The sequence below is a fragment of the Pseudomonadota bacterium genome, from assembly GCA_026388275.1.
GTDB lineage: Bacteria > Desulfobacterota > Syntrophorhabdia > Syntrophorhabdales > Syntrophorhabdaceae > JAPLKB01.
This window is the reverse complement of record JAPLKB010000038.1, coordinates 1-57,671: the sequence shown is the minus strand read 5'-3', so window position 1 is coordinate 57,671 and position 57,671 is coordinate 1. Positions and strand designations below refer to the sequence as shown.

Here is a 57,671-nt window from a genome sequence, read left to right as displayed (position 1 = left end):
CCAATCCTCAAATCACCGCCAGCCAATGAAGAACCGGCATTAAAACCAAACCACCCGAAAGCAAGAATAAAACATCCTGTAAGCGCCATAGGGATGTGGTGACCCGGTATAGCATTGGGTTTGCCGTCTTTTCTGAACTTCCCAAGCCTCGGCCCCAGTATCCATGCACCGACAAGAGCTGCCACACCACCTGTCATATGAACCACCGATGAACCGGCAAAGTCTACTGTCCCATGTCCCAAAGCGAAGTTTTTTCCCAGTTGAGATAACCAGCCGCCTCCCCATACCCAGTTTGCATAGAGCGGGTAAGTAAACATGGAGATGAAAAAGCCATATACCAGGAATGATTTGAAAGTCCACCGTTCAGCCATCGAACCCGTAGGAATCGTAGCTGTGGTGTCCATGAATACCATCTGGAAAAGAAAGAGGGAAAAGATCACCGCATCATATGCAACTCCTGAGAGAAAAAAACCTTTTGTCCCGAAGAGGCCAAAGTCTTTTCCAAAAAGATGAATTACAAATTCCCCATCAAGCCCGGTGGCACCGCCGAGGGTTGCAACACCGCCGACCCCCCCCATCTGGAGGGCAAAACCGCATATCCAGTAACCGAGCATACCTACTGCATAGATCATAAAGTTCATCGCCATCGTATGGCCCGCATTCTTTGCCCTTGTAAAACCTGTTTCAGCGAGGGCAAACCCTGCCTGCATAAACATGACAAGGAAGCCGCAGAAGAGTGTCCATACCATGTTAATGGCAATTCTGTTGTGACCGACCACATCTGCAAGTTTTGCAGCTAATGGCTCATTTGTTGCCATGTTTTTCAGATCATCCGCCGTGGGAGCATTTGCTGAAGCGCCAACTACATCTGCGGCTCCGCCTGTTTTCGCTCCTGACGGGTCAGGCTCTGATGCCGCAAAGACAGTAACGGCCAGGCCAAGAATCATAAAACTCAATAGTAATAACATCAAAAACTTTTTCATTTTAGCCTCCTTATTTCCTTGATTTAGTAAGGATCTCGTGTCTTCATGGACCCCAATATCTTTTGCCATCAATTTGTTGCCCCGCCGGGTCAATGCCCCGAAGCTTGCTTCGAAATGGTTCCATATTCTTGCCTTTGATACCCTGTCCGCTTGCGGCGGGGCGATTCATTTCTGACCGATCAAGCTTTTATTGCTGCATCGCGGGGCCGCGGAGGTGGCCGACCCAACTAGTCAGGGGTCTGAGCCGCCTCTTCAGTGCGCCGGCCACACTGAGATCAGAAACTGTAAGTGAAACCTATGCCATAGATAAAATTGCTTTTCACAGGTCCATTGGGGTTGTATGAATCTTTTATATCCGTAGCATTCGCATACTCTTTCTTTGCATCGCTCGAGAGAGGGAACCAGTATTGAACCATAGGCTGAATCGAGAATGCCTTTGTAACCGGTATAGTGAGGGCTGCCTTTACCATGCCGTCATGCAGCCCTTTATACTTGCTTCCCGTATAGCTTGCTGTTGACTGGTCGTAGGTTTTCCAGTAGTCACTCTCACCGATGAAATAACCGAATGATGCACCCAGATCAAGAGTGGTATCCTTGTAGACAGGGAGTGAGTGTGAAAAGGAAAGGTTAAAATATGTTCCCTTATAGTTAGTAATATCCCGATAGATTGCAAATGTAGGTTTTGTCAGGATATCATAAGTAGCTGATGCAAAGAGCTCCTCTGTTTCATCGGCATATTTTGTGCCATAGTAAATAAAACCACCGGTTAAAGAGAGCTTATTGATGGCATATGTATAACTGAGGGTAAGGTCTGTTTCGTTCCATCCCTTCTTAAACTGCTGGGTTTCAGCATTAAAGGCGGCAGTTTTTGTGCTGCGTTGATTCGTATCCACATTACCCCAGAGGGTTGCCGAAAATCCCTTGTATGATGCAGTAAGGGATGGCTGCATAACGAGACCGCTTTGGCCGATCTCATACCCACGGAATATGTACTGATTGAAGACACCGACTGAACCACTTCCGGTTACCTTTGCCTCTTCCACTTTCTCCTGGGGCTTTGCATCCGGAGGTTTTATTTCCTTTATTTCTTCTGCATAAAGAATACCTGTTACAGCAAACAAAGAAATAACCAAAAATAACAACATACATTTCAAAACTTTCATTTTACACCTCCTGAATTTACGCCCGCATCTAATATGCAGGCCCTCTATGCTTGATTTACTGCTCTGTTCCGTTACCACCCTAAGAATGAAATGAATCACCCCGCAGCAAATTGCAGGACAACCATCTCGAAGCAAGCTCCGAGGTATTAAGCCGCGGGGCAATAAAAAAAAGCGTCTTTATATCCGTCATCGGACTAAAGACGCCTGTGTCTGTGTTTTATTAAAGCAATCTGCGTGCCAAAGGAGTAGATGTCTGTGCAAGATACGGTTATTAACTTAAATAAAATAATAATTACAGCATGTTATAATATACATTATATTTTACGCAATTTTATTACGACATAGTATGAATGATACAAATCAAATATCAGCTTACATAAATGTAGGAATATGGTCTTATAAGGCTACATAAATGTAGGAAATGCAGGGCCGGTAAACGTTATTGGACAGCTTTTACTCTTTCATGCATTTTTATTATCTCAGGCTTGAATCAAATCCTTAAGGTCTCCCAATTTTCAATCTGATCAGTAATTGAGTCTGTAAGAATCTGTACCAGGGCGGTAACTGCCCGCCTTGCATCACCCTCCGGTCTTGTTGTAAATACACCGCTTGGGAGACGATGCCAATTAGGACTGCCTTCCCCATCATGGTTAATTATGACGTATGAATACTTGCATGCGCTTGCAAGTTCAGAGAAGGAGTCTCCGGCTCTACCAAGAGCATCCTTGACGAAACAGGCATCAACTGTTTTTCCGTGGTATCTGGCTCGGACCAGTTGTTTGTGAAGCATGATTTGATATAGATAGCTTTTCAGATCGATATTTGCTGCCTTCAAATCCTCAATTTCCTCACGACTGATTGGAGATAGGAAAACGGTCGCGATCTCCATATGAGAAAGAAACTTACTTTTTAGCAATTGCGCACCGATGGTATGATAAATATCCGCAAAGAAAAGTCCCGAATCATTTTCCTTAATTTTTTGAAGATCGACAGCCTGAGGCAACCCAAGACAGTCGCCGACAAAATAGCGGAGATTATCGCTGAGCTGAAGAATATCTCTTTTTGTTAGAAAGAAATCCGGGTTATTCCAGATTCCCGTTTCTTCGGGTCTCGGTCCTTGCGGTCTGGACTCCTTGCTTTTGATAACAGGAATTTTTGTGTATTTTATATCCGGATGAAATTGATTCATTGCCGCAACAAGGGGGCTTTTTCCTGTACATGAAGGCCCTGACAAAATCACGAATCTCTTATCTGACATAGTACAACCTTTTAATCATTACTGTATTTTTGTTTTATTATCAACCGAAAGAAGTGGAAGTGTCACGTTAATAATAGAGCAGGCATGGCAATATAGAATAAACTGGGGGACAAGGATTCGAACCTCAATTGACAGGTCCAGAGCCTGCAGTCCTGCCGTTAGACGATCCCCCAAAAGTTTTTTTAAGTATTACCATATATTACCAATCTCCATTTTTTTGTTAACCCTTTGCAGCTCCATTGTTACTTTTAAATCAGGCTATACGGGCTGCTGCCCCCTGAATCTCTTTTCTGAGCCGGGTGATTTCAGACGCGTATTCTACTTAAACTGTGTTGGATCTATCCCGTATTTTGCCACCCGTATCCCGATCATTCTCTCAGTGATTCCAAGAACCCGTGCTGCTTTGGCCATATTTCCCCGTGATCGTTTCAGCTCATCAAGAATAATCTCCCGTTCCATATTGACAATAATCTCCCTGAAGGTACCGTTTGTTCCTTCAAGTTCACCAATATCGCTTTTCTGAAGATTCGGCGGAAGATGATAGCTCTGGATAACCCCGTCAGTGCAGAGAATAATTGCCCGTTCTATGCAGTTTTCGAGTTCCCGCACATTCCCCGGCCAGTGATAATTCATAAGCATGTCCGTTGCAGAGGTTGATATGCTTACTATTTTTTTATCATGCTCCTTGCTATACTTTTCAATAAAATAATCGGCAAGAAGCATGATATCTGTCTTGTGTTCCCGAAGGGGCGGGACAACAATTGGAAAAACATTAAGCCGATAGAATAAATCTTCTCTGAATTTTCCTTGCTGCATAAGAGCTTCGAGGTCTCTGTTTGTTGCAGTAATAATCCTTACATCTATTTTAATGGTGGTATCTCCGCCTATTCGCTCATACTCCTTTTCCTGAAGCACCCGCAGCAATTTTGTCTGAAGAGTCAGGGGAATATCCCCTATCTCATCAAGGAAAATAGTTCCTTTGTCAGCCACCTCAAAACGTCCCCTGCGGGATGTTGCAGCACCGGTAAATGCCCCTTTTTCATGTCCGAAAAGTTCGCTTTCAATAAGCGATTCCGGGAGAGCTGCGCAATTTATTTTTATAAATGGTCTATTGGCACGTGCTGAACCGTAATGGATTGCGTGTGCTACCCGTTCCTTGCCAACCCCGCTCTCGCCAAGAATAAGAACTGTCGTGTTTGTCCTGCTTACCTTTTCAATAAGTTGGTAGACATCTTGCATAACTTTAGAGTTGCCGACGATCGCTTTTGGCCTATATCTGTTTTTTAAGGCATCCTGAAGACGCTGGTTCTCCTCCTTTACCTTCTCCAGTTCTTCCTGTGCCAGTTGCCGAAGGCGCACTGCCTGTGAGATGCTCGATGCAATAATGGTTAAGAGTTTAACATCTTCTTCGAAAGAAACTGTCTCTTGAGACTGGCGATCAGCAGAAATTGCGCCTATTACCTCGCTGCCTATTTTTATGGGTACACAGATAAAAGCAATATCGCTTTTGTTAAGGTTTCTTCTCGACCCGGTTTTATCAAGAAACAAAGGTTCATCAGAAACCCTGGGGATAATGACAGGCTGTCCTGAGTTAATCACTTTACCGGTGATTCCCTCGCCCATGCGGTATTTACCCTTTGCTTGTTCTTCGGGCCGGAGGCCATATGCCTCTTCAACGACGATCTCACCCCTATTTCTGTTCAAGATAGTCAGTGTGCCCCTTGGAATTTCCATATGCATTGCCGTCATCTGAAGAATTGGCTTCAGTACAGCTTTAAGATCAAGAGTCTCACTCAGCTTTGTACTTATTTCAAACAGCAAAGAGAGTTCTTTTATCTCGCGCGATGGTTTATTATCAGGCATATAGGATCACACCATATAAGTTCTTTCTGTTATTGCAATTCTGCACATGTTATTTTAACGCTTACCAACTGTCCTTCAATTTCTGAGCCAGTTCCCATGTCCTGTGCATTTTTCCCGTATCCTGTTCCTGATCTTTAGTACCATTACATGGGATATGGAGAATTTAATACCTATTTCGCGCATAGACATGCCTTCCAGCAGATACATAAGAATCTGCCTTTCTCTTTCATTGAGGAATCTGTCTGCTGCGTCTTCGATATCCATATTGCTTTCAAGGTCATCAAATGAAGATTGATCTTTCGAACACAGGATATCTTCGAGTTTTAATCCATCTTCATTTATCGGGCTTTCAAGACTTAAGAAGTCAGCATCCTCACGAACCTTGCGCAGATGGTTTCGCAGATAATAGTAGCAACCCTGCAATATATAACTATCGGTCTTATCATGAAGCACACCCTCGTTGTAGCGTACCCAAAGGTTGGTCAATGCCTCCTGATATAGATCTTCATCATTGAAAAAGGTGAAATGACCGTTCAGCTTCTTTGTGATTCTTTTCAAAGTAGGGTTTATCCTTTGCACCAATTCTTCGAAAGGCATGGTTCACCCCCTGTACTTATTTGTTATGGGCATCCTTCTGTCTTTTCCGAATGCCTTTGGTGTAATCTTAATCCCTATGGGTGACTGACGACGCTTATATTCACTGTTGTCGACCATACGGAATGTCTTATCGATAAATCCGCTTGCTGCTATTGCAGGTGAAATTTCTCCTGCATGTTTATCTTCTTCAATATAAGCCTTCAGGATCTGATCCAGCATCTCATAAGGCGGCAAAGTGTCGCTGTCCTTCTGGTCAGACTTCAGCTCTGCCGTGGGCTCTTTTACTATGACCCGTTCAGGGATAACCATGCCCAGTTTGTTTCTATAGCGTGCTATTTCGTATACCAGTGTCTTGGGCACGTCTTTTATGACTGCAAAACCTCCTGCCATGTCGCCATAGAGAGTTGCATATCCGACGCTCATTTCTGATTTATTGCCTGTTGTCAGGACAAGCCAGCCGAATTTATTTGAGAGGGCCATAAGGATATTGCCGCGTATACGTGCCTGTATATTCTCTTCGGTTACGTTCTCTGTTAACCCCTCAAAAAAGGGTGCAAGGGTAGATAGATATGCATTATAAACGCCTTCTATGGGAATATTATGAAGGGTGATCCCCAGATTAAAAGCCAGATCATTAGCGTCAGATACAGACTCCTCTGACGTATATCTGGATGGCATAAAAACTGCGACTACATTCTGGCTGCCCAGGGCATCTGCAGCAATTACGGCAACTACAGCGGAATCAATTCCTCCGCTCAATCCAAGTGTCACCTTCTGAAAACCGTTTTTCTTAACATAATCACCAATACCCAGCAAGAGAGCCTGATATATCTCTGCAACGGGGTTGAACCGATGGGATCTTCTTGCGGAGATTGCAGGTTTATCGCTTTCATCTATTCCTTTGTCCGGTAATATTATGGTACGTGTATTTATATTTTCCCATTGTTGTCTTTGAACTCCGGATATGCTGCTTTCTATAGACAAGTCTGTCAGGAGAAGGTCTTCTTGAAAGGAAAGCGCACGGGCAATGACTCTGCCGTCTGCATTAACAATCATGCTCTGTCCGTCAAAGACGAGTTCATCCTGTCCGCCCACAAGGTTTGCATAAACAATGGGTATCATGTTTGCCTTTGCCTCTTCCTTTACTATCTTTGTACGTAATGCAGCTTTCCCTGCATGGTAGGGCGAGGCGTTGATATTCAGAATCACTTGTGCCCCCATTGCCTCCTGTATTTGAGTTGGTCCCTTCTTATGCCAGATATCCTCGCATATATTGACACCGAAATGGAGACCATCATGTATGAATGTCAGCACTTCTTCCCCGGAGATAAAGTGCCGTTTTTCGTCGAATACACCATAATTGGGGAGCAGCATCTTGTGATAAACACCTCTGATCTTGCCGTTATAAATAATGGCAGCTGCATTAAAATACTTTTTGCCTTGCCTGTCCACAAAACCGCAAACAACAATAATCTTTACGACTGATTTGGAAAAACGCTGTAATGCCATGAGGTTGTCTTCTATAAATTTCGGTTTGAGCAAAAGGTCTTCCGGCGGATAGCCGGTAATAGCCAGCTCAGGGAAAACAGCTATATTTGCCTTCATGTCTATGGCCATTCCCATATACTCTTTCATCTTTGTGCAATTGCCCTCAAGGTCGCCAACTGTTGTATTAATCTGGGCAACGGCTATACGGTATATTTTATTCATGACCTCTAACTCCTCTTCATTTCTGATACTAATTCCTTTTAAAAAGGATTCTGCGCCAAAAAATATAAAAAAAAGCGTCCAAATCACCGATGGTGTTTTGGACGCCTCTGTCCGGGCTGACTAAATACTCTTTAGCTTTCTTTAGCAAAAAGACATCAATATCTATAATGAATTATCATAAACCCTTAAGCGTTGTTTGTCAAGTCCTCTTCCTTATCTCAGAAGAAAGTATGATTGCCTCAGATATTTCTTTCATCGTTTTTCTTATGTCCATGCTTTTTTTGTGAATCTTCTTATAAGCCTCATCTTCAGAGATATTCAATTCTTTCATAAGAATGCCTTTTGCTTTTTCCACAAGCTTTCTGGTTTCCAGGGCATCTCTGGCAGCAAAAATCTCCTGACTTAGATGGGTGTTTTCTATGGCCACAGCAGCCTGGTTCGCAACTGCCTGGAGGATATCTATCTCCTCTTTATTAAAGGCATGTTCTTTATTGGTATAGCTGTTTATAACACCTACTACTCTCTCTTTAATCATCATTGGTACGGACAGAAGCGAGGCAATCCCTTCTCTCTGGGCTATTTCGGGGTACATAAACCCCGGGTTTTTTGTAACGTTAAGAACGGTAATAGGTTTTTTCTCCAGCACTACCTTTCCACTAATGGATTGGCCCACCTTCAGATTGGGCTTGCTTATATAATCATCACTAAGGCTTTGAGTTGCAGAAATTACAAGCTCCTCCTTCTTTTCGTCCAGAAGCATAATGGAACATATCTTTGAATCCATTACCTTTGCTGTCATAGTAACAATTAATTGTAATATTTCTTTGAGGTAGTAATCGGAAACAATTGTCCGTGATATCTCAGATAAAAGATCCAATTGCTGTGCCTTTTTCACAACTTCATCATAGATAATTGCATTTTCGATAGCGCTTCCCAGATACCTGGAGACTGTAAAAAGGAGGTTTATCTGCGGTTTAGGGTATACATATTTTTCCTTATTGCGCAGGTTCATTACGCCTACAACCTCGTCTTTTGAAAGAATTGGCACAGAAAGAAAGGATTCGTACTTATCTTCCTCAAGAATGGTGAATGCCTTGAATCTCTTGTCCTCATAAGCCTTGCCGGGTAAGGAAACAGGTTTTTTCTGCTGCGCAGCCCACCCGGTTACACCTTCACCCATCCTTAATTTTATCTGACCGAGATTTTTATCTTCCGGATGGCTGGAAGCACTGAGAATAAGTTCGTTGTTTTTTCTGTTATAGAGATAGATAAGGCAAGAATCTGCAGTTGTAAGGTTTATAACCATCTCAACAACCCGCTTTAACAATTCTTTCAGTTCGAGGTTGCTGCTTATGTCCTTTGCCACTTCATGTAAAATCATCAATTCCTGTTCCTTCTGCTTCAAGACTTCATTAACATCTATATTAGCCATCTCTTTCTCCTGAATTATTACAGTTCTATGCCCGCTATATCTGAATTATACATTATATCAGCTAAAAATAAATAATTACCTGTCATTTGCTTATATCGGCAATATGTTTTGTTTAATGGCACTATAGCCGAACAAATGGTTTATTATAATAATTAAAGGGATTAATATATTTAAAATATGCCTGCCATGTACATACCAAGGATTATATTAATAAACATTGCCATGAGCATGATCCAGCCGAAAAATCGATGAATCGGCCTTATCTTTCCTGCTACCATTCTTATCTTCAACTGTATAAACCCGAGGGTGGGCATTATGACAGCAAGCAATGCTATCATGATACCCACATATCCATGCGATTGAGTGAAATAAGGTCGTCCTGAAAGTGAGATATGGAATACAATGATAAAAAAACCAAGCATTGTCAGAAATGCCCCAAAAACACCGAGCGATTCATGCATCTTCAGCCACCAGCGCTTTTTTTTCATAAACCTTGCTGTAAAAAAACCGAAAAAGAGGACAAAGAACCCGGTAATCATTAATGCAACGTGGATGTCGCTTGGCATCATAAACAAACCTCCTCTTGTTATCACTTTTAATTTTCTTATATATTAGGGGATCAATTCAACAAAATACATCAAATAAACTTGTTCCTTGTGGAGAATAAATTGTTGTGGTAATCTTTTTAAAAATATAATAAAGCGTTGTAAGGGTATCTAATGAACACAAAAAAAAGATGGGTTAAAACTGTTTTTATCTTAATAGGTATTTCATTCCTGATTATATGTTCTGCGACTTTTTTACTTGTTAAAAATTCAAACAGGGCTATTAAGCATATTCTTGAATCCAGATTTGGGAATGTTGTTTCTGTTGGCAATATTGATCTGCGGTGGAACCATGTTGATGTATTTAATCTTTGCCTTAAAAACCCCAAAGGCAAAGATATAATAAAAATTGAAAGCATTTCTCTCAATGCCGATTTTATGAATTTTCTTAAGAAGGAATACATCATCTCAAAACTATCTGTTAAAAATCCTTATATACTTATTGAAAGGGAGAAAACCGGGAAAATTATTGGCCCTGCCTTACCATCCCAACCTGCTGCAGAGAAACCGGAAGAACCGTCCCCATCACTTATATTAAAAAAGATTGTTTTAACAGGAGGTTCTCTCGATTATCTTGACAGAAAGGTACCTGAAGGTCAGCCTGTGTTAATAAAAATAAGGGATATTGAGATCGAGACTTTCGATGTTGTGCTGCCGCCGGATGGACGTCTTACGACCTATCGGTTAAGTGCTGTCATACCGGTAACAGGAAGCAAGGGCACTGTAAAAAGCAATGGGACAATAAACCTGAAGACCAAAAAAGACCTGGAATGTAAAGTAGATGGACAACATATTGATATTGTAGAGTTTAAACCATATTTTCAAAAGAAAAATTCAATAGACATTACAAAAGGGTTCCTCGATATTGATATGAATGTAAAAGTAGTATCAAATAAAATTAATGCACCTGGTAAGGCAGTATTGCGAAACCTCGAATTTAAAAGCGGATCATCGATGGGCAATACTGTCTTTGATGTACCTCTTTCTGCTGCAGTTTCATTTTTAAAAAATAACAGAAATGAAATTTCTGCAAATTTTGTTTTAGAAGGGAACCTTGATAATCCTAAGTTCAGCCTTAAAGAGGATTTTATTAATAAGATCATCACTGGAATTACCGGACAAATCGGTGGTTCTGTAAAAGGGGCAGGGGAATTGCTTATTGATGGCTTCAAGAATATTGGGAAAAGTATAAAAAAGGGATTTACAAAATAAATCATGTCAATAAACGGTTTTGGTTCGCAAAAAGCACTCAGCTTCACAGAATCTGTAATAAGGGAAATGACAAGGATTTGTATAGAACACAAGGGCATTAATCTTGCCCAGGGTTTTCCTGATTTTCCGGCACCTTCGGAAATTAAAGAGGAAGCTGTTCGCGCAATCCGGGAAGATTTCAACCAGTATTCAATTACCTGGGGTACACCAACGTTGCGCCGTGCCATAGCAGATAAATTTGCTAAGTACAATGGTGTTAAAACAGACCCTGAGAGGGAAATTACGGTTTGCTGTGGATCAACGGAGGGCATGATTTCATCACTTATGGCTATTATAGATCCGGGAGAGGAAGTAATCATCTTTGAACCTTTTTACGAAAACTACGGTCCTGATTCTGTCCTCTGCGGAGCCATTCCCCGTTTTGTTACCTTACGTGAGCCTGACTGGAGGTTTGATGAGAATGAATTGACTCAGGCATTCAACGACAAGACCAAAGCCATTGTCATAAATACTCCCAACAATCCCACCGGCAAGGTTTTTTCTCGGAAAGAACTGGAGTTTATTGCCGAGCTCTGTCAAAAATGGGGTGTTTTTGCTGTAACCGACGAAATATATGAGCATATTCTCTACGATGGTGCCGAACATATCAGCATTGCATCTCTCCCAGGTATGGAGGACCGGACAATTACTATTAATTCAATTTCAAAAACATACAGCCTAACGGGGTGGCGGGTAGGCTGGGTAATTGCCGCACCGTCTATTACTGCCTCTATACGCAAAGTCCATGATTTCCTGACTGTCGGGGCGCCGCATCCCCTACAGGTTGCCGCTGCACAAGCATTAAAGGCAGATCAGTCATATTATGAACGACTTGCATCAGAGTACAGACAGAAGAGGGATTTTTTCTTTTCAGCTCTGACGAATGCCGGGTTCAATGCATTCAAACCTTGTGGTGCTTATTACATTATGACTGATGTGAGTCACTGGGGGTATGTTGATGATGTTGCATTTGCACTTAAGTTGGTGAAAGAAGCCGGTGTCGCGACAGTACCTGGCAGTGCCTTCTATAGTTATCCCGGTTCGGGTAACACTAAGGTGCGTTTCTGTTTTCCAAAGAAAATGGAGACGCTGGAGGCAGCAGCAGACCGCCTCATTAAGTTCAGAATATGCAATCTTAATTAATGTATTCCTCTTAATTTGCTGAGGATTTCGGTTGTTTCTGCAAGCCTTTTTGCCAGTATATGAATAAGCTTTTTTGCAATTTCAGGATATTTTATAATAATATCATCCATTTCCTTCGGCACATGCATGACATACGATGAGGTTTTGGCTCTCACAGTGCATGTTCTCGGTTCTCTCAAGATGTTGCCAAGTTCACCAAAAATAATATTTTCTTCTGTAATGTTAGCTATTATTTCTTCTTTTTTCAGTATATCCAGTTCTCCTGATTGGAGAATATAAAACCCATCAGGTTCATCTCCTTCTTTTATAATGATCTCACCGGGATGAAAGTGTCTTGTCATTTCCATTTTAACCTCCCTGGGTCATCAGGAAAATTTACCTGATTTTTGTTTTTCTTGTTCGATTTTTTGTTTTTATGCTCAAGCTCTGCTATTACCTGAGCGCCCAATAACAGAATTATTGCCGCAGCTTCTGTTGTAAGAAGGGTTACAACTGCTGTGGCAAAGGAGCCGTAAATTAAATTTACCATGGATAATGCTGAGTAGTACCAGACCAACACATGGCGTACAATCTCCCATAAAATAGTTGCTGTTATTCCTCCCATCAGTGCATAACGGAAAGTAATGCGTGCAACGGGCATAACCAGATATATGGAGGTAAGCATAAGCGCTTCTCCTGCAGTCCCCAGGAGATACAGTACAATTCCGGAAGCGCCTTCAAGCCTCAAACTCCATCCAAAAAAAATTAATTGTTTTTTTTCAATAGAGTCCAGGGCTCCTGCAATAAATGAAATAAGCAATATACCCACACACAATGAAAAAATATATATATAAGGAATAATCACAGAAACAAGAAAACGGCGGCGAGCCCTTGTGCGAAGAGAGAAGATCATCGACATGGCACTTTCAAGCACTGAAAAGGCCATGGAACTGAAAAACAACATGACTAAAAAACCAATAATGCCGATCACTTTCCGGTGTTCGATAAATAACCGAATCTGCTCTTTTAAGATCGCCGCATAGCCCGGTATTACCATCCCTGTAAATTTTGATAAAATTTGAGACAATTGCTCCTCTCCCACAAAATGCGACAGAACAATAAGGGTAAGGATTGACATAGGTATAATTGACAGAAGGGTATAATATGCAAGAGCACCGGATAACAGTAAACCCTGATTACGATTAAAACCACGCAACACTCTTAACATGAATGCAAGAGGCCTTCCTGATACCCAAAGCTCTTTTTGCTTTTCTCTCATCATAGATAAAATTTACACAAATACGAAATTTTTATTTTCAAAGCATTTCCTAAAAAGATATTATATTGCTGAATGTATCCAGAAATCAACATTTCATCCAATAATCCTCAGCCTGCGTTATTGACCTGTCCGGAACAATACCAATTCTTTCTAATGCTTCTCATAGTGAATGAACACCGGAGTAAAAACTCCTTATATACAGAGGACTCTTTTCTTATCCGATTAAGCGTTTCATTCTTTCAACAATTGCAGCCATTGTCGGGCCTGCCGGACCATTTATAATTATGTCGGCCAGGTTGTCACAGGCCGTTTCATCCCGATTTATAATTACAAGTCCGGCTCCTGTATGTTTTGCTGTGACCGGCATATAGGCAGCAGGCTGTACAACAAGAGACGATCCGATGACAATGAAAAGATCACATGTTTCCGACCGTCTGTAAGCCTCCGCTGTTTCCTGCTCAGGCATGGACTGGCCAAAAGAGATGGTTGCAGGTTTGAGAAGGCTCCCACAGACATCACAACCGGGAGTTTTTCCTTCTTTTGCGCGTCTGGCCTGAATATCGTCGCGATCATATCTTTTGTGACAACTCAAGCAGGCAACGTGCATAGCCGTCCCATGCAGCTCCAATACTTTTTCTGTGGAATTGCCTGCTTTAAAGTGAAGTCCATCAATATTCTGCGTGATCAAACAGTCAAGCTTGCCCAGCCTTTCCATTTCTGAGATAGCAAGATGACCTGCATTGGGTAATGCATCTTTCATGGAATTATACATCTCGGTTGCCATATCCCAGTATTTTTCACGCGATGTTTCTTTAGAAATAAAGTTCTGGAAATAAAAGTCCTCAGGGTCGTATCTATCCCATACGCCTCCTGGGCTCCTGAAATCCGGGATGCCCGATTCTGTACTAAGACCTGCACCCACAAAAACAACAATACGCTTCGAACTTATGATCCATTCAGCTATCTGTTGAATTTTATCTTCCATCCCACCGCTCCTTCACCTGCTTTAAGCAGGCCTAAAGTATGAAACTCCCTGTTTTCGAGGCCAGGGACTTTCAGGAAAACAAGTTTTTGACTTCTCTTCTATAAAGCATAAAACCATGGTTATCCATAAGCAAGGTTCCTGAATATGCCCTGGTTAAGATCAAGGATATTACGACATGAGATAAGGAGTCAAGCTGGTTTTTATACAATGTACCCAAAAAAGATCAATATACTAATTTTATATGACAATTCAGACTTGACTTTTCCTGAAAAAGTGCTAAAATGCTTTTCATGACAGAAAGAGACTATCAGTTCGGTTTATTTTATTTTTATTACTTTAGGAACAGGTCTGCCTTCCTCTGTCAGGGCATATAATGAACTGAAAAGAGGCCATGGGCGGGCTTTAAAGGGTGCCCATGGACAAGGGTTATAAGATTAGAGCCATGGGTTAATCCATGGCTCTTTTTTTTAGGGTATGAATAATGACTCTCTCTGATCAGATTTTGGAAATACGGGAAAGAATGAAAAAAAGCGGTGTAGGCCTGAAAAGCACCCTGTCTGTCATTGATATGACTTTCGAAGACCAGATAAAAAGGCTTGACGCATCTTCTCCCTATGAAACCTTCAAAGATCTCAGCACATTGATTGACCGGACCGTTCGGGGAGCCAAGATCGAGCGTTTTCTGCCAAGAGATAACAGCAGGCATTTTCACACCCTCGAGATACATACTGAAAATGGAGAAATACTTGGTTATCTCAACATGTTATACATAAAAAGATATGTACCTTGCTACTACCTTATTTATGTTGAAATCATGCCGTCATTTCGGGGATTAGGCCTGGGAAACAAGATTCTCAATGCTTTCATCGAGTTTTTAAAAGAAAGGAAGGCAATCGGGCTTCTGGACAATATTGTTCCCCGTGAGGACGCTGCATATGAGATTTACACCAGACTCGGATGGAAAGCTCTTTCGGATTTTGTCGGAAACGACATAATTAAAGAATGGCAAAATTATATGGTTTTCGTGCCGGAGACTGTTGTATCACACAGCCTCAAGGATCATTTGATCCGGATTCTCTTTAACCTCAAAAAAAAGAAGGCCTTTATTAACATGCATGATAACGAGGATATGGTAAAGAGGACGATTGAGGAGTTTCATGCCGTCTATGAGACTTTGACAAAGCTTTTCAATGAGGAGCTTGAATCAGGGGTTTCAACCCCTCTCATGCGTTTCATGTTTACACGGTTTACAACAAAGTTCCTGGGCTTTCAAAGACGAATAACATCGCTTATCGGTTACACCGGCGGAGAATCTCTCGGGCAGATCTCCTTCCCCGACAATATCAGGAACCTTTCCATCCAGCCTTATTCTCAATGGCAACTTGATGAAGAGGACGCTGGCATATGGGGCGATGAAGGTGCTCTACGAAGTCTGCCGGGCAAATTGAAAGAAGAGCCCACGTATTTTATTGAAAGTCTTCCCTTTTACCGGAGACCTTATTTGTATAATTACCGGGAAAACATGAAGATTTGGCCGCAGCAAGCGTTGAAGATATCCGACCTCCTCAGCCTTGGTTTCGATCCTTCAAGATTGAAAGAATTTCGCCACAAAGGACAAAATTATATATTTGAGAGGATATCCCCCATTTTCTTTTCTTCCATTGTCAGACAAAGAACATTCTTGAGGAAAATCGAGAAATCCCTGTCAGGACTGAGTATCCGCGGGACAACAATCAGGATCAATCCTATTCTCCTCATCTTTCGAGACAGCGGGAATATCTATGTTTTGCGAAAGCAAGTGGAAGGAATACATTCACAGGAGGCCCTTGATCAGATAAAGACAATACCGTATTTAAAGGAAATAAATCGCGGCATCAACATTGATAGTGTTATAGTCAATACAATAAAAGATACAAGAGACTGGCTCAGGAAGAAATTCCATTCAGGTTTCACACAGGAAATAGAAGATTTGACCTACTTTGTTCCGTGGGACATTGAAAATAACCTTTCAAAGGTGCATGTTCATGTTTCCGGCGTTTCTTTGGGTACATTATGGATCGCATAAATATATTAGGGATTGATCATATTTTCATTAAGAAAACGTGGCATAAATCTGATATTCAGATGCCATTTGTTGCATCAGGCAGGACAACTTTTGCTCTTTTTATATTTTTTGGTTTTTTTAGCTGCATAGATCCGCCATAGGCCTTTAGTTTTGTATTACAAGGCCCTGTGCGGATCGACCGTGCAGGGCCTTTTTTTATTTCACTTTTATAATAAAAAGGAGGTTATTCCATGTTAGACGCATTATTCAAACCAAAGGCAGTAGCTGTTATCGGCGCTTCTGCAAAAGAGCTTCACATCGGCAATCAAATCATCAGGAACCTGCTGGAATTCGGGTTTAAGGGGAGCGTTTACCCGATTAACCCCAAGGCCGATGAAATCCGGGGAGTTAAAGCGTACAAATCCATTCTGGATGTGCCTACCGATGTTGACGTGGTACACATGGCCATCCCGGCTTCATTCGTGCCCCAGGCAATTGAGGATTGCGGAAGAAAAGGGGTTAAGATGGTTGTCCTCAATGGAGGAGGCTTTTCAGAGACTGGTTCTATAGGAGCAGCCATAGAAGAGGATTGTATGGCAAGAGCCAAACGAAATGACATAAGGATATTTGGTCCTAACTGCCAGGGCATTATCAATACCGACCCTGAAGTCAGGGCTTACTGTAATTTTACATTCACAAAGCCTGAACCTGGTTCACTTTCCATAGTGGCCTTAAGCGGTGGAGTTGCTTCATTTATACACCAGGCATTTGCCGATATGGGCATTGGAACGAGGATGTATGCATCTAACGGAAATGCCTGCGATGTTTCAATTCCGGAAATTATCAGGTATTTCGGGAAAGATGAGGGGACACGGGTAATTGTGTTATACGTGGAGGGGCTCAAAGAGCCTCGTGCCTTTCTCGAAGTGGCACAGATGACTGCAGAAAAGAAACCTATTCTTGCCATGAAATCAGGTCGCACAGAAGAAGGGGCAAGGGCAGCCTCCTCTCATACAGGGGGCATTGCAAAGCAGGAGATGACCACTGATCTTATTTTTGAAAAGGCAGGTATAATCAGTTTCCGGGATGAAGCAGAGCTATGTCAGGCAGGAGCTGTTTTTGCAACTCAGCCGATTCCCCGTGGGAACAGGGTAGGGGTTATAACAAATACAGGCGGTCCGGCAGTCATTGCCACAGATGTGCTTGCAGCATGCGGCCTTAAGATACCCCATCTTTCAGAAAAAACAATACTCATACTAAAAGACAAACTATTTTCTGAGGCATCGATCAATAATCCTTTAGATGTGCTGGCCACTGCCGAGGCACATCATTTCAGAGCCGCAATAGATTCGATGATGAATGAAGACGGGATTGACAGCATCTATATCAATTTTGTAACAGCGCCCTTTGTTGATCCGGATAGCATTGCCGTAGAGATTGTCGAGGCAAACAGGCAATATAAAAAACCTATCGTGTGCAACCTTATGACAGACAAGAACCAGTGGACCAGAACCGTGAGCATACTCAAAGACGGCGGTGTTCCTATTTATGACTTCCCTGGTGCAGCTGCAAAAGCACTTGCAGCGCTGACGAAATATGCTGAGATTCGCAAGCGTAAGACCGGCAAGGTTGTTCAGTTCAAAGATACGGATAAGATAAAAGTAAAAAATATTATCGGAAAAGCACAGGCTGAGGGACGTAAAATACTATCTGCTGCTGATGTTTATGGAGTTCTGGCTGCCTACAATATACCCGTTGCAGACTGGCAGATAGTGGATAACACTGCTGATGCTGAAAAAATAGCTGCGAAAATAGGATTTCCTGTAGTGGTAAAAATAGATTCTGAGTCTGTTATTCATAAGAGTGATCAGGGCGGCGTAGCAACAAATCTTTGTGATGGACGCTCTGTAAGATCGGCTGTGAAAAAAATGGAAAGAAGGTTTAAGAATATACGGGACATCAGATTTCTTGTCCAGAAATATCTCCCGAAAGGCACAGAGGTCATTGTAGGAGCAAAGGCTGAAGAAGAACTCGGACATCTTATTATGTTCGGCATCGGTGGTATAAATGTCGAAATTACAAGGGATACGGTTTTCAAGCTGTCCCCTGTGACTACCGTGGATGTGCAGGAAATGTTCGCTTCTTTAAAGGCAGCGCCGATAATCAATGGTGCAAGAGGTAAAAAGGCCCTGGATAAAAAGGGGGTTACAGAGATCATTCAACACATATCGCAACTGGTTACCGAAGTGCCGGAAATTCAGGAACTGGATCTTAATCCGGTAATTGTTTATGAGGATCATGTCTGTGTTGTGGATGCCAGAATGATTTTATAGGAGAAACCTTTGATGATGCCGGTAGTGAACCCTGGAATGTCAATCAGGCATTCCGGTACATTCCGGGTCTTCTATCGAGAAAAATATCATTAAAGGGATTCAGAGATTTGTCTCTTGCTTTTTCCAGGACAATGTCCACTATTTCCAGGGACTCTTCATTTTCCGGGGCTTTAGCGTATATAGTGCTGTCCGGTGAAATTATCTGACTTGTGCCGATAAACTTAAATGTTTGCCCTTCCTTCCTGCTCTCTGCACCTATTCTGTTTGCTGTTACAGCGTAAACCCTGTTCTCCAGACATCGGGTAGGCATAGCGTTGGGACAGTATGGCAAAACAAGATTGGACGGATGTGCCACCATTTCTGCACCTTTGAGTGCAAGAGTCCTCATTGATTCAGGGAATATCCAGTCAAAGCAGATCATAATGCCGATCTGGCCTATGGCTGTATTAAAGACATCGAAACCGGTATCACCGGGGGTGAACCAGAGCTTCTCCTCGAAAAAGAGATGTGTTTTACGATAGACCCCGATATATCCTTCAGGTCCGGTCAGAATGGCCGAATTGAAAAATTTCTCTCCATGTTTTTCCGGAAGCCCTGCTACAATATACATGCCCTTGCTGCGGGATAGCCCGGCCAGCATTTCTGTAGTATAACCATGAGGTATTTGTTCTGAAAGTCGGTCAACTTCATCATGCGAGACGAATTGATAGCCGGTGGCAAAAAGTTCCGGCAGCACAATAAGGTCAGCATTAACATCCTTGAGGATATTTAAGACCTTTTCAATGTTTCTCTCTTTTTCCCCGAAAACAGGCTCGAACTGGTAAAACCCGGCTCTCATAGTATAAGATCATAACATCATAACGGTTCTGCAACAAGTCCCAAATTAAAGGTACTAATATCTTGACATACGGCAAGGAGTTATGTTTTAAATAAAAACAATGCCGAGGTAGCTCAGTCGGTAGAGCAGGGGACTGAAAATCCCCGTGTCAGCGGTTCAATTCCGTTCCTCGGCATTTTCTTTATATAAAAGCTACCATAAGTTACAGATCGTGCCAACAATAAAAATATAGAGTTCATTGTACTTGCCATAGGACAGCCCGACATTTATACTTATCTTAATGGAAAATATGGGGTTATATGATTGAAGGTTGATCGGTATCAGATAAGCAGGATTTTTCCTTTTGGTTCGCCTGTAAACCGGCCTATAATCCAGTAATCCAATTTTATATTTACAGCTGTTTCTTCAAATTTACGGATATCCTCGGGATGTATTGCCATTAACAACCCTCCCGATGTTTGAGGATCAAACAAAATGTCATACAGAAAGCCTTCGTTATTGCCTGTTACATGTTCTTTGTAATAATCCCTGTTCCTGTATAAGCCGCCTGGGACAAAACCTGATTGCGAAAGCTCTGCAGCCTCCTGAAAATAGGGGATTTTATCAGCAAACAGTTCCACTCCTGTATTCTCTTTGATCATCTCCTTCAGGTGTCCGGCAAGACCAAAGCCTGTTACGTCAGTTGCTGCATGGGTCCGGACAGACAACATTGCTTCGGATGCCTTTTTATTTAAAGCAGCCATTACATTGATGAGATTTTGTATTGAATCCTCACTTAAGGCATTGCCTTTAATGCCTGTGTTAAGGATGCCAGTACCGAGTGGTTTTGTGATTACAAGGCAATCTCCGGGTATTGCGCCTTCATTCTTTATAATTTTATCCGGGTGTATTATACCTGTAACTGAAAGACCGTATTTTGTTTCAACATCATCAACGCTGTGGCCACCCAGAAGGCTTGCGCCTGACTCCCGTACTTTATCAATACCACCCCGCAGTATTTCTTTCAGGACGCTTATATCGAACTGTTTCAGAGAAAAGCAGACCATATTCAACGCTGTCTTCGGTATTGCGCCCATTGCGTAAATATCACTCATAGCGTTTGCAGCCGCAATCTGTCCAAACCAGTACGGGTCGTTGACTATGGGAGTAAAGAAGTCTATTGTCTGGACAATAGCAATATCGTCAGTGATTTTATAGACCCCTGCGTCTTCGAAACCTTCAATACCTACAAGGACATTGTTGTCCTCCGGTATCTCAATTCCGCATAATATGTTTGCAAGGTCCGCCGGACCTATCTTTGAAGCTCAGCCAGCTCCGCGGACATATTTGGTCAGTTCAACATTCATGTTAAATTATTCCTTTGATCCCTGTTAACTGATTGCCTTAAAGCCCAAGCCGGTTGTATGCTCCGGCCGTTCCGCATCCAGTTTTTCTATGCCTGCGTAATAACAACAATTCCCGCTTCTGAGATTATTATCAAAGACCCTTATCTTTCCGTCCTGAAAATTGATTCTGACGTAACAAAAGCCTCCCGGCAAATCGGACATCCTCTCTTCTGAAACGATACCCATACCCCACCTTAAAAATTTTTTATGGTATACCCGATCACCTACTTTGAGATACAGGAAACGGTCTCTTCCCATAATCTTTCTTATAACATATCTTAAAAGCAGTGGAAAGTGAATAAACCGCTATTGGCTGAAGCCAATAGTTTTCTACAGGTTTTTTGACCTTGTCGAGTAAAAAGGCTTTTGCAGTACGCTAAATAGTATATACGGTGTGCGAGAGGGGGAGGCCGGAGCACCCGCTTCGCGGGTCGTGCTTTGCCGGTTAAGGGGCGATGCAAGGCACGGTAATTTGAATCAAAGGTTTTCCATTTTTATGATTATAGCCCCTGCCTTCAGTTCTATATTATATTTTTTTGATTTCTGCAGCTCAATAAGCAGGTCTTTTTCAATGTTTTCCGCACATACAATAAACTTTCCTTCAGGTTTCAAATATCTCATTCCACTTTTTATATATGCTTTTGTTATTTCATTAATAGGGGGCTCATCTTCCCATATATAGTTGAAGGACGGCTGAACATATATAAAATCGAAAGAGTTTTGAAGAAGTAAGGGAAATTCTATTTCAAAATGAAAAAAACCGTTCTTTTTTGCTATGTCCTTTGATTCAATGAACCAGTTCTTTTTTCTAAAGGTTTCCCACGCAGATTCCGAACTGTCAAGACCGAAGAGCATATCCTGTACATTTCTGTTTTCAATAGATTTGCTGAAATATGTGGATGTTATGACATCAAGCGTATCCCTAATTCTTTCCCGGTATATGTTCAATTTAATCTCAATTTCCTTTTTTACTTCTGCGTCTTCTTTTATTTTGTCAGAAAGGATAAAATATAGCTTATATTTATCTCTGAAATCTTGTATGATTTCCCCCGGGCTTCTGCTGAATAAGTTCATTTGATTTTTTAAATCTGAAAAATCTGGCAGGTCTTTGATCGATATCCCTATAAGTGGGTTGCCAGATTTAAAGTGCCCGGCTGTTGTATCGAAACGGTTTTTTAATATATTTTGAAAAATATCGAGCGATATATGAGATCTTTCAACGCCGTACATTACGTTATTTAAAATGTAACTTTTTAGTGCGTACTCATCTTCCCATTCTGCAACAAATGTATTTTTTTCTTTGTATGGGAGTACAAATGATAAATAAGCCATTTCCTCAAGAACTCTGGTTGCAACTGCACCGAATCCTGGCGTCATATCGAGTATTTTTAGGGAAAGAACGTCTTCCTTGGTATACTTTTGGTTGTTGTCCAGCAATATCTCCTCAACATTAAATCCGGCGTGATATTCATTTTTTACAAACAGATAAGAGAAGACTTCCGGTGTATCGTATTCATTGATTATGTCGGGTTTTTCATGTATTTTGTTTCCCGTTATCTTTCCTTCACTATGTTTTTCATTTAAATATGTTTCTGTTGACGGTAGTGCCTGGTCAGGGAAGAATTCTTTGTAAATATCAGTGATTTTGGTATATATCTCTGTCTTTTTTTTGATTCCCAGAAGCGAACTTCTCGCAAAATCTTTTTTCTCATTCAGAAATTTTATTTGTTTATCTCTTTCATTCTTCAGCAAATCAGGAATGGTTTTGTTGAGTCCATTTAAAGAAAATATATGGTAAAAAAGGTGCAGTATTTCATCGTTTCCTTCGAAAGATGTTTGCTCAATATCTATTTCGATGAGTTTTATTTCAAAATTTATTGATCTTCTAATGAGAATCCAGTTTCTACCGTTTGTAAGAATGCCCCAGGGGGTTTTTATCTTCTTTAAAATGTAGATAAGCTGATATATTGGTATTTTGTTTTCAAATTCAAGGTAGAATCCGCTTATCCCTTTATTTAGGGTTCTCCCGTATCTTTTTAACAACAGTATACCGAGAGCATTGTCGTAATATTCTTTTGTGCCCCAAAGCGGCGATGTTGCAACCCTGTTTTCTTCGGCAGTAAAGAGCGCCATATCAGGACCTTTTATGCTGTTCTCATAGAATTTAGGCTTTGATTCGTAGGCATAACCGAATAGTTTGAGGATAGGCTTTATGAGGTGTATTTCTGTATGGATTTCACTGGCGAACTTTTTTATGTTCTCAAATTTTGCGAGTATTTCCGACAGGGACAAATATATACCTGTTTCTCCAGGCAGAGATAGGATGTTTTTGATTCCTGCTTCAGATATAAGAGTATTTCTTAAAATAGAAGGATGCATATTTTCAAAGATGATAATAGATTACTATCTTTTAGTCAAGGGTGGGGATATCTTTTTCTTCCTTGTCAATACCCATCTTTTGAATTCTTTCGATCTCTCTGAGCTTCATTTTTATGATTATGATTAGCCCGATAATAGCAACCCAGAAAATGGCCAGTGTTTGATATATGATAAATCTGTCGTATGGTGCAGCAGGGAACATTTCTACCTTGTCCTGAGAACAGAGAGGAGTCGTATGCAAAAAAATGAGAACGAGCAAAGCAATTATTTTAATAATTGTGCGTGCCATATTGCTAATTACGGATATTATTTTTAGCACCTGTCCTCCTAAAAAAACTATGTTCTGAACCCTGTACGAGCAAGATTAGAGAACTTCTTTTGAGTAAATTGACCCTGTTTCATTAAAGTTACTCAGTAACAAATCGCCCCTGAGGGGCGTGTTTAGCTAACTCAGAAAGCCCATGACTGTCATGACAATAAAATAAAGTGTATATGCAATTCCAATCCAGGTAAATACTGTATTTCTTATGCCCTGCACTGCTCTTTTGTCAAAGAATGGTATGAGAAATAAGAAAAAAATTCCACAGGAAATAATGGTAACTGCGATCATCTCGCCGTTCAATCCCAGAATTTCTCCTGGGAAGAGTTTTAAAGTCTGAAACAGGAACAGAAAGTACCATTCGGGTTTAATGTTTTCTGGTGCAGGCGCAAGGGGATCTGCATTTTTGCCTATTTCCGGAGGGAAAAGTGTTGCCAGAGTTACGACTATTCCCAATACTATAAGACAGATTATAAGATATTTATAGAACCTATAAGGAAAGAAGGGCGTTTGCTTTGTTCTTTTTTTGAGAGAAAACGGCATACTTGTTACGCGATATTGAACGAGAAGTATATGTATGCATATTAATAAAATTGCGATAATTGGAAGGATAGATACATGGAATGCATGAAAACGAGTCAAAGTCTCACCGGTTACGTCAATTCCTCCTCTTAAAAAGGATTTGATAAAAACCCCTGCAATAGGGATACTACCGGCTCCGCCTGTTGCAACCTTCACTGCTGCAAAGGCCCTTTCATCCCATACCAAAAGGTAGCCGCTTAAACCGAAAAAGATAGATATACCAAGAAGAATAAAGCCCGAAAGCCACAATAAATGTTTTGGTCTTCTGTAAGATTTTAAGAGCAGTATGCTGAATGTATGTATAAACAGGGCTGCCATAATCAATTGAGCTCCCCAATGATGTATCGAACGGAAGAAACACCCCATATTTAATTTTGTAACAATGTCCAGGATGCTTTTATGTGCCTGCTCAAAATAGGGTATGTAATAGAATGACAGAACCATTCCGGTTATAAACTGAATAATAAAAAGGAACAAGGCGATGCCGCCTGTTTTCTTTTTAGCAAAAACCTCGATCTCTTTACACAAATCTTTAAACCTGTTTTTAACCCTTTGATAACTCAACCTTTGTCCCCTTTCTAAAAACGATGATACTTTTACCTTCAGTTCTGATATTAAAAAATTCAAGTGGTTTTGGCGGAGGCCCTTTGATATTTTTGCCATTTTCGTCATACCAGCCTTCATGACATGCGCAATAGAATTTCCTGTCTTCCTGCTTATATGTGATATTGCATTCCATATGTGTGCACAAACCCTTCAGGGCTGTTGTAGCCCCGTCTGCCTTTTTAAAAAAAAGCCCGACCTTCCCTCCCCATGCAAATGGTTTTACTGAGTTTGGCGGTATATCTAAGAAGTCATTGGCGTTGAGCACCACGAAATCAGGTTCTTTTCCGAGGGTGGGAAAGGCAAACTTTATAAGCGCATAGATAACCCCTGAAAAGAAGGCGATGAACCATCCGCCAAGGAGAGTATTGAGAAATGTCCTTCGTGTCAATAATGAATAATCAATCCTCATTTTATTGTCATCCCGAAAATCTTTTTTGCCTTGTACTTCAAAAGTGTTTTTCTTAAACCCACAATAGAGTCTATGGGTCTTACATCTTTCGGACATGCATCGATACAGCGAAGCATTGTATCACATCCCCATACTCCTTTTTCATTGTTTATTCCTTCGAGGGATTGCAGTGGCCTTTCGTCTCTGGAGTCGAGAATAAACCGTTCGATCTTTGCAAGGGCAGCAGGACCCATATAATCAGGGTCTCTTGAAAGTACCGGACATGCCCCATAACAAGATGCACATAGGATGCAATTAACATTCTGGTCTATACGTTTCCTTTCGTCTTCGCTTTGATGTATCTCTTTTTCCGGTTCAGAACTTTTTCTTATTATATATGGGTTAACCTTTTCGTACATATTCCAGAAAGGGGTCATGTCAACAACAAGGTCTTTGATAATATCTAGATTTGGGAGGGGTTCAAGAATAATTGTGCTGTCGCCGAAGGAAGCAACCTGGGACCTGCAGGAAAGATCAATCTTGCCGTTGATTACCATCGCGCAGGAGCCGCAGACCGCTGATCTGCATGACGATCTGAATGAAAGCGTGCCGTCAATTTCGTCCCTGATGCGCAAAAGTGTCATGAGCACAGTAAGACCGGATATAACCTTAATGCGGTACGAACTAAAATGAGGCCGGACTTCAGGCTGTTTCATATCATATCGGAGAATTTTGAATGTATATTCGTTGGCAGTAATCAATACTTCCTCTCCATGGGCGGATAGTTTGTAATTACGACGTCCTTATAAGAAATTACCGGTTCTCCGTTTGAGCCGATTCTTGCAACAGTGTGCTTAAGCCAGTCAGTATCATTCCTTGTGCTGAAGTCCTTCCTGAAATGGGCGCCCCTGCTTTCTTCCCTTAGATAGGCGGCCACGGCAATTGTGTGGGCTACTTCGATCATGTATTCAAGCTCTATGGCATTAAGAAGTTCATAATTCATATGCATTGTTGTGGAGGAAACGTGGATGTTCCTGAATCTTTCCTTAATTTTTTCAATATCACTTAGCGCCTGTTCGAGCCCTGTTTTTTCTCTGAATATGCCAACACAGTCACTCATTGTTTTGCTTAAATCAAAAAGGATCTTGTATGGTTTTTCATTTCCTCCATGTATCAATTTGTATATTTTCTCTTCCATCTCTTCATTTTTACTTATGAGGAGCTTTCTATCAGGTTTTATATTGTTGTCCCGGATATATTCATCAATGGCAGAACATGCCAGCTTTCCGAAAACTATTGTATCGAGAAGCGAATTGCCACCAAGCCTGTTTGCACCGTGTACACTTACACAGGCGCACTCTCCGGCAGCGTAAAATCCTGATATATTGGTTTCGCATTTCTCGTTTGTGTCTATGCCACCCATGGAGTAGTGTTGACAGGGCATGATAGGGATCGGCTCAAGTATCGGATCAAGTCCTATAAAATCAATGCATATGTTGCGGATGCCGGGCAGCTTTTCAAGTATTTTCCTGGAACCGAGGTGTCTCAAATCAAGATTGATGTATTTGCCCAAAGGGTGCTCGAACCCCCGGCCTTCGTCTATCTCTGTCTGTATACTTCTTGAAACAATATCGCGTGGCGCAAGCTCCATGGCATTTGGTACATAACGTGTCATAAACCTCTCACCATCTTTATTGATGAGGTAGCCGCCTTCGCCCCTGGCTGCTTCTGTTATAAGGATATTGGTGCCGATAAGGGCAGTAGGATGAAACTGGACAAATTCCATATCCTTTATGGGCACACCGGCCTTATAAGCAATGCCGATGCCGCTTCCAGTGTTAATCAGGGCATTGGTGGAATGGAGATAGACCCTGCCGTAACCGCCTGTAGCAAACAGAATTGTTTTAGCGAGTATAGGCACAATTTTACCGTTTTTAAGGTCTAAAGCAATAACACCGTGGCAAACATTGTTGTCTGTAACAAGAGCCAGGACAAACCATTCGGAATAGGCTTTTATCCCTTTAGCCGTTGCTCTTTCGTTGAGTGTATTGAGCAGAACATGACCTGTTAAGTCTGCCGAATAACAGGTACGAGGGTAACCTGCCCCACCGAAAGGTCTTTGTGCAATTGAGCCGTCAGAAAATCTGCTGAAGGGGCAACCCCAGTGTTCCATTTCATAAACGACTTTTATTGCTTCTCTGCACATGATTTCCACAGCTTTTTGGTCTGCAAGGTAATCACTACCCTTTATTGTGTCAAAGGCATGTTTTTCCCAGGTATCGTCTTTACCGTCCGGATTATTTGCAAGGGCAGCGTTGATGCCGCCCTGTGCTGCGATAGAATGTGACCTGACAGGGTGTACCTTGGACAAAACCCCTACATTATATATGTCGCAGAGACCCACTGCTGTGCGGAGTCCGGCAAGACCTCCACCAATGATGAGGACATCATAAGAAAGCATCATTATGAGATTATACTATATAGATAAATAAGGGCCAGCGAAATGACTGTTGCTGCAATATTAGATAACCGGAACAGCTGTTTTTCCTTCTTGTATCCAAAATCCAAAACTATTGTCCTTAAACCGTATATGCTGTGAAAGGTAAAAAGTATGAGTATTAATACATCAATCACAGGCTGACGGTGGAGACTGAGTGCCCAGTCAGGTTTTTTGTCTTTTGTGAAGAGAAAGAAGCCGGTTAGTATTTTTACGCCGAAAAGTATTATAAGAGATACACCGCTGATTCTGTGAAAAAGCCATATAAACATGCTCCATTACATATCAATTGAAATTCTTTTTTGTCAAGGGAATTCAACGAAATATTTACAGAACTTTTATGAAATATCTTGACTTTTGCAAATGAAGAAACGAATAATAATTACGATAAATCTGTATAAACTGAATAAAACAAGAATATCTGGTAAGAGAGAGTATTTGGAAGAAAATCCCTGAAAAGGTTAAACCTGTTTGCCTGGCTGAGGGAGATAAAGAACAGCGCCCAGTTAATTCATCCTGGCTATCAGTTCAGATGTGGAAAAGGCCCTTATATAAACGGACAAATAGAAGACAATTGGTAAATAAATATTAAAAGAACTTTATTCTTAGATTTCAAAAAAATGGCTGAAAAAAGTGCTGAAAACAAAGAACACAAATAGGTTTTCTCTTTTCATAAGTATAGCCTCTCTTTTTTGTGTTCTTCTTTTTTGTATCCCAAACTTTTGCATGGCTTCAATCGAACCATTCAGCGGACCTTCCAACATTGGTATAACAGGTCTTATGGAGACCCCTACTGCAAGAGTGCTGGAGGAAAATAAATTCAGGGCAGGGGCAGGGCAGGTAGATCCGTACAGATATTATTATATTACTGTGAGCCCATTCAAAAATATTGAGATAAATGGCCGTGTTACCGAGGTTACTGGCATTAAAGCGCTTCAGTCAGGTTACGGCAACTATAAAGATAAAGCAATTGATATGAAATATAAATTGCTTGAAGAAGGCAAATACAGTCCCGCTGTTTCTATCGGTATTATGGATCCTCATGGAACCAGGGTCTATGCATCGCAATATCTTGTTGCAAGCAAACAAATATACCCCTTTGATTTCACACTTGGGTTCGGCAACGGAAGATTCGGGAAAAGACCGCTCATATCTTCTGAGGAAGGTTTTAGAGTTGAAATGTTTCAAGATCCAAGGGGGTGGCTTAAGGACTCACAATTTTTCTGGGGCCTTCAGTTTGCGCCTTCGGAGAAATTTGCTCTTATGATGGAATATAGCCCGATAAGGTATGAAAAACAGATTCAGGATCCTGCCCGGGCGAAATATTTTAATGAACCTGTGAAATCAAATTTCAATTATGGTTTGAGGCTAAAACCTTGGAAGTGGGCGGATATTGATTTAAGTTATCAAAGAGGCGATCAGTTTGGTGTGAATCTTTCTGTGGCATTTGATATCGGGCAACCGATGATCCCTGTATATGATCATCCATACAGAGAAAAAAAGGGAGACAGGACAGCCACATTACACAAACGTTTAGTTAAAGCGTTGCATGAGTCAGGGTTCAGTAACATCGGTATTGATGAGCAGGGGTATGATCTTTTTATAGAAGCCCAAAACGACAGGTATTATTACAGCACAAGGGCAATGGGCGTAATTCTTAATATTGTCAATGATATAATGCCTTTGAATATTCAAAAAGTAAGTGTTGTACTTACTGATAATCTGATCCCTATAATCAGGTTTACAACAACAAGACTTGATATAACTGAATTATTCGAAGAAAAGATTACCCCAGGCGAGTTTTTTCATTTATCAAAGATAAATACAGATGTTGTTGAATTGCCGGATGTTAAACAAGAGCAAAGGAAATACTTTGATTTTGGTTTTAAACCAGCTTTCAGAACGTTCCTGAACGACCCGTCAGGTTTTTTTAAATACAGACTTGGTGCTGAACTATGGGGTAGCTATACTCCCTGGAAAGGTGGTTTATTTATTGCTGGTCTTGAAGGTTTTCCTATAAACACTGTTTCTACATCCAATGAACCTTCGTCTGAGCCTATTAGGACAGATATTGTGCCCTATCAGAAAAAGAAGGTATCACTTGGCAATTTAATGTATAACCATATTTACAAAACAGAATACGATATTTATGCAAAACTCGCTGTAGGTTTATTGGAAATTCAATATGCAGGATTAGACGGCGAGGTTGCTATGCCGCTTGAAAGAGGCAGGGTTCTGTTAGGTGTAAGCGGTAGCATAGTGAAGAAAAGGGATGTCGATAATATATTTCAAATGAGCAGCCTTTATACTGGTACGTACTATACGGTTTTTTTGAACACAAGGTTGAATATGCCTGAAATTGAAACTTCAGTAGATGTTAAGGCAGGCAGGTTTCTTGCAGGAGACAAAGGAGCGAGGGTCACTGTTTCTAAATTTATTAAAGGGGTTGTGTTATCAGGATGGTATAGTTGGACGGATACCTCAATATTTAAAGACAGCTTTAACAGGGGATATCATGACAAAGGTGTGATGCTGACATTTCCTCTAAGGTTATTTAAAGGCTCTGACAGCAAAACAACTTTCAATTATGCAATATCGCCCTGGACAAGGGATGTCGCCCAGGATATTTACCATCATACGGTATTGTTTGATCTTTTTGGCAGGAACACAAACATTTATCTTGACAAGGATAAAACTATTTTATATAAATGACAATAGTATTTTTGAGTCTTTACAGCTAACATAGATGGGTATGCTTAAAAAAGAGAAATGCACTACTAATCAATATTTTTTAGAAATATAAATACTAAAAGCCAAAGAGAGGTTTGATTATGAGATTAAGAAATGTTTTTAATTTGGCAGTTTTATTTTTGTTAATTATGTGTCTTACTATACCTTCTATGACATTCGCACAGGCTGAAGGCGGTGCAGGAGCAGGTGCAGGCGGTGCAGGAGCAGGTGCAGGCGGTGCAGGTGCGGCAGGCGGTGCAGGTGCGGCAGGTGCAGGTGCAGGTGCAGGTGCAGGTGCAGCGGCAGGTCTTGGGGCTGGAACTGTAGCTGGAATGGCAGCTGGTGCAGCAGCAGTAGCAGCGGGAGTAGCAGCTGCAACTTCCGGCGGCGGTTCTTCTACGCCAACAACAGTACATCATTAATTATAAATTTACAAAAAAGGCTGGAAAAACCAATGTTTTTCCAGCCTTTTTTATTTTTTATTAGCATGAAAATAAAATATATAGTTATTTTTGTATTCTTATCAACGTTGTTGTTTAAGCCTTGTCTTTATGCAGGGACGTTGTTTGACAGCAATGTTGAATCTGCTCTTTCTTCTGCAGAATCATTGTTCAAAATGATGAAAAGCGGAAACTACCCCAAAATCTGGTCGTTACTGACCCAGAAATCGAAAGATGTGATTATAGATGATGTCTATAAAGAAGAGAAAGGTGCAGGAGTGGTGCACTTAAAGGAAAATATAAATAGTGATTTTAATAATGGTGGTAACTTGTCAAAAGAATACTGGAAAAGTTTCCTTGAAAATTTTAACCCAGATACGGCTTTAGAACATAGTAAATGGGATACAGGCAAATTTGAGAAAGACAAGGGTGAAATAATAATCAAATACAGAAAAGCTGAAAACCCTGCCGTTTTGATGATGTTTAAAGAAGACGGAAAGTGGAAGGTAGGTCTTGTTGAAACTTTCTGGACAAGAAAGAAATAGATCATGAAATTTGAAATGCAGAAAACATCTGACGGATAGAAATGTAAAGTCAACAGCAATATAAGAGCATTGTAAAGAAATTTATTGATAGAATGAAAAGAGCTTTAGTTGTCATAAATAAAAAAAGCAACAAAAAGCCAAAGTATTTCTGCCGGATTTCAAAGGAAAGTTTGAATATTGCAGATAAAATGAAACATAAAGGTGAGATATGAGTGATTATGAAGATGAAAAGCCTGACTGGCGGGAGATTGACAGAAGAAAGGACAGCAGCAGACAGTATGGAAGACAGGAAGTTGCATATAAAAAAGATATCCCGAAAGATCGATGGAATGTTGCCAGAAGAAAGGAAGCACTGGACAGGCTATTTATGGGAGAGAAGGGGACAATTGAGCATGAAAAATTATTTAATAAAATTCATAAATCCTACGGTTCAGGTAGTTTTCTTGTAAATTTGAAAAAATATATTGAAAAATATGATATGCCTGATGATGCACCAACTCTCATACTCATTCTTGATACAAAAGAGCAGGACATTGTTTTTAAAGCATTCGATAAAATAAAAACTATTTACAGTGGGCTATCTCCAAGACAAAAAGAGGATATAAGAAGAAAACTGTCTATCATGAAATTGACCGACAGATCGGCTGAAGTAAGGGAAAAAGCAGAAGATATATTACAGATGTTATAATAGAATCTCCGGGTATTTATGCAAGTAAGCTGATTTTAAGCGGCTCTAAGACTAAAAAAGCTCTACATTTGTTCCGAGAGCGTTCCCGGTTTCTGTGTCGCTGTTTGAAATAGGCATTTTATTTGGTGTATTTTCCGGTCTGTGTTTATTCGATGCCATATATGATTTATGAATGTGTCGCTCGCTGTGCATTGTGTAATTAATTTCAAGATTTTTTAATGCCTCAATTTTATCGTGGTTATCTATCTCAGGTAGCATCTCACGTATCTGTGAAATTATAGAGTCGAGTACGGACTTAGCACTTTCAACTTTTTCTATAAATGTTTTCTGAACGGTCATATCTAAGGCTGCTCTTTCAATGTCATGGGCAAGCTTTTTCCCGTCATTTTCAATTTTATTAAGGTGTGGTTTTATTGTATTGTTTGTGGAGTTAAGTCTATCGAGCAGTCCATTCAGGTTCTTTAACAGGATATTTGTTTCGGCCTCCTGTTCATCCGTATTAAAATTAGCATTATTATGCAATTCTTCAACTGTTGCTACAATCTTTTTCAATTCCTCAGATATTTCCATTTTCTGGATACTGGCATCTACTGATAGATTCTGTATAGCTTCTGCGATGATGCCTAAAGGGGCTCCTTCTGATCCGGTATGTGCCGCTTTTATACGAGCATTTACAGCGATAAGCTGTATCTCTGAACTTATCTCTTCAATGTCATTCATGTATCTCGAAATATCATTTATTGTTTTTGTAAGACCTTCAATTGTTAATGATAATTCATACATGGCATTTTTAATTTCTTTAATCGATGAAATGGCTGATAAGACCCCGTACTCGATCTTTGTAAAAAACGAAGACGATGATTCATCTCCGCTGCCCGTTATATTTTGTACATTCTTGTGCATAACGATAATATTGCCTGCTATATCTTTTAGGTTGTTTATAATACTATTTACTGCAGTTGTAAATTTATCCTCTGCGTCAATAATTTGTATTTTTTGAAGTTCGCAGATTGTGTATGTATCCAGGATAGTTTTTTTGAAATTACCGTTTTCGGATAAGCCAAGAGAGTTCTTATCTTCAGAAAGAGCATTGTGTTTTGAATAAATAACGTCAAATGCTTCTTTTATATGTTCCAATTGCTGGCGTGTAATATCATGAAACTGCATGGAAGATACAATCTCTCCTATTTTGCTTGTGATTGTCTCCAACTCATCGGAAATATGACTGGCTGTGATGACCGATGATTTATTTTTTTCTGCAAGTGAGACAATGGTAGCTTCCGTGTTTTGAAGGACAGATTGTGCCTTGCCCTTTTGTTGTGTTTCAAGACTGATAACGCTGGAAAGTGTCTGTTTAACGTCAGCCTCCAATGAACCTGCGCTACCGAGTATTTCGGCAAACCTTGAATTAATCAGAACTGACAATTTTTCAACGTCATCCGCTATAGTAAGAAAACCATTGTTATCGCTACGAAGCTGCGAACTTTCTATTTTTGTAGAAATACCCAATATTTTCAAAGTTTTCACAATTTTTTTAAAACCGCTTATAGGCTTATAAATATTCCCTATAATATTAAGGATGCTTTGCAAGGTTATGATCCCTTGACTGAATTCTTCTTCGGTTTGTACTATATAAATCTGCATGTTGTTGAGAAGTTCCCGTAGCCCCTCAATAACATTCACAGCCTCTTCACCGGACATGGAATTTACCAGAGAAGAGGACAGTTCAGAAATAACCGTTGCGCGATTATAGAAATCCTGTAAATTGCTCCCTACAGATAAAAACTCATTTTCAGTAGAAGCTGCCAAGGCGTAAAGATCATTCCCGGTTTCCTGCAGTTGGTTGTCCCATTTAAAAAGCCGGCTAAAGTTTTCGCCAAGAGACTGATCGATTAGCGGGTTATTATTCGACATATCTTAATCTTAAACTTTGTCTGTTTTTTTGTTTTTTAAAAAGCTTAAAATCCAATACGGACATCATATTGCAATTATCGCAGTTTTGCTGATTTAGTTTAGACTTATTCTAATAAAATTTTAACATCATGAAATTACTATGGATAAATCCGGCACTTTTATTTTGTGTAAAAAAGTGGGCATACAATCCCATAAAAACAGCCAACTATCTTTTTTAATGATGGGAATATGTGCCTGGAGTAGCCCCCGTTTTAGGCGGACACTCATACAACCAAAAAGAAGTACAACCGGAAGAACTAAAAATCTCAATTAAAATCCCAGTTTTTCACCAACAAGAATAACTGTTACGTTTGTTCGCATAGGTTTTTTTGCAAAAACAGTATAGATGTTGCAGATTCTTTGCGGAGATGAACAGTCAGTACATTGACCGGTTTCTGCACATGGTGTTTTCAAACTGAGCCTTCTTGCATTTATAGGTGCAACAATCTCATGAACCCTTCTTTTTGCTTCATTAATATCCTTTACAATTTTGTTGACTCCGCAGACAAGGATTACGTTCTTTGGCCCAAACATCATTGCTGCTATTCGATTTCCTATAGAGTCGATGTTATAGATTTCGCCATCTTCTGTGATAGCGTTACTGCTGCTGAGAAAAAAGTCAGCGAGCAATGCTTCCCTTCTCTTTTCTGTTACCTCTTCAGGCGACATGCCCTGTATGGAAGGATTTAAAAACCTGACTGGATGTTTTTTTATTTCTTCAAAAAAACCAATCTGCACCAGGGTTTGAGACCCTCCGACACCAACAGTTGCATCCTTGGGAATCATTTTAAAAATTTCGGCTAATGCGTAAGAAGCCTTTGGCACGAATCGAGCATCGAAATTATTTTTTTTAAGCGATTTGAGCGTTCTTTGTATCTGTAAATCCTCATACCATTTTTCAAATTCTGTAATTTCTTTCATTATTGAGTCTCCCTTTTAGACTTTTTTTCTGAAGCTGATTCATGGTTTTTGAGGTTTTAAACCTTATTGATCAATTATAATAAAGTTCGTGCATAAATCAAACACATATGTATACAGAGTATAAGACCGGATGTTTCTTGCGGCCAGCGTAAAACAAACAAAGCTGGATATTTGGATGATGAAACGGCAATTTTTCCTTGTGCAGCCTTCCAATGGCAGGATGGGAAGCTTAAAGTGGCATACCCCTTTCTCAAGAGTGGATGGAAAGCCAAAGTTGCACCTCCCTGGGATAAACGGTAGACTTCCACATTTATTTTCTATATCTGTAATGACTTTGTCTCATCCAGAGCTTCACGCGCCATATCACCGGCTTCAGGCGTAAAAAACCACTGTTCTATAATGCTGTCGAGATATGTTATGTAGACGTTGCGGTCGATACCGAAGCGGGTGTGATCTATATCAACCCCAATTGGTGTGAAACGCCATAATTTATCAGTATCTTTAACTAATGAATCGTTAAGCGAAAGGGCTTGTTTCCTTGAATCGTGGCCATCAATAATTGCAGTGATTTCAGCTATCTTCAATTCATCATAATTGATTGAACGCAGAATTTCTCTTGCAATCTTTGCCCCTTCAATCTCATGAAGTCGCCTGGTTTCCGTATCTTTAGTATTCGGGCCAAAGGCGCCTGATTGCTTTTCCTCTGGTACAATTTTCCAACCCACATCATGCAGAATTACAGCCGGCAGGACAATGTCTTCATCGGCATCAGGGTAATGTTCCAACAATTGGCGGGCAAACATTAAAGATAAAGAGATGTGTATGTCATTCTTGCGTGTATCTAAGTATGGTTTGGCCATATCATAAATTATGTCGTAAATAGTTCCCATGATCTCCCTTGTTGCAGCAAGTCCTTTATAGTGAAAAACTATGTTTATCATCACGTAAGGACTAAATCAATTTATTTTTATTGCACAGGTCATGTCCATAATTCAGTGAACGCATAAGGGTCATTGACAAGGGACAGTTGTTCCTCAATTTTTCGGTTCTTTCGTAAAAAAGTTGCAATTATTTATTTCTTTTATCGGTAAAAAGGTTAATATCCTTTTTAATAGCTCCAGAAGTAAAGATAAGCGGTAAGGCTCACCCCCCTTTTCTACTAACTATTTTCTAACGGATTGTGATAAAATGCCATAAAACAGGATAAAAGAGAGGCTGCTGCCATTTTGTATAATATGCTGAATACATTACGAATATTCATTTCCCTTTTATCTTATAACATATGACAGTAATACTCTTAAAATCATTTAAAAAAGGATGAGAGGTTGAGTAGAACGGTTTCGAAAAATACATTGTCAGTGTCGGATATACACGAACCCTCTATTATTAAATTGAACGAACCAACAATGACTGTAGGTATTATAGACAGACAGACCGATGTTGCCGGTTGTCTGAATGGCATTTTTTACGTGGATGAATTCGGTTCTGTGTCAGGCATGTTTTCAGCAAAGGTAACGTCCGGCAACATTGTGCTGGCCGGCGAGGACAACCGTGAGATTGCCTGCTCCTCAACAATCAGGCTTACAGCCGATAAAGATTCGACTTTTACACTCTTTCAAGTTACTATCGGAAAACAGTTTCACTGGGAGAGAAAAGAGAATCAAACCTTTCAGGGGAACCTGATTCTTAAGTCCCGCAATGATGGAACAATGGCGGTCATAAATGAACTCCTCCTGGAAGATTATCTTAGAAGTGTGGTTTCCTCGGAGATGAGCAGTAATGCCCCTATGGAATTTCTTAAGGCACATGCCATTATTTCCAGAAGCTGGCTTATTGCAGCCCTGGATCGAAAAAAGAAAACAAAAGAGGCGCTTGCAAAAGCCCCTGAGAAAGTAGATTCTTCTGAACAGTTTCCGGCACGGGATATTTCTCTTAGCCCGCCGGGTAAGCCGGGGGTTGAGGTTATCCGCTGGTATGAACAGGAAGACCATGATCTCTACGATGTATGTGCCGATGACCACTGCCAGCGTTATCAGGGTATTACAAAGATTGTTTCAACTCATGCCGGTAAATCCGTTCTGGAAACACGCGCACAGGCAATTACTTATGCGGGAGAGATTTGTGATGCCCGGTATTCAAAAGCCTGCGGGGGAATGACAGAGGCATTCGAGACAGCCTGGGACGATAAACATATCCCTTATCTGTCAAGTATTTCAGATGCAGCAGCACCCTGTTTCCCGATTACAACAGAGGAAGATGCGGCACACTGGATCCTTTCGGAACCTGATGCCTATTGCAATACAGAAGATGCAGATATTCTCAAAAGGATCCTTTCGGACTTTGACCAGGAAACAAAGGCGTTTTTCCGCTGGAAGATTGAATATAAACGGGAGGAATTGGAAGAGATCCTCCTGGAAAAATCAGGTATTGATTTTGGGATGCTTAAGGAGATTCAACCTCTATCCCGTGGTCCTTCAGGGCGGATATTTAGGCTGAAGATCATCGGTTCGAAAAAAAGCATGGTTGTGGGAAAAGAACTTGAAATACGGCGCTGGCTTTCCAGGAGTCACCTATACAGCAGTGCTTTTATTGTGACTGTGGAATACGACGCTCACAAGGAGGTTAAGACCTTTGTGTTTCATGGTGCCGGCTGGGGGCATGGCGTAGGGCTCTGCCAGATCGGTGCCGCTGTTATGGCAACGAAGGGTTTTTCAGCACAAGAAATCCTCAGGCATTATTTCCCGGGTACAGAAATCCAGAGGGTCTATTGAAGAGGCGACGGTTTAAGACAGCCTTTATACTGGGTGCCGGCTTGGGTATGCGGCTTCGCCCCCTGACGGAAAGGTGTCCGAAGCCGCTTCTTGAGATCAAAGGACGTCCTGTTATTACCTATACAATGGATCATCTGATTGAAACAGGCGTTGACCGTTTCATCATAAATACCCATCATTGCCCGGAGGTCTATGCGGAAAAATTCCCTGACAGGCTTTGGCGGGGTGTACCTATTGTTTTTCGTCATGAACCGGTGCTTCTGGATACAGCAGGAGGATTAAAGAACATTGAAGACCTCCTTGGTGATGACGAAGCGATCTTTTGCTACAATGGGGACGTGGTAAGCAATTTCCCCTTGCAGAGGCTTTTGCAATCCCATGAAGAAAAACGGCCTGAGGCAACGCTTGCACTGCGAAGCAGCGGCCCTTTGCTGAATGTAAATATCAATGAGTATGGCGAGATTTGTGATATGCGGCATAAATTAAAGAATAGAGGCGTTCAAAGTTGCCTTTTTACCGGCATTTATGCCCTGGAGACGTCATTTCTCCGTTTTCTTGAATCAGGTAAAATTGAGTCTATCGTTCCTGCTTTTCTTGAAAGAATAGTCAAAAAGCAGGGATCTATCCGGGGAGTTGTTATTGACCAGGGTCAGTGGTACGATATTGGTTCCATTGAAGCATACAAAAGTTTGAAGGCAGCCATGCAGACCGGCAGGGAGAATCTATAAAGACTAATAAAAAACTGATTGATTTTGCTCGGGGCGCCCTGGGACTTTCAACATCAGTCTTAATAGAGCTTGTGCCTTTGGCAATAAGGGGGTCGGATCGCAATTTTTTTCGTATGACTTGGGGTGACAAGGATTCGGCTATCTTAATTCAATACAATCCGAATCGATTAGAGAACACTTACTATGCAGATATTGCAGTATTCCTCTGCAGCATTCATATACCTGTGCCTCTTATGATCAGCCATGACCCGGCAGCTTGTCTCATGCTTATGGAAGACGTGGGAGAAAGAGACCTCTGGTCTTTAAGAGATACTTCCTGGGAAACCAGACAGGGACTTTATCAGAAGACACTGTCAATTGCGCACAGACTTCATTCATTTCCTGAAAGTGATTTCCCTCAGGAACATGTGAGGCTCATGGACGGTTTTGATCTTGAACTCTATTGCTGGGAACAGAACTACTTCAGGGAAAATTTTGTAAGCGGTGTATGTGGAATTGACATGAAAGCATCCATATGGCAGGAAATTGAGGCAGAACTTTCTGCCCTTGCCCGGCGGCTCATTGGAACCGGGCATTCGCTTATACACCGTGACCTGCAATCTCAGAATGTGATGATCCGCGATGGAGAACCATTTCTTATCGACTTTCAGGGGATGCGTTTTGGAAGTCCCTTTTATGATATTGGTTCACTGCTCTGTGATCCCTATGTAAGGTTTTCCGAAGCCGAGGTTGAAGACCTGTTGCTTTTTTATTACAGGTTGTCAAAACAGGTCCTTGATTGGCCTGACTTCAGAAATACCTTCTGGGAGGCTTCGGCGCAACGTCTTATGCAAGCACTTGGAGCTTATGGTTTTTTGGGGCTGATGAAAGGGGTTACGGCTTTCCTTGAGCATATTCCTGCCGGACTTATGAACCTTCAACGTGCGGTTTCACATACGGCAACCCTTACCCGACTGCGAGAACTTATTGATGTTTGTCAAAGGCAGGTCGAGCTGAGAAATATCCTGCCTTTCCGATAATGTTTGCCTTTCAGCAATCACAGTTGACTTTAACGGGATATTTATAGATAATTATAATCAAATGTTAGAAACAAAAGGAGAGTGTGATGAATAAAGAAGCGATTATAGAAAAGATTAATGCTCGCACAAAGGACGGTAAGATTGCCTGTATGCAGGCCCTCAAAATAGCCGAGGAAGAAAAAATCCCCTCAAAAAAATTGGGGGAGATGCTTAATGAACTGAAGATCAAAGTTACCGGTTGTCAGTTGAGTTGTTTTCCTTAAGAATTATGTAAAGTATCTCAAGGAACTTAATTTTCCCGGACTATGTATTTTTTGTAAATAAGTTGTATTTATAGCATCCTGCATATATACAATTGCCTACAATCAAGTGAGTATTTTTAGGCTCATCAGGTTTTGCATACTTAAAAAAGTCTTTCTTCCAGATCTTCATGATGTGTAGTTTTTGTATGGCATTTAATGAACTGATAAGAATTTTTGCTTGCAAAATATTTGCAGGATTAGGTAAATAAGAGGAGTGAAGTTAAGAGCTAAAACAGATAAGTTGAGAAACCCCTGCTTCCACCCGTCATTTGATTTTTGATCTTCCTCCGTTTTCACGGGCACACCATTAAGCTGCCATATGTTTCCTCTCATTATGATTGACAAAAATCATTTGGTGGATTAGAGTTGAAACAGTTTTTGCACCGAATCTGTAGACACTGAGAGACCATGCATGTCTCCTTACTCCGGAACGGTTGCCTGACGCAGCAATGATCATTGTGAGGTGCAGATTTTGACTATGTTCAAGAGTATGAGCATTCGTGCCAAGATGATCTACGGTGTTATTGTCGCCGTATTAATACCTTTTATCATTGCCGGAGCCGTGACATATATTTAATTGTCCCGCTCCCTCGATCGCCTGTCCGAAGAAAAAGCAAAGCAGATTGCCGTTGATTTGTCGGGTCTTGTGCAGATCGCTCTCAGCAGGGAGTTCAATTTTGTTTCCGCCGTCGCTCGTGATCCCGAAATCAGGGAAGCGGCAGCCTCGGACAACTACCGGTTTCTACAGAAGAGACTGGAGGATGTCTTTTGCGTGAGCGGAGCATCTGATGGTTCGCTCTTTATGACAGACAAGAACGGCATCATCCGGGCTGATGCCGACGACGCGAAGCGTGCCGGCATTAATGTTTCCGACCGTCCCTATTTCCTTACCGCAAAGGCAGGTAAGGCCAGTGTAGGTGCTTTGGCAGTCAACAGGGCAACAAGGGAGATGGGCGTTGCTCTGTGCGCACCCATTGTCTCGGAAAAGCATGGCTTTGTGGGAGCCGCAGTTGTCTTCCAGCACATCAAATTCATACTCAACCCTATAAACGCCGTGAAGCTTGGTAAAACAGGGTACGCTTATCTTGGTAATGCCAAAGAACCGATCGTTATCCGTCCCGACAAAAATTTCCGTTTCAAGACTGAAGAAGAACCGGAGCTGAAGCCTCTTGTGGATCAGATGGCCACAGGCAGGACAGGAGTGGCAAGATACATGTTTAGAGGGATGAAAAAGATGGCTGCCTTTGCTCCTATTCCAATTACCGGCTGGAACGTCATCGTGACCCAGAACATAGACGAGATCATGGCGCCCGTCAACGCGATCCTTAACATGATTATTCTGGTCGGCCTCATCTTTCTTGCCATTACCGTGGTCAGCATCGTTATTCTGTCGCAGAAAATAAGCACTCCGGCTCAGAGGGCTATCGAAACCCTCAAACAGGTGACGCTCCATTCAGGAGAGATGGTCACCATGATAGGACAGGACAAGAGAATTGAATTCGTCAATCTCGCCATGGAAGAGCTGATGAACCGGCCTTCCGCGGAAATCATAGGCACGCGGCCAATCTTGACAAATATTAATGATATTCCAGAGGAAGAGATTTGGCGTTCCCTTGACTCACACAATGTGTGGACAGGCCGTCTCAAAATTAATGAAGATGCCTCCGGGCCGGCCATATTGGAAACCGTAATCATTCCCCTTCAGGACAGGAAAAGGCAGATTTTTAACTATCTTGAGATTTGCAGGGATATAACCCATGAACTGACGGTGGAATCAAGACTCCGTCAGGCCCAGAAGATGGAGTCCATTGGTACTCTGGCAGGCGGCATTGCTCATGACTTTAACAATATCCTCACTGCCCTCATGGGATATGCTAGCCTCATGCAGATGAAGATGGACAAGTCGAACCCTTTAAAGCCATATGTGGATCAGATACTTTCCGCTTCCCAGAAGGCAGCCGATCTCACCCGCAGCCTTTCAGCTTTCAGCAGGCAACAACCCGTAGCCTTTACTCCCCTTAATATAAATAACACAATAAAAGCGACGGAGAAATTATTGAAAAGGCTTCTTACCGAGGACATAGAACTACGAACATCCTTTGCGCAGGATGATACGATCGTCATGGCCGATAAGTCGCAGATGGACCAGATCCTCTTTAACCTTGTCACCAATGCGAGGGATGCCATGCCGGGAGGAGGGACGCTCACCATAGAGACGAGCATTGCCGATATAGACGATGGGTTCTTCAGGGCACACGGGTTCGGAAAACCAGGAAGGTATGTGCTTACAACCATCTCCGATACAGGAACGGGTATGGATGAAGCAACGTGTGAGAAGATCTTCGACCCCTTCTTCACAACAAAGGAGGTCGGGAAAGGTACAGGGCTCGGCCTTGCTACCGTCTACGGTATCATAAAGCAACACGACGGATATATCACCGTATACAGCGAAATAGGCCATGGTACCACCTTCCGCATTTATCTTCCTGCGGCACGTATAAAAGTCGATGATAAACAGGATTCAGTGACCATCATAGAAAGAGGGAACGAAACTGTCCTTATCGCCGAAGATAATGAAGAAGTAAGATCTTTTATGTGTGAAGTACTCCAAGAATACGGCTATAAAATCATTGAAGCAACAGACGGTGAAAATGCGATAGATAAATTCAAACAATACCGGGACATAGACCTTATCGTCGTTGACTCCGTGATGCCAAAAAAGAATGGACGTGAGGCCTACGAGGAGATACACAGGATAAACCCTCATATCAAGGTGATCTTTACCAGCGGACACACAAAGGATGTTGTCCTCGATAAAGGAATTAAGGATAAGGAATTTGACTTTATTGCCAAACCCTTGTCGCTCAACAGCTTTCTTCAGAGGGTCCGCGAGGTCCTGGACAGATAGGTGACATATAAATCCATAGAGCACTTATATCGGTACAATACTTATCAGCAATACCCCCTATGAATGCCTTTCTTTCGAGTTGCATGAGCATCTTGGTTGTAAATATTTATAGGTGGAGTTAATAACCATCGTTTTCAATTATTTATTTGATCAATTGTGCACATTACAGAAGGAAAGCTGCCATGCAAACACATCTGCCGCAAATCTCGACTTCAATAATGTTAAATCTTATAAGGCTACCCCATATAACCACACCAATGCATATGATTAAGGAAGCAGGAACAAAGATGAATGTAGATAAGTCTGATAAAAAACTCCAGGGGAACATTGAGGCCATAATCTTAAAAGAGGAATAATGTTCCTCAATATCGCAACATCTCCCTATCGTTGATTAAGCTTAACTTATTAAAAAATGATGTATCCTTGACATTGGGGGAATAGGGGAGGCTTCGTATACACTGCGTTGTCATGAATGAGGTGTCATAATAAGTGAAAAATGTCTATGATATCCGCCTTTAATATTTAAGTTATTTAATATAATCCCGATAATTATGGTAGTTGGGAGTTTCAAAAAACCAGTTAGCAGACCGGAAGGGGTGGAATATGAGAAAGTACAAAAGTGTCAGAACGAAACTCATAATGGTAATTTCTCTCGCAGTGCTGTCAACAGCCATTTTGTGTATAGGGGTTAATGTATACAATTTCTCAAAATATTATCGTGAAGCTATTGACGGCAAGATAAACGCATCTGCGCAAAGTGTCATTAAGTCGATTAATGACATACTGAAATCAGGCTCCCTGGGAAGCAGCGGAGTGATAATGGATTGGATCAAAAGGGACTGCGAGAAGACCAAAGCCTCAGATAAGGACATCTTATATTTAGCAGTTACCGATGCACAAGGGTTAGTCCATTACCATACCGAAAATCAGTATATAAACAAAACATTCGAGCAGGCAAAAAATGTCATTGACAAAGCATACCCCATTAAAAACGATGGAGGAGATACTGCCGGCATTTTACATATAGGCATCGAGAAGACAACCATTAGTAAAAAGATAAACGCCTTTATATTTGGAGGTGTCTTAATCAGTGTTTTGATACTTTGCCTGATTTTGCCATTGGTTTCCCTTCTTGTTTCAAACAGAATAATGAAACCGCTAAAAAAAGTTACGGTCATGCTGACGGACATAGCCGAAGGAGATGGAGATCTCACGAAAAGGCTGGAAAGGGTCGAGACACAAGACGAATTCGAAGTACTTTCAAAGAAGTTTAACAAATTCGTCGATAAAATACATGAAATTGTTGTGAAGGTAGGGCAAAACACTTCAAATGTATCACGTTCTGCCAATGATATCTACGAAAAGACAGAAGAAATGAAAAATGTGATTGTCCTGCAAATGAATCATACTATTGAAGTTGCAAGTTCAGTTGAAGAAATGACCTCAAGTATCCTCGAAGTTGCAAGAAATGCTAACAGCACAAAAGATGAAGCCAATAAATCATCGGATATTGCAAAGACGGGCGAAAAGAAAACCATCGAGAATATGGAGATCATGGATGGTCTTGTAAACTCGGTAGAAACATCTTCAAGTGCAGTAAATGAGTTAGGAACGCTATCCGATTTAATTGATGAGATAATCAAGGTTATAGAAGACATTGCTGACCAGACCAACCTGCTTGCTTTAAATGCAGCAATTGAGGCAGCCCGCGCTGGAGATGCAGGGAGAGGTTTCGCTGTTGTCGCAGACGAGGTCAGAAAGCTTGCTGAAAAGACAGCAACAGCAACAAAAGATATTGGCAAAACGATCATCTCCATTAAAAACGGTACCATTAATGCGGTAAGTTCAATGGGAAAGAGCAAAGAAGAGGTTTTAAAAAGTAAAGACAAGATTTATGAAGCAAAAAATGCATTAACAGAAATTGTTAGTGGAGCTGATTTGGTAATGGCAATGGTTACACAAATAGCGAGTGCCTCATCTCAGCAGTCTATTGTCTCGGAAGAAATCGGTAAAACTGTCGGCAATATTAAAGATTCTATTATACAAACCTCTTCTGCAACAGAGCATAATGTAAAACTGGCAGGTGAGTTACAGCGATCAGTGGAAGAACTGAACAACGTAATTGGGAGGTTTAAAGTATAACCAATTTGCGATCTGTGACCTGAGCAGTTCCTATTCCGCCAGTATCAATCCTTATATGTTCCTGTACTGTGAATGCTCTTTTAATACACTGATTGGAAGTCCATTCTTCTTCCTGAAACACCCTCAATTCTTGATCAACTTATTACGCAGGTAGATACTTTGGCGACTTTTCTCTGAACTCTCCATGCTTCGACTTGTAAGTGAAAGAAAAATTATCCAGTTAAGGGTAGAAGGGCCGCATTTCAATCCGTAGTTCTTGCCTCTGGGAAACCGCGAAGCTCATGCTTTGTACGTGCAGGAAAGAGTCATCCAGGAAAGGACTTAAGGGACACATTTCCATAGATAATCCTTACCTTTAGAAAACCGCGAAGCACAGTAGAGAAGAGGGGACATTCTTTAGAAAATAAATATTATTACGAGTTTCTTATTTTCTTAGGAATGTTCCCTTCGTTCTCCCTAGGACCCGAGTAGAAAGGGGTGTACCCCCTTTCCGGTCAAGGCCCACACTTGTTAGTATTTGTAAGCTGTCGGTATGTTCCGGGCCTTTTCCTGGCCTTTCCAATATTCTACGCGTTCCCGCAAAAAGTTTACCCAATTGTCGACCTCATCGGCTTTATACCCCTTGGAGACCATGTCTTTCTTATATTCTGCTATAATAGGCTCAACAGCTTTTATCCACCTATTAGCCTCTGTGTCCGCGAGGGGTATAATCTGGCCACCCTGTTTCAGGAAGAACTCTCTGCCCTCGATTTCTATATCGTTCCACGATACCGCCCATTCCTCCAGAAATCCTTTCGTGTAATCGGTTATTACCGCCTGAACGTCAGCTGGAAGACTATTCCATTTAGCCTTGTTCATAATGACATAAAAGATATTGACGCTCGAGATTTTCCAGGATGCGGTGTTATACTTCAAGAGTTCCCCTATCTTGAAACCCTTCATCTGCTCAAAATTGCCAAGGTTCCCCTCAAGCACACCCCGTCTGAGAGATTCATACACATCCACCATCTCCAATGGCATTGGTAACGCTCCCAGAGCCTTTGTTATATCCGCAATCCTACCCGTGCCCCGGATTTTGAGCCCTTTAATGTCTTCGAGAGTCTTGACCGGCTTAGTAAGGGTTTGCACAACACAGGGAGGGCTGGTGCTGAACATGAGAGTCTGGTAGTTATCCCACTCCTTGGGTTTAAACTTGTTATAAAAGTCATTTGCCGCATGTGTTGCCACCCAACTGCTCGGGAAACCAAGGGGCAACTCCATGATCTCCATTACCGGGAAGCGGCCTCTTGAGTAAGAGCAATGTGAGAGGCCTATGTCTGCAACACCTGCTCCTATTCCTGTGGCTATTTTGGCTGCTGTCAGGAGTATGCCCCCGGTGTAATGGGTTATCTCCACCTTGCCTGCAAGCTTCTTGTTCAGTTCCTTGCAGTACTTTTCCATAATGATTGAATTCTTGTGCATGGGTGGGAAATAGTTCGCGAACTTCAACTTGATCACATCTGCTTGACAATAGGTCGAGAATAGAATTGAAACGATAAGCCCCAGTACAAATGCGCCTTTTCTCATTTTTCATACCCCCTTTATTTTGTCTTTCTTGCATCGCGCCACGCTGACTAACTCTTCCCGTGCAGGACTGCCCTCTTGGGACTCCGGTCAGCCTCCAAAAATGCACGGCATGTGGTTATTTAGTGACCACCATGTCCATTTTATGACCATTCTATCATGTCCAAAAGTTTTGTCAAGTAAGAAGTCCGGAATCAAGAATCATCCGTGGTCCTGAAGGTGGAACAAACTCGAAAAGACAGGCCCTGAAAAGAGGGTGGTGAAGAATCGATAGGCTATTCGGTCTGCCCTTCTTTTTTGACATAACCCATCTCCCTGGAGATGATCCGGGCAGTTTCCATAGCCTCTTTGATTATTCTTTTCAGACCCTTCGAATCCACCGAGGAAGAGATGAAGCCTACACCAAGGCTTGCCGTAACCTTTGCTGTAAAATCACGGATCGGGACGGATACCCCGCTAATGCCCTCAAAGACCTCTTCCACGTCGATGGCATAGCCCTCTTCCCGCACCTTCCGAAGCCGTTCCTTGTACTCATCTTTCCTAATAATGGACCTCTTTGTCGATGCTACGAGAGGATATTTGCGAAGAAGCCTGTCCACCTCACTATCCGGAAGGTATGCCATGAGCACTAACCCCAGCATACCCCAATTAGGGGAACGGCGCGTACCTATCCTCGATGTGAAACTAACTGGGTTCCGGGGATCTTCCCTCTTATCAATATAAAGCAGTTCGTCGTTCTCCAGAATCCCTAAGTATATGGTCTTGCCTACCTTAATTTGCAGGCGGCTTAGGTGGGGAGAGGCAATGCGCCTGAGAGAGAAGGAGTCAAAGACGATACTACCCAGGTCAAACAATCTTATGCCAAGAGAATACTGTTTTGACTCCGGGGCCTGCTTAAGGTAGTCGTATTTGACGAGCGTTGTGCACAGTCTTGAAACTGTAGCCCTGGACAGACCCAGGATATAGGAAAGTTGGCCCACAGTAAACTCCCGTCGGTCGGTCCGAAAGGCATTCATGATTTGTAATGCCCTCTCCAATGATTTGTTAAAGAAGGTTGGTTGGTTTTCCCCGGTCATGTGTTCCACTTTAGAAACCATGCAGATATAATCTGCATCAGAAAGACCGGTTTGTCAACATGATTCCCTGCAGCTTGCTGCAGGGTTACTACTTTCCCTCGCCCCTCCGGGGGTGAGGGGGATATGAGGGGGATATGAGCCTCTTTCCAGTGATACCCCGCAGCTTGCTGCGGGGAGGTTCATTCGCAATAGCAACAACGGTAAAACACAGGATCTATAGGCCTTTAGAAACAACCCCTCTCTTGAACACTTGTCAGAGCAAGAAATATTACAATAAAGTGCATATTTTCCTTGACATTATCGATAGTTATATGGATAATCCATATAGATGGTTGTATTTACAGGGATTGATATAACAGGCAAAGTGTTTTTGCCTGATAATCATATATATAATTAATATAAAATCAAGGAGGGTGGGACAAATGACAAAAACAGAAATCGTAGCAAAGGTAGCAGAAGAACTTAAGATTTCAAAAGTAGCAGCAGGTAAGGCATTTCAGACGATTATCGGCTGTATAGAGGGAGCACTGAAGAAAGGTGGGAAAACAACAATTATAGGATTCGGTACGTTTTCTGTCGCACAAAGAAGCGCAAGAAAGGGTAGAAATCCACGGACCGGCAAAGAGATCAAAATTGCCGCGAAGAAAGTGCCTAAGTTCTCCGCAGGAGCAGCGTTAAAGGCAGTGGTCAATGGTAAGGCAGCCGCAAAACCCGTAAAGAAAGCAGTAAAGAAACCAGCAGCCAAAGCAAAGAAGAAATAAACCACATAGAGCGGGCCTTCGGGCCCGCTTTTCTAGAAAAGCGGGCCCATACAGTTGTTTATTGGTAAATAAGTTGAGGTTTCCTTCCTTATTCGCGTTTCGCAGTTAGTGCCAGGGAAGAGGCGATGCAGGTCCGGTAGCAGTGTACAGAGAAGGTCAGGAACGTTAACATCCACAACAATAAAAATTTAAAGAAAATAACTTTTTCAGATCAGACTTTTCAGTATTTTATACGATTTGAATTCAACATCGAGATGAAAGGAGATAAAGCTTTCCATGATCTCCATGACTTCCCTCTCGAAACGCTTTGTCTCATCCGGAATATATACATCTGAAGGTCCTTTACTATCGCGGACCTCAAATGCTGAACTGTTACCGTTATTGCCGATTGAAATAAGCCTCGGGATAGTGCCCCCCGAATAGGTCCTGTGCGGGATAGCCCTTGAGCAGGCAGGACAGAGGATGCCTCCCCTTTCGCTTGAAAAATGAACTTTATGGTCATCAGTAATAAATTTGCCGCAATAGACGCAGCCAATAAAATTAGGCATATAACCCAATATTTCCAGTATTTTAAGCTCCTGGTGAAGAATGTCTTCATAGTCAAACTCATTATATTTCAGTCTTGCCAGTATATCCTTCAGTATATAAAAGAGGGCGGTATTCTTCTCCCGCTCCTTAGTAAGCCTGTCGGCAAACTCTACAAAAAAAGCGGCAACAGATACCTTTTTAAGACTTGTTTCCATACCGCTGCCGGTTTCTATAATATCGGCATTTTCTATTCTTACCATCCCCCTGGCCTGTTTTTCAAAATACTCGACATTTATATGATTAAAGGGTTCAAGGGTATTCATGAAGCGTTTCTGGCTTTTACCGGCACCTTTTGCAATTGCGGAAATCTTCCCGGATATCAGCGTAAAAAGCCGCATAATCTTATCCGACTCGCCGTATGCTCTTTTTGAAAGGATAATCGCTTCGTCTTTGTGCAGTCCCATAGTAAAAAGGGGTCAGCCCTTGACGTTGACGGAGTTGCCGCCGTCAATAATCAAAGGCCGGACCCCTACCCCCTTCCCCCTTCCCCGGTTATCTTTCCTGTTTTTATTCATCTTTCTATAATTTCTTTTTGCTTGTCCGGTTTAAATATGAACCTCGTATCCTCTATGGGCTGATTCACCTTTATGGATACAAACTCAATTGTGTTAACATTCCCTGTAAATTCATGAAGTTCTATTTTTTTAACCATGTTTTGTCTGTCTATCCAGACCTTTGCCGTCTTTATTGTGCTGTCTTTTTTAGGAATAAGTTCAAGCACTTCTGTATCCCCTGTCTTTTCATGATGTTTCAGGTTAAAAAGTTCATCTAATTTGGATACATCTTCTACAAGGTCCAGAAATGTACCATCAGTTTTATCTTTGCTCACCTTGTTTTTCTGCACAAAAGGTTTTTCATCTTCCCCCTGCCATATATACTTCCCGTCATAGAGGAAATACCTGCCTTTTGGTGATACATACTGCCAAAGAAAACCCTTATGTCTTTTGTAGAGAAATTTTCCTTCAAATGCCCTTTCCTTCTTCAAGCTCGAAATAACTATCTTCTGCTGGAACTGTGCATTCAGGGTGTTGATCTCCGCATATGTCTTTTCAATCGTATCAAAGGGAGAAGAATGCTTCACATCGGTTTTGACTTCAATTCCGCCTTGCGCAGCCGGAGTCTTAAGCGTTTCACCTGAAACACCTGTCACGAAAGTACATGAACAAAGTATCATAAACATCAATAAAATATAATTGCACTTAAATGGTCTCTTTTTCATTATTTTCTCAAAACTTCTCTCGGTTTAACCCCGTCAGAGGGGCCGACAACACCATCCCTTTCCATCCTCTCCACAATCCTGGCAGCCCTGTTGTATCCTATCCTGAACCTCCTCTGAACCATGCTTATAGATGCTTCCCCTTTATCCACAACAAACTCCACTGCTTCTTTGTATTTCTCGTCATCTATTTCTTCTTCCTCTCCCTTTTCATCCTTTTCCTCAAGTATCTCGGTCTGATATAAAGGCGTCGACTGTTCTTTCAGAAAACCGACGATTCTCTTTATCTCCCCTTCCGACACGAAGGGACCATGAATACGCTGAAGTTTGCTGAGTCCGGGACTCATAAAAAGCATGTCTCCGTATCCGAGCAGGCTTTCAGCACCGTTTGCATCAAGAATTGTCCTTGAATCCACCTTTGACGATACCTGGCATGAGATGCGGGCCGGAAAATTTGCCTTGATAATGCCTGTCAGCACATCTACCGATGGCCGTTGTGTAGCAAGAATCAGATGGATTCCGGACGCCCTGGCCATCTGCGCAAGTCTTGCGATATATTCCTCCACTTCCCTCGTAGAGACCATCATCAAATCGGCAAGCTCGTCTATGACAACAACAATATAGGGCAGTATATCATGTCCCTGCTCCCGCTCCAGCTTCGCCGTCTTTTGATTGTACTTCTCTATGCTCCGCACACCCATTTCCGCCATCATCGTGTATCTTCTCTCCATCTCATCTATGAGCCAATGCAAAGACGTCTTTGCATTTTTAGGGTTTGTAACAACAGGAAGAAGGAGGTGCGGTATGCCGTCATAGAAGGAGAGTTCAAGCATCTTCAGATCAATCATGAGAAACCTTACATTGACCGGCGTGGCTTTGTAAAGAATGCTGCATATCATGCTGTTGAGGGACACACTCTTACCGGAGCCGGTGGAACCGGCAACCAGTAGATGGGGCATCTTGGACAACTCTGCAACATATGGCTCGCCTGATATTGTCTTGCCCAGCGCAAGGGTCAGATAAGATTGAGATGAAATGAACTGTTCGGATTCGACAATCTCTCTGAAATATACCGTCTGACGTATTTTATTAGGTATTTCTATACCTACCACGGCTTTCCCCGGAATAGGCGCAATAATCCTTATTGACACAGCACTTAACGCCATTGCCAGGTCATCGGCAAGATTAGAAATTCTGCTTACCTTTATGCCCGGGGCAGGCTCAAATTCATACATGGTTATTACCGGACCGGGCTTTACCTCTGAAACCCTTCCGTTAATCCCGTAGTCCTTCAATTTTTTCTCAAGGATACTTGCATTGAGCTGTATACTCTCTTTGTCAATTTTTACTTCTTTCTTCTCTATGGCATCGAGTAGTGAAACATGCGGAAGCTTATAGGGGCCGATATCTTTAAAAAACTCAAAAGACTCCTGAACTGCTTTTTTCTCTATCACTGGCTCAGGCTTCTTTTCTTCCGCTACTTTGATCTCTTTCCTGTGCTCTACCGATTTTCTCCTTGCAATACGTATTTCGAGGAGGGAAAGCATCGGCGCCTGGACAATCAGAAAAATAGAAATCAGAAAGAGGATAACAGAAATAAGGTAACTGCCGAAATAGCTGAATAGATTCACCAGGGTTTTTTCAAGCAGAACACCGAGGAAACCGGAAAAGGGAATAACAACACCTTTGATCTGCAATCTTCCTACCAGGAGTTGTAAAATAACCGACATTGACAGAAATAGCAGTACAAGCCCCGATGAGAGCACAAGTATATGAGGAGGGTCTTTTTTTCTCAGGTAAAACACAGAAAACAGTAAAGTTATCGCAGGCAGGAGATAGCTCACCATCCCAAACAACTGGATAAGGATGTCCGTGATATAAGAGCCGACCTTCCCGCAAAGATTTTTTGCAGATCCTTCTGCAAGCGTATTAAAAGAGGGATCAAGAGGATAGTATGAAATCAGACTGACAAACAAAAATACAAAGATACCGAAAAGTCCGATGCCTAATATCTCCTTTTTAAACTCTCCAGACATACCTTTTTATCCTCTCAACAATTACTTAATTTTCTGCCGTCAGCTTTTCAATGGACGCTCTTACTTCATCCATTATCCTTGCCTTTTCCGAAGCTTTATCCCCGTTGATCAATACCGGTTTACCTATATTAACATATATTACCCCTTTTGCTTTAGGCATAAGACTATCCTTCGGCTGCAATCTGCTCGTCCCGATAATCCCTACGGGGATCACAGGAACACCGGCACGTAGAGCGAGCGAAAACACCCCTTTTTTAAAGGGGAGCAGTTTTCCGTCCTTACTTCGGGTGCCTTCAGGGAATATGATTATATTCATGCCTTCCCTGATTTTTTGCGCTGCATCGTTTATCGCTTTTAAACCTTCCCTCGCGTTTTCCCTGTCGAGGCTGACATAACCGGCTCTTTTCATGATCCACCCCACAAAAGGAATGGAAAAGAGTTGTCTCTTTGCAACCCATTTAAATAAAAAAGGAAGTGCAATATAGAGCACAAATATATCAAGTGCACTCTGATGATTACACATAATTATATAAGGCGGCTTCGAAAGATTTTCCGTTCCTTTTGACAAAACCTTAATGCCGCACATCTTCAGATGGAGAAAAGCCCAAAAGCATGAAAACTTGTGGATTACTATGCCTTTGTTGTCAAAGATAGAAGCTGCAAGGGCAATAGATGAGAGAAAAATAGTTGAACATATGAGGCTGATGGGAGCAATAATTCTCATCATTTTATTGATTTCTCAAGGTTATCGATAATATCTCCAGTTTCCGCCTTGATTTGTGCATCTATATCATAAGGGGATACACCCTGCTTATCAGCCTCCAGCACTTTTCCGTTATATCCCAGGCATCCGATGAGCGACAAACCGCCAAGGTTCTCCTTAATCAGGGTCAGGTCATCATCGTTCATCACCTTGTTTCCTACAATAAATATATTTTTTATCCCAAGGTCAGCAGCAAGTTTCTTAGTCTGGTATGCTGTCTGGAAACTTCTCTGACCGGGTTCCACAACAACGATAAGCGCATCAATGTAAGCTGTAGAACCCCTTCCAAGATGCTCAAGTCCTGCTTCCATATCCACAATCACGTATTCATCCCGCTCAATAAGTACATAGGAGAGCAGGCTCTTTAAAAGTACATTCTCTGCGCAAAAACAGCCGCCGCCGCCCTGAACGATATTGCCCAGAACAATTAACCTGACATTGCCTTTTTCAACGGAAAATTTGTCGGGTATGTCATCAACCATTGGGTTCAGTTTAAAAAATGAGCCATACTGTCCTTTTTTTGCGCCTGTCCGCTCTTCGATGAATTCTTCCATCTGTGCCAGCGGCACAGCCCCTTTCAATTCTTCTGATGTAAAACCTATAGCACTCCCCAGGTTAGAATCAGGGTCAGCATCTATTGCGAGCACCTTAAAACCACGTTCCCCCAGTGCCCTTGCCATTACCCCTGCAAGGGTTGTTTTCCCCACTCCGCCTTTACCTGATATGGCAATCTTCACAATGCACCACTCATTATTACTCCATAATTTTTATTTTGTATTATAGTTAATATCTGACTTGTTAGCAAACTATTTTACATCAGAAATACGAGCATATCTCACGTATAAATCCTAAACGTTGACTATTGACAGCCAAAGGCCCCGCCCGTTGAGTAAAACTCTTAGTAGTAAATGTATATATTGTGATATTTATATTACTGAACCTTAAGGCTCCGGTCTTCACTTTCAAAACTTCCTGCAAGTTTAGACAATCCTCGGGCCGCTTCTGATATCTCCTCAGAAAATTAGTTTATTTGCCTCTGGATACACGCTTTTTTCCCGGTTTTATTATTTTTTCTTCAAAACGCAGGCAGGCAATACCGGATGCAGCAAAGACTTCGAGAGAAGGCAATCTGGCAGATTTGAATTGAATTGCTTTGCACCCGTAAGGAAATTTCCTGTCCCAGGTTATATAATAGTGCCTGCAATTTTTACAATCGATATCCTTATTGTCCACAGATCTTCAACTCCCGGTATTTATTGAAATCCGATCAAGTATTTTTTTCACCCGCCCAATCTCCCCGCCTTGCAAGCGTACTTTTATGCCATGGGGGTGCCGTGGTGATTTAGTCAGGATATCCTTTACAACTCCTTCTGTCATTATCCCGGTGCGCTGATCTTTTTTCAGTACTATGGCAACCTTTATCCCCGGTGTTATATCAGACCGATTTGTTCCATCCATACGATTTCTCCCTTCCAAAAGATAATATACCGGCAACATCGAGGCAATTGCAAAGGTATTGTCGAAAGTATGATAATTTGGTACATAGAATTAAGTATAGACATATTTCTGCGGGAAGAAATTAGTGAAAATAAAAAAGGGATTTAAATGAAGGCAATTGCCTTTTTTGGTTCTTTCTCACATTAGAGTGGGTAACAATCAGATATGCTCGTCATGATATCTGATACCAATTCGGTTTCATGCATAGAACGAGGCGACGACGACGAGCTGACAGGCGGGCTGAAGGCCCGTCCGAGTTGAGCCGCAGGTTATATGTGGATGTCTCTCCCTAATATGTCAGCGCCTATAAAGTAATTAAATCCTGTTTTTCCGTCAGCAATCATTAACCTGGTCACAACAAATTTAATTATCTCAGACAGGTAATCGTGCTCAATATTGATAGTTTGAACCTCATTGTAAATAAAATGGATATTGCTTAAGAACCCTAAATTTTCTTTGCTTATGTCAACTATGACTATGTCATTCCCATCTATTTGGCATTTTGTGTTTGTTTTTTTTCTTTTGACCCGTCTTATTTCAAAAGAAGTAATGTTGTCTACTAACCTTTTTGTTGCAACAGGTTTTAATACTGTCAAGAGTTGTTCATATGATTCATCAAATTTGTCAACGTCAATAAAATTGGCGTATTTTTTATCTCTTAAGAAAGGTGGAAGATCGACTTCATTTAGTAGCAAAGGCAATATTACGACCCTTTTTTCAAAAAGCTCTTTTTGAATGGCAGCCTGAAGTTCTCTTTTTATCCATTGAGAACCTATGGAATTATTTGATAGAATGATGGCAAAGTAACTCATTTCATTAATGGCAGATCCAATCTTTTCTGAAAGTGAATCGCCTGTTTTTATTTCTGCTTCATCTATCCACACTTTGATGTCCTCTGCGGCAAGTTTAGAAGCTAAACTTGCCGCAAATGGCTTGTCTTTAGAACTGTGGCATAAAAAGACAGAAGACATTAATTCATTCCTTTCATGGTAGACATCTAATAATTAATATACTGCAAGCTGTAATTTCCTAAGATATTAGTATTTAATGCTAAATATGTCAATGGCATAAAACATTAAGCATGGGAAGACAATACTCGGAAAATCACACAGATACAATACATTTTTAAAACAGATGACGGGACAGGTTTTGTAATATAACATTAACATTCCGATGTTATATTCCATGCAGCAACTGCTATTTATTTTACTTCTTTTCACCTGTTGCTGCAGACCTGGCTTTTACTGTAAAAACATCGTTTGCAAAACCTGCAAATTCAATATAACTGCCCCTGGCAGCATACGCATCGCCTGTATCAAGCGCGCTATCATAGGTTGTTGTATCGTCGGGAGAGAATATGATTATTCTCCCCTGTTCAGGTTTTGTAAAACTTAAAACCATGCCTTCATTTGCTTTCAGCCACTCGTTATATCCATCCCTCCCTATTTTTATGGAATTCTCTCCGGTTTTCAGTGCAGCGGCGTTCTCTGCCGGACTATATAATATATCCGAAACCCATGCCCATGTGGCCCCATTCTTTTCAAAAAGGGTCAGTTCTGTCTGATCGCGGACAGAGTCAAAAGGCATGCCCGCGAATTCAGCGGAATCGATCTTTTTGACACCACCAAAAACCACATATCCAGGCAGGTCTTTATACAATAATGATTTTGCAAAATGCGATTCTACAGCCATAATCGATTCAAAAGGGGAAACGTTACGCCGCAGCCAAACCTTATCAGCCATATCGATCTTGAGACTTTGCGGTTTTTCTATCGGCTTTACTTTTTGCATTATGATCGTATCGATCCTGGCTATTGACGGACAGTTCACTAAATAGCCTTCTCCGTCTATGTTGGTAAAATAGTAACGGTTGCCTTTGGTATCATGGTAATAGCCATTATTATAGACAAGTGTGATTGCCGGTGTTTTCTCCTGTTCCTTGAAACTGTATAGGGTGGCGCTGTTTTTATCCGCATCAAACACTACCTGGCCTAATGCAACACCGCTGGCATAATAACCGCCATATGAAGCATAATCTTGCGGCAATTTCTGCGATTCCGGGGGAACCAGGACGGCCTTTTCTTCTTTGGAAATGAGCTTTTTCTCAACCAGTACCGCATCCAATATATGCAGTGCTATTTCCATCGCCCCACTTGCGGCTCCGGAAGCAATGACCGCAACAGATATTCTTTTATCGGGAGCTGTAAAAACCATGGAAGAGTAATTTCCAGTGCCGCCACTCTTGCCCAATATTTGAACCCCGGCTGCATCATACCGCGGAAGGCCTGTAAGGTCCCAGCCCAGCCCAAACGAAATTTCAGGATTTCTTAGCTTGCCCCGGAACGCTGAAGGCTGCGCCTTTTTCATCTCATCGAGAGATGCTTTCTTCAATAGTTTGTTTTCCGCAAAAGTATCCACAAAACGGCAGAGTTCCCTGGCAGTTGATGACAACCCGCCTGCGCCCAGCATCGAGAGTGTTTCAGGCGGATGAATTTTTCCGGTTGCAGGGTCATAATACAATGCTACAGACTTACCCTTGATCTCACCCACGCCCATACCGGTATTTCTCAGTCCCAACGGCCCAAATATTCTTTCATTAAGAAAAGTGATGTATTTTTTTCCGCTTACCCGTTCCACTATCATTTCTGCCAATGTAAACCCGTCATTGCAGTACACTGCCATTGCTCCCGGTGCATGTTTAAGATGTGCGCGGGCTAAAGTATTGATTGTTTCCTGCTTTATATTATTATCATACTTAAATCCAAAGGAATTAGAACCCTCAGTCCCTGGTAAGCCTGATACGTGGTTTAACAGCATTCTTACGGTGATCTTCTTATATCTGTCGTCAGCCATCTTGAATTCCGGAAGATAGTATATGACCGGCTTATCGAGCAAGACTTTGCCATCATCAACAAGCTGCATGATTGCAGTTGCAACATACACCTTGCTGATGGAGCCGATATTAAAGAGTGTAGACGTATCAACAGGAATACTCTTCTCTCTGTTTGCCATGCCAAAGCCTTCGGCATAAACGACTTTGCCATTGACTGTTATGGCAGTGGTAACGCTCCCGCATTTGCCGCTGTTTATGGCTTGCCATATTTCGCTGCGGGCTATGGTAACGGCGCTTTCATAGGGATTTTGTGTTTTAACCGTCTCGCCAGATGCAAGTGTGGAAACTATCATACAACACAGAAAAACTGCACTGATAATTCTGGTTTTTGACATTATTTTCTCCCTTTTTTGATTTGATACACTGCTTATGAATCCAATATTCCCCGGACCAGTTTGGAAATTTGAGTCATGTCGAATGGCTTCTGGATAAACCCGTGACATCCTTTATCCATAATCTGCTGTGCCTGACTGTTCAAACTATAGCCGCTGCTGAGGATTATCTTTGCCTTT

The 57,671-nt window shown here is 41.6% G+C and carries 51 protein-coding genes and 2 tRNA genes (1 of these 53 running past the window's edge); 17 read left to right on the top strand and 36 right to left on the bottom strand.

Annotated elements, in window-relative coordinates:
- The 9 genes from NT010_10465 to NT010_10425 all read right to left on the bottom strand — a co-directional run.
- Positions 1–983, bottom strand: partial view of an ammonium transporter gene (locus tag NT010_10465; GenBank protein ID MCX5806471.1) — the 5' portion only. 583 nt of this gene lie to the left of the window's left edge; the window shows 983 of its 1,566 coding nt (coding positions 1–983); it begins with the start codon at positions 981–983; its stop codon lies off the left edge, out of view.
- A gap of 275 nt (positions 984–1,258) precedes the next feature.
- Positions 1,259–2,146, bottom strand: coding sequence for a hypothetical protein (locus NT010_10460; protein MCX5806470.1), 888 nt, complete (start codon positions 2,144–2,146; stop codon positions 1,259–1,261).
- Positions 2,147–2,636: 490 nt separating this feature from the next.
- Positions 2,637–3,404 (bottom strand): hypothetical protein, encoded by a 768-nt coding sequence (locus tag NT010_10455; GenBank protein ID MCX5806469.1) that lies wholly within the window; start codon positions 3,402–3,404, stop codon positions 2,637–2,639.
- Between the two features lie 102 nt (positions 3,405–3,506).
- A tRNA-Gln gene (locus NT010_10450) sits at positions 3,507–3,577 on the bottom strand.
- A 145-nt stretch (positions 3,578–3,722) separates the two neighbouring features.
- Positions 3,723–5,267 carry a sigma 54-interacting transcriptional regulator gene (locus NT010_10445; protein MCX5806468.1) on the bottom strand — a complete coding sequence of 515 codons (1,545 nt, stop codon included), beginning with the start codon at positions 5,265–5,267 and terminating at the stop codon, positions 3,723–3,725.
- A gap of 75 nt (positions 5,268–5,342) precedes the next feature.
- Entirely contained in the window at positions 5,343–5,864 is a 522-nt protein-coding gene (locus NT010_10440; GenBank protein ID MCX5806467.1) for a sigma-70 family RNA polymerase sigma factor, read from the bottom strand.
- Between the two features lie 3 nt (positions 5,865–5,867).
- The gene (locus tag NT010_10435; GenBank protein ID MCX5806466.1) at positions 5,868–7,574 is read right to left on the bottom strand and encodes an NAD+ synthase; all 1,707 of its coding nucleotides are present in this window, start codon (positions 7,572–7,574) and stop codon (positions 5,868–5,870) included.
- 199 nt (positions 7,575–7,773) lie between these two features.
- The gene (locus tag NT010_10430) at positions 7,774–9,006 is read right to left on the bottom strand and encodes a GAF domain-containing protein (protein MCX5806465.1); all 1,233 of its coding nucleotides are present in this window, start codon (positions 9,004–9,006) and stop codon (positions 7,774–7,776) included.
- A 170-nt stretch (positions 9,007–9,176) separates the two neighbouring features.
- Positions 9,177–9,575: a hypothetical protein gene (locus NT010_10425; protein ID MCX5806464.1), complete on the bottom strand. Its 399-nt coding sequence runs from the start codon at positions 9,573–9,575 to the stop codon at positions 9,177–9,179.
- A gap of 150 nt (positions 9,576–9,725) precedes the next feature.
- Between NT010_10425 and NT010_10420 the strand changes: the two genes are divergently transcribed.
- The gene (locus tag NT010_10420) at positions 9,726–10,823 is read left to right on the top strand and encodes a DUF748 domain-containing protein (protein ID MCX5806463.1); all 1,098 of its coding nucleotides are present in this window, start codon (positions 9,726–9,728) and stop codon (positions 10,821–10,823) included.
- Between the two features lie 3 nt (positions 10,824–10,826).
- Positions 10,827–12,005 carry an aminotransferase class I/II-fold pyridoxal phosphate-dependent enzyme gene (locus NT010_10415; protein ID MCX5806462.1) on the top strand — a complete coding sequence of 393 codons (1,179 nt, stop codon included), beginning with the start codon at positions 10,827–10,829 and terminating at the stop codon, positions 12,003–12,005.
- On the opposite strand, the gene NT010_10410 is transcribed toward NT010_10415, so the two are convergent.
- The 3 genes from NT010_10410 to NT010_10400 all read right to left on the bottom strand — a co-directional run bounded on the left by NT010_10410 (position 12,002) and on the right by NT010_10400 (position 14,248).
- On the bottom strand, positions 12,002–12,352 hold the full coding sequence (locus tag NT010_10410; protein ID MCX5806461.1) for a cyclic nucleotide-binding domain-containing protein: 351 nt from the start codon (positions 12,350–12,352) through the stop codon (positions 12,002–12,004). The two genes, NT010_10415 and NT010_10410, sit on opposite strands and share 4 nt — an antisense overlap.
- On the bottom strand, positions 12,343–13,212 hold the full coding sequence (locus NT010_10405; protein ID MCX5806460.1) for a YihY/virulence factor BrkB family protein: 870 nt from the start codon (positions 13,210–13,212) through the stop codon (positions 12,343–12,345). The genes NT010_10410 and NT010_10405 overlap by 10 nt, the downstream gene beginning before the upstream one ends.
- Before the next feature lie 265 nt (positions 13,213–13,477).
- Positions 13,478–14,248, bottom strand: coding sequence for an NAD-dependent deacylase (locus tag NT010_10400; GenBank protein ID MCX5806459.1), 771 nt, complete (start codon positions 14,246–14,248; stop codon positions 13,478–13,480).
- Positions 14,249–14,729: 481 nt separating this feature from the next.
- Between NT010_10400 and NT010_10395 the strand changes: the two genes are divergently transcribed.
- Positions 14,730–16,313, top strand: coding sequence for a GNAT family N-acetyltransferase (locus NT010_10395; GenBank protein MCX5806458.1), 1,584 nt, complete (start codon positions 14,730–14,732; stop codon positions 16,311–16,313).
- 230 nt (positions 16,314–16,543) lie between these two features.
- Positions 16,544–18,625 carry an acetate--CoA ligase family protein gene (locus NT010_10390; protein MCX5806457.1) on the top strand — a complete coding sequence of 694 codons (2,082 nt, stop codon included), beginning with the start codon at positions 16,544–16,546 and terminating at the stop codon, positions 18,623–18,625.
- A 43-nt stretch (positions 18,626–18,668) separates the two neighbouring features.
- Here the strand turns inward: NT010_10390 and NT010_10385 are convergent, their stop codons facing one another.
- The gene (locus NT010_10385; GenBank protein MCX5806456.1) at positions 18,669–19,463 is read right to left on the bottom strand and encodes an acyltransferase; all 795 of its coding nucleotides are present in this window, start codon (positions 19,461–19,463) and stop codon (positions 18,669–18,671) included.
- Positions 19,464–19,565: 102 nt separating this feature from the next.
- On the opposite strand from NT010_10385, the gene NT010_10380 reads away from it, so the two are divergent.
- Positions 19,566–19,638: transfer RNA gene (locus NT010_10380), tRNA-Phe, on the top strand.
- A 145-nt stretch (positions 19,639–19,783) separates the two neighbouring features.
- Here NT010_10380 and selD read toward each other — a convergent pair.
- The 9 genes from selD to NT010_10335 all read right to left on the bottom strand — a co-directional run bounded on the left by selD (position 19,784) and on the right by NT010_10335 (position 27,891).
- Positions 19,784–20,758, bottom strand: coding sequence for a selenide, water dikinase SelD (gene selD / locus NT010_10375; GenBank protein MCX5806455.1), 975 nt, complete (start codon positions 20,756–20,758; stop codon positions 19,784–19,786).
- A 75-nt stretch (positions 20,759–20,833) separates the two neighbouring features.
- Complete coding sequence (locus NT010_10370; GenBank protein MCX5806454.1) at positions 20,834–21,034, bottom strand: hypothetical protein; 201 nt, start codon at positions 21,032–21,034, stop codon at positions 20,834–20,836.
- Positions 21,035–21,325: 291 nt separating this feature from the next.
- Positions 21,326–23,140: a hypothetical protein gene (locus tag NT010_10365; GenBank protein MCX5806453.1), complete on the bottom strand. Its 1,815-nt coding sequence runs from the start codon at positions 23,138–23,140 to the stop codon at positions 21,326–21,328.
- Positions 23,141–23,258: 118 nt separating this feature from the next.
- Entirely contained in the window at positions 23,259–23,546 is a 288-nt protein-coding gene (locus NT010_10360) for a hypothetical protein (GenBank protein ID MCX5806452.1), read from the bottom strand.
- A gap of 126 nt (positions 23,547–23,672) precedes the next feature.
- Positions 23,673–24,692 carry a cytochrome b N-terminal domain-containing protein gene (locus NT010_10355; protein ID MCX5806451.1) on the bottom strand — a complete coding sequence of 340 codons (1,020 nt, stop codon included), beginning with the start codon at positions 24,690–24,692 and terminating at the stop codon, positions 23,673–23,675.
- Complete coding sequence (locus tag NT010_10350) at positions 24,673–25,143, bottom strand: Rieske (2Fe-2S) protein (GenBank protein MCX5806450.1); 471 nt, start codon at positions 25,141–25,143, stop codon at positions 24,673–24,675. The genes NT010_10355 and NT010_10350 overlap by 20 nt, the downstream gene beginning before the upstream one ends.
- Positions 25,140–25,883, bottom strand: a complete 744-nt coding sequence (locus NT010_10345) for a succinate dehydrogenase/fumarate reductase iron-sulfur subunit (protein MCX5806449.1) — start codon at positions 25,881–25,883, stop codon at positions 25,140–25,142. The genes NT010_10350 and NT010_10345 overlap by 4 nt, the downstream gene beginning before the upstream one ends.
- Positions 25,880–27,583, bottom strand: a complete 1,704-nt coding sequence (locus NT010_10340; protein ID MCX5806448.1) for an FAD-binding protein — start codon at positions 27,581–27,583, stop codon at positions 25,880–25,882. Before NT010_10340 ends, NT010_10345 begins: the two co-directional genes overlap by 4 nt.
- 2 nt (positions 27,584–27,585) lie before the next feature.
- Positions 27,586–27,891, bottom strand: coding sequence for a hypothetical protein (locus NT010_10335; protein ID MCX5806447.1), 306 nt, complete (start codon positions 27,889–27,891; stop codon positions 27,586–27,588).
- Between the two features lie 454 nt (positions 27,892–28,345).
- On the opposite strand from NT010_10335, the gene NT010_10330 reads away from it, so the two are divergent.
- The 4 genes from NT010_10330 to NT010_10315 all read left to right on the top strand — a co-directional run bounded on the left by NT010_10330 (position 28,346) and on the right by NT010_10315 (position 32,022).
- Positions 28,346–30,331, top strand: a complete 1,986-nt coding sequence (locus NT010_10330) for a YjbH domain-containing protein (protein ID MCX5806446.1) — start codon at positions 28,346–28,348, stop codon at positions 30,329–30,331.
- Positions 30,332–30,450: 119 nt separating this feature from the next.
- Positions 30,451–30,771: a hypothetical protein gene (locus tag NT010_10325; GenBank protein MCX5806445.1), complete on the top strand. Its 321-nt coding sequence runs from the start codon at positions 30,451–30,453 to the stop codon at positions 30,769–30,771.
- 32 nt (positions 30,772–30,803) lie between these two features.
- Positions 30,804–31,334, top strand: coding sequence for a hypothetical protein (locus NT010_10320; GenBank protein ID MCX5806444.1), 531 nt, complete (start codon positions 30,804–30,806; stop codon positions 31,332–31,334).
- A 208-nt stretch (positions 31,335–31,542) separates the two neighbouring features.
- Positions 31,543–32,022 (top strand): hypothetical protein, encoded by a 480-nt coding sequence (locus NT010_10315; protein MCX5806443.1) that lies wholly within the window; start codon positions 31,543–31,545, stop codon positions 32,020–32,022.
- A 51-nt stretch (positions 32,023–32,073) separates the two neighbouring features.
- Here NT010_10315 and NT010_10310 read toward each other — a convergent pair whose 3' ends face one another.
- The 3 genes from NT010_10310 to NT010_10300 form a co-directional block, all read right to left on the bottom strand.
- On the bottom strand, positions 32,074–33,936 hold the full coding sequence (locus NT010_10310; protein MCX5806442.1) for a hypothetical protein: 1,863 nt from the start codon (positions 33,934–33,936) through the stop codon (positions 32,074–32,076).
- A gap of 309 nt (positions 33,937–34,245) precedes the next feature.
- Positions 34,246–34,896 (bottom strand): lactate utilization protein, encoded by a 651-nt coding sequence (locus NT010_10305; GenBank protein ID MCX5806441.1) that lies wholly within the window; start codon positions 34,894–34,896, stop codon positions 34,246–34,248.
- Positions 34,897–35,213: 317 nt separating this feature from the next.
- A complete protein-coding gene (locus NT010_10300) occupies positions 35,214–35,837 on the bottom strand; it encodes an HD domain-containing protein (protein MCX5806440.1) in 624 nt (207 codons plus the stop codon).
- Between the two features lie 384 nt (positions 35,838–36,221).
- On the opposite strand from NT010_10300, the gene NT010_10295 reads away from it, so the two are divergent.
- The 7 genes from NT010_10295 to NT010_10265 all read left to right on the top strand — a co-directional run bounded on the left by NT010_10295 (position 36,222) and on the right by NT010_10265 (position 44,766).
- Positions 36,222–37,667 carry a SpoIID/LytB domain-containing protein gene (locus NT010_10295; protein MCX5806439.1) on the top strand — a complete coding sequence of 482 codons (1,446 nt, stop codon included), beginning with the start codon at positions 36,222–36,224 and terminating at the stop codon, positions 37,665–37,667.
- The gene (locus NT010_10290) at positions 37,664–38,395 is read left to right on the top strand and encodes a nucleotidyltransferase family protein (protein MCX5806438.1); all 732 of its coding nucleotides are present in this window, start codon (positions 37,664–37,666) and stop codon (positions 38,393–38,395) included. Before NT010_10295 ends, NT010_10290 begins: the two co-directional genes overlap by 4 nt.
- Positions 38,396–38,466: 71 nt before the next feature.
- Positions 38,467–39,414 (top strand): phosphotransferase, encoded by a 948-nt coding sequence (locus NT010_10285; GenBank protein ID MCX5806437.1) that lies wholly within the window; start codon positions 38,467–38,469, stop codon positions 39,412–39,414.
- Positions 39,415–39,500: 86 nt separating this feature from the next.
- Complete coding sequence (locus tag NT010_10280; protein MCX5806436.1) at positions 39,501–39,677, top strand: hypothetical protein; 177 nt, start codon at positions 39,501–39,503, stop codon at positions 39,675–39,677.
- A 616-nt stretch (positions 39,678–40,293) separates the two neighbouring features.
- Positions 40,294–42,624, top strand: a complete 2,331-nt coding sequence (locus NT010_10275; GenBank protein MCX5806435.1) for a response regulator — start codon at positions 40,294–40,296, stop codon at positions 42,622–42,624.
- Positions 42,625–42,806: 182 nt separating this feature from the next.
- Positions 42,807–42,980, top strand: coding sequence for a hypothetical protein (locus tag NT010_10270; protein MCX5806434.1), 174 nt, complete (start codon positions 42,807–42,809; stop codon positions 42,978–42,980).
- Between the two features lie 247 nt (positions 42,981–43,227).
- Positions 43,228–44,766 (top strand): methyl-accepting chemotaxis protein, encoded by a 1,539-nt coding sequence (locus NT010_10265; protein MCX5806433.1) that lies wholly within the window; start codon positions 43,228–43,230, stop codon positions 44,764–44,766.
- Between the two features lie 510 nt (positions 44,767–45,276).
- Here the strand turns inward: NT010_10265 and NT010_10260 are convergent.
- A complete protein-coding gene (locus tag NT010_10260) occupies positions 45,277–46,332 on the bottom strand; it encodes a TRAP transporter substrate-binding protein (GenBank protein MCX5806432.1) in 1,056 nt (351 codons plus the stop codon).
- A 272-nt stretch (positions 46,333–46,604) separates the two neighbouring features.
- Positions 46,605–47,405, bottom strand: coding sequence for an IclR family transcriptional regulator (locus NT010_10255; GenBank protein ID MCX5806431.1), 801 nt, complete (start codon positions 47,403–47,405; stop codon positions 46,605–46,607).
- 422 nt (positions 47,406–47,827) lie between these two features.
- On the opposite strand from NT010_10255, the gene NT010_10250 reads away from it, so the two are divergent.
- Positions 47,828–48,166: an HU family DNA-binding protein gene (locus NT010_10250; GenBank protein MCX5806430.1), complete on the top strand. Its 339-nt coding sequence runs from the start codon at positions 47,828–47,830 to the stop codon at positions 48,164–48,166.
- 206 nt (positions 48,167–48,372) lie between these two features.
- Here the strand turns inward: NT010_10250 and recO are convergent, their stop codons facing one another.
- From recO to NT010_10205, 9 genes are all read right to left on the bottom strand, one after another.
- Positions 48,373–49,158 carry a DNA repair protein RecO gene (gene recO / locus NT010_10245; GenBank protein MCX5806429.1) on the bottom strand — a complete coding sequence of 262 codons (786 nt, stop codon included), beginning with the start codon at positions 49,156–49,158 and terminating at the stop codon, positions 48,373–48,375.
- A 107-nt stretch (positions 49,159–49,265) separates the two neighbouring features.
- A complete protein-coding gene (locus tag NT010_10240; protein ID MCX5806428.1) occupies positions 49,266–49,973 on the bottom strand; it encodes an outer membrane lipoprotein carrier protein LolA in 708 nt (235 codons plus the stop codon).
- Complete coding sequence (locus NT010_10235; protein MCX5806427.1) at positions 49,973–52,006, bottom strand: DNA translocase FtsK 4TM domain-containing protein; 2,034 nt, start codon at positions 52,004–52,006, stop codon at positions 49,973–49,975. Before NT010_10235 ends, NT010_10240 begins: the two co-directional genes overlap by 1 nt.
- Before the next feature lie 25 nt (positions 52,007–52,031).
- Positions 52,032–52,733: a lysophospholipid acyltransferase family protein gene (locus NT010_10230; GenBank protein MCX5806426.1), complete on the bottom strand. Its 702-nt coding sequence runs from the start codon at positions 52,731–52,733 to the stop codon at positions 52,032–52,034.
- Entirely contained in the window at positions 52,730–53,506 is a 777-nt protein-coding gene (locus tag NT010_10225) for an AAA family ATPase (protein ID MCX5806425.1), read from the bottom strand. The genes NT010_10230 and NT010_10225 overlap by 4 nt, the downstream gene beginning before the upstream one ends.
- A gap of 289 nt (positions 53,507–53,795) precedes the next feature.
- The gene (locus tag NT010_10220; protein MCX5806424.1) at positions 53,796–54,002 is read right to left on the bottom strand and encodes a uracil-DNA glycosylase; all 207 of its coding nucleotides are present in this window, start codon (positions 54,000–54,002) and stop codon (positions 53,796–53,798) included.
- Positions 54,003–54,008: 6 nt separating this feature from the next.
- A complete protein-coding gene (locus NT010_10215) occupies positions 54,009–54,227 on the bottom strand; it encodes a YwbE family protein (GenBank protein MCX5806423.1) in 219 nt (72 codons plus the stop codon).
- Between the two features lie 308 nt (positions 54,228–54,535).
- Positions 54,536–55,237 carry a toll/interleukin-1 receptor domain-containing protein gene (locus tag NT010_10210; GenBank protein MCX5806422.1) on the bottom strand — a complete coding sequence of 234 codons (702 nt, stop codon included), beginning with the start codon at positions 55,235–55,237 and terminating at the stop codon, positions 54,536–54,538.
- 235 nt (positions 55,238–55,472) lie between these two features.
- Positions 55,473–57,494 (bottom strand): serine hydrolase, encoded by a 2,022-nt coding sequence (locus NT010_10205; GenBank protein ID MCX5806421.1) that lies wholly within the window; start codon positions 57,492–57,494, stop codon positions 55,473–55,475.
- Between the last annotated feature and the right edge of the window lie 177 nt (positions 57,495–57,671).

Coding starts and splice junctions, on each gene's coding strand:
- NT010_10430 (MCX5806465.1), bottom strand. CDS start 9,006: ATGGCTAATATAGATGTTAATGAAGTCTTGAAGCAGAAGGAACAGGAA.
- NT010_10280 (MCX5806436.1), top strand. CDS start 39,501: ATGAATAAAGAAGCGATTATAGAAAAGATTAATGCTCGCACAAAGGAC.
- NT010_10445 (MCX5806468.1), bottom strand. CDS start 5,267: ATGCCTGATAATAAACCATCGCGCGAGATAAAAGAACTCTCTTTGCTG.
- NT010_10340 (MCX5806448.1), bottom strand. CDS start 27,583: ATGCTTTCTTATGATGTCCTCATCATTGGTGGAGGTCTTGCCGGACTC.
- NT010_10305 (MCX5806441.1), bottom strand. CDS start 34,896: ATGAAAGAAATTACAGAATTTGAAAAATGGTATGAGGATTTACAGATA.
- NT010_10235 (MCX5806427.1), bottom strand. CDS start 52,006: ATGTCTGGAGAGTTTAAAAAGGAGATATTAGGCATCGGACTTTTCGGT.
- NT010_10425 (MCX5806464.1), bottom strand. CDS start 9,575: ATGATGCCAAGCGACATCCACGTTGCATTAATGATTACCGGGTTCTTT.
- NT010_10240 (MCX5806428.1), bottom strand. CDS start 49,973: ATGAAAAAGAGACCATTTAAGTGCAATTATATTTTATTGATGTTTATG.
- NT010_10410 (MCX5806461.1), bottom strand. CDS start 12,352: ATGGAAATGACAAGACACTTTCATCCCGGTGAGATCATTATAAAAGAA.
- NT010_10395 (MCX5806458.1), top strand. CDS start 14,730: ATGACTCTCTCTGATCAGATTTTGGAAATACGGGAAAGAATGAAAAAA.
- NT010_10400 (MCX5806459.1), bottom strand. CDS start 14,248: ATGGAAGATAAAATTCAACAGATAGCTGAATGGATCATAAGTTCGAAG.
- NT010_10310 (MCX5806442.1), bottom strand. CDS start 33,936: ATGTCGAATAATAACCCGCTAATCGATCAGTCTCTTGGCGAAAACTTT.
- NT010_10460 (MCX5806470.1), bottom strand. CDS start 2,146: ATGAAAGTTTTGAAATGTATGTTGTTATTTTTGGTTATTTCTTTGTTT.
- NT010_10265 (MCX5806433.1), top strand. CDS start 43,228: ATGAGAAAGTACAAAAGTGTCAGAACGAAACTCATAATGGTAATTTCT.
- NT010_10455 (MCX5806469.1), bottom strand. CDS start 3,404: ATGTCAGATAAGAGATTCGTGATTTTGTCAGGGCCTTCATGTACAGGA.
- NT010_10270 (MCX5806434.1), top strand. CDS start 42,807: ATGCAAACACATCTGCCGCAAATCTCGACTTCAATAATGTTAAATCTT.
- NT010_10255 (MCX5806431.1), bottom strand. CDS start 47,405: ATGACCGGGGAAAACCAACCAACCTTCTTTAACAAATCATTGGAGAGG.
- NT010_10440 (MCX5806467.1), bottom strand. CDS start 5,864: ATGCCTTTCGAAGAATTGGTGCAAAGGATAAACCCTACTTTGAAAAGA.
- NT010_10210 (MCX5806422.1), bottom strand. CDS start 55,237: ATGTCTTCTGTCTTTTTATGCCACAGTTCTAAAGACAAGCCATTTGCG.
- NT010_10325 (MCX5806445.1), top strand. CDS start 30,451: ATGAGATTAAGAAATGTTTTTAATTTGGCAGTTTTATTTTTGTTAATT.
- NT010_10230 (MCX5806426.1), bottom strand. CDS start 52,733: ATGATGAGAATTATTGCTCCCATCAGCCTCATATGTTCAACTATTTTT.
- NT010_10215 (MCX5806423.1), bottom strand. CDS start 54,227: ATGGATGGAACAAATCGGTCTGATATAACACCGGGGATAAAGGTTGCC.
- NT010_10435 (MCX5806466.1), bottom strand. CDS start 7,574: ATGAATAAAATATACCGTATAGCCGTTGCCCAGATTAATACAACAGTT.
- NT010_10370 (MCX5806454.1), bottom strand. CDS start 21,034: ATGGGTATCGTTTCAGAAGAGAGGATGTCCGATTTGCCGGGAGGCTTT.
- NT010_10330 (MCX5806446.1), top strand. CDS start 28,346: ATGGCTTCAATCGAACCATTCAGCGGACCTTCCAACATTGGTATAACA.
- NT010_10385 (MCX5806456.1), bottom strand. CDS start 19,463: ATGAGAGCCGGGTTTTACCAGTTCGAGCCTGTTTTCGGGGAAAAAGAG.
- NT010_10420 (MCX5806463.1), top strand. CDS start 9,726: ATGAACACAAAAAAAAGATGGGTTAAAACTGTTTTTATCTTAATAGGT.
- NT010_10390 (MCX5806457.1), top strand. CDS start 16,544: ATGTTAGACGCATTATTCAAACCAAAGGCAGTAGCTGTTATCGGCGCT.
- NT010_10205 (MCX5806421.1), bottom strand. CDS start 57,494: ATGTCAAAAACCAGAATTATCAGTGCAGTTTTTCTGTGTTGTATGATA.
- NT010_10335 (MCX5806447.1), bottom strand. CDS start 27,891: ATGTTTATATGGCTTTTTCACAGAATCAGCGGTGTATCTCTTATAATA.
- NT010_10350 (MCX5806450.1), bottom strand. CDS start 25,143: ATGAGGATTGATTATTCATTATTGACACGAAGGACATTTCTCAATACT.
- NT010_10320 (MCX5806444.1), top strand. CDS start 30,804: ATGTTTTTCCAGCCTTTTTTATTTTTTATTAGCATGAAAATAAAATAT.
- NT010_10300 (MCX5806440.1), bottom strand. CDS start 35,837: ATGATAAACATAGTTTTTCACTATAAAGGACTTGCTGCAACAAGGGAG.
- NT010_10315 (MCX5806443.1), top strand. CDS start 31,543: ATGAGTGATTATGAAGATGAAAAGCCTGACTGGCGGGAGATTGACAGA.
- NT010_10415 (MCX5806462.1), top strand. CDS start 10,827: ATGTCAATAAACGGTTTTGGTTCGCAAAAAGCACTCAGCTTCACAGAA.
- NT010_10260 (MCX5806432.1), bottom strand. CDS start 46,332: ATGAGAAAAGGCGCATTTGTACTGGGGCTTATCGTTTCAATTCTATTC.
- NT010_10405 (MCX5806460.1), bottom strand. CDS start 13,212: ATGTTAAGAGTGTTGCGTGGTTTTAATCGTAATCAGGGTTTACTGTTA.
- recO (MCX5806429.1), bottom strand. CDS start 49,158: ATGGGACTGCACAAAGACGAAGCGATTATCCTTTCAAAAAGAGCATAC.
- NT010_10250 (MCX5806430.1), top strand. CDS start 47,828: ATGACAAAAACAGAAATCGTAGCAAAGGTAGCAGAAGAACTTAAGATT.